The organism is Kitasatospora sp. MBT66, assembly GCF_000710405.2.
GTDB lineage: Bacteria > Actinomycetota > Actinomycetes > Streptomycetales > Streptomycetaceae > Kitasatospora > Kitasatospora purpeofusca.
Map to the genome: position 1 here is coordinate 171118 of NZ_JAIY01000017.1, position 57178 is coordinate 228295.

Genomic DNA, 57178 nt, shown 5'->3' on the forward strand with positions numbered 1-57178 from the left:
GGCCCCCGCGCCGGCTGCAGCGACGTGACGGTCGGCTCCGCGGCGGCCTCGGCAAGCGCCACGGCGGCCGGTTCCGCCCGCGCCGGCGCGGCCCCGCCGCTCACCGCCCGGCGTCGGCCGCCGCCGCCCGTCGTCGACCGTCAGGACGAGCCGTCGGGGGCGGACCCCCGCACGACGAGCCGGGTCGGCAGGATCAGCGGACTCGGGTCCCGCCCCTCCACGGCTCCGACCAGCATCCGGGCCATCTCCTGCCCCAGCGCTCGCACCGGCTGGTGGATCGTGGTCAGCGGCGGGCTGGAGTGCCGGGCGCTCTCCAGATCGTTGAACCCGATCACGGCGACGTCCTCCGGCACCCGCAGCCCGTGCTGCCGCAGGGTCCGCAGGGCACCGATGGCCATCGCGTCGGAGGCGGCGAACACCGCGTCCGGGTCGCGGTGCTCGCGGAGCAGCCGCTCCATCGCCTCCGCGCCGCCGTCCTCGGTGAAATGACCGGGCTCGACCCCTAGCAGCGGGACCCCGGACAGCGCCAGTCCCTCGGCGAAGCCCTGCTCGCGTGCGACGGCGGCCCGGGCGTCCGGCTGACCGGTGATCGCGACGGGCCGCCGGCGGCCGGTCCGCACGAAGTGCTCGGCGGCCAGCCGGCCGCCGCCGCGGTTGTCGGCGTCCACGTACCACCGCGGCGTGCCGACCAGCGGCAGGCCGCCGAACACCACCGGCAGGTCGGCCTGTGCGCCCAGCCGGGCCAGCGGGTCGTCGCCGCGCAGCGCCATCAGCATCACACCGTCGGCCCGCCGGGAGCGCAGCATCCGTTCGAACCGCTCCCGGCCGCGTGGGGTGTTGGCCAGCAGCAGGATCAGTTCGAGGTCCGTCGACTCCAGTGCGCCGCTGACGCCGACGACGACCTCGGCGAAGAACGGGTCGGCGAACAGGCCCGGCTCGTCGCTGGAGACCGCGAGCACCACCGCACCGACCCGCCGGGTCGCGAGCGCCTGGGCGGTCGGGTTCGGGACGAACCCCAGCTCCCGGACCGCCCGCTGGACCGCCTCGCGCTTGGCGCGGCTGACGTTCGGGGCGTTGTTGATCGCCCGGGACGCCGCCGAACGCGACACGCCCGCGCGTTCGGCAACCTCGTCGAGGGTCGGCATGCGCTTGGGGGACGACACCATGGAAGGGACTGCTCCTCGGGCTCGCGCGGGCGGCGGACAGCGCCATGATTCCACGCCCCCGGCCGCGCTCCCGGCCTGCCGGAGGCAGGCGATCCGGTAGCGCTTCCAAGCTCTGACGCCCGACGGCCGCCCAGGTCGATTTCTTGTTCAACCCATTGACATGTCCTCCGCCGGAGCCCAATCTTCCCCTCGGTGCGTTCCGTTTTCGCGGTCAGAACTGGAAGCGCTTCCACAGCTCCCCCGCTTCCACATCCACGCCCTTCCCCTTCTCCGCCCCCACCCCCGGAGGAAGAACCATGCGCAACCTCGTTCGCACGGCAGCCGCCCTGCTGGCCGGTGCCCTCAGCACCGGCCTCGCCCTCGTCAACGCCGGCCCGGCCCACGCCGCCGACCCGACCGGCATGACCAGCGGCTTCTACACCGACCCCGAGAACTCGGCACTCGGCTGGGCCAACGCCAACCCGGGCGACGGCCGGGCCGCCGCGATCCGGTCCTCCATCGGCAACACCCCGGCCGCCCGCTGGTTCGGCAACTGGAGCGGAGACATCGGCGCGGCCGCCGGCGCCTATGCCGGCCGTGCCGACTCCGTCGACAAGCTGCCGCTCCTGGTCGCCTACAACATTCCCGACCGGGACATCTGCGCCGGTCACTCCGGCGGCGGCGCGGGCAGCCGGGCCGCGTACGACAGCTGGATCGCGGCCTTCGCGAGCGGCATCGGCAGCCGACCGGCCCTCGTCGTCCTGGAACCCGACGCACTCGGCCACGAGAGCTGCATGACCTCCGCCCAGGTCGCCGAGCGCAACGCCATGCTGAGGAACGCCATCGCCCAGTTCAAGGCCAAGGCTCCCAACACCTGGGTCTACCTCGACGCCGGGAACCCCGGCTGGATCGGCGCCTCGGCCATGGCGCAGCAGCTGGCCGCCGCCGGTGTCAGTGGGGCCCACGGCTTCTCGCTGAACGTCTCCAACTACTTCACCACCGAGCAGAACACCTCCTACGGCAACGCCGTCAACTCCGCCCTGAGCTCCATCGGGTACACCAAGCCCTTCGTGGTCGACACCAGCCGCGACGGCAACGGCTCCAACGGCGAGTGGTGCAATCCGGCCGGCCGCCGGATCGGCACGCCCACCCGGCGCGGCGGCGGCGCCGAGATGCTGCTCTGGATCAAGATCCCCGGCGAGTCCGACGGCAACTGCGGCGTCGGCAAAGGCTCCTCGGCCGGGCAGTTCCTGCCGGAGGCCGGCTACAAGATGATCTACGGCTACTGAAGCTCCGGGGCGCTGCCGGGACCGCCCCGACGCGGTCCGGCAGCGCCTCCACGCGAGGCCCGCGACGAGGAGGCCCGTGCGCAGGTCCCCGCACCGGTCCGTCCCGCGGCCGGGGCGCGGCGACGTACGGGCACGGCCACGGGCATGCGGCCGCACGTCGGCGCGATCGACGCCGGCCGGCCTCGTCGGTGCCACCGTGCCACAGTGCCACGACCGGTAACGGCCCCTCCCGCCCCTCCGGCGGTCATTCGGGGCCGGCCCCGCTCCGGCCTCCGACCGGCCCGGCCGGCTACCGCGGCGGAGCGGTACTGCTGCGCTCGACCAGGGTGGTGGCCAGGTCCACCCGCAGGGCGGCGGGCCTGACGCCCCGCCCGAGGTCGATGACCAGGCGGGCCGCGACCTCGGCCATCTCGGTCAGCGGCTGGCGGACGGTGGTCAGCGGCGGACCGACCCAGCGGGCCAGCGGCAGGTCGTCGAAGCCGACCACGCTGAGGTCCTCGGGAACACGGAGCCCCAGCTCACGGGCGGCCTCGTAGACCCCGAGGGCCTGCAGGTCGTTCCCCGCGAACACCGCCGTCGGCCGGTCCGGTCCCCCCAGCAGTTCGAGCCCGATCCGGCGGCCCGACTCGTGGTGGAAGTCTCCCTCGCGGACCAGCTCAGGGTCGTAGGCGATCCCCGCCATGTCCAGTGCCGCCCGGTACCCGTCGGCCCGGGCCCGGCTGCACATCATCCGGGCCGGCCCGCCGATGAGGCCGATCCTGCGGTGTCCGAGGTCGAGCAGGTGCCGGGTGGCGGCCAGGCCGCCGTCCCAGTTGGTGGTACCGACGGCGGGCACCTGCTGCCCCGGGTCGCCCGCCGGGTCCAGCACCACGAACGGGATGCCGCGCCCTGCCAACTGCTCCTGCTGCGCGCGCTCCAGGCCGGACAGCACCAGCAGGACACCGGTCGGCCGCCGGGCGAGCACGCCGTCCACCCAGGACTGGCCCGGTGTCGGGCCCCCGGCGGACTCGGAGAGCACGATGCTCAGACCTTCGTCGCGCGCCACGTTCTCGACGCCGCGGATCACCTCCGTCGCCCAGGAGCTGTCCAACTCGTGGAAGACCAGGTCGAGCAGCGGGCTGATCCGGCTCTCACCGCCCCGCCGACGGTAGCCGTGCTGCCGGAGCAGCCTCTCCACCCGCTCACGGGTGGCCGGGGCGACGTCGGCCCGACCGTTCAGGACCTTCGAAACAGTCGGCGCCGAGACGCCCGCCTCCTGCGCGATCTCGGCGAGGGTCGCCACTCTTGTCACCAGGTCCTCCCGCACGCCCCGCCGGGCGAGCTCCGCTGCTGTGATCCGGCCGTACGGGACGGATGCTAACCGCTCGGCTGCGGGGGGCGAACCCCGCCGCAGCTGCCGGCGGGCGCGGACGGCCACCTGGATTTCCCGGACGGTGCGGACCGGCCGTCACGGTGACCGCCCGGCGGGTGGCGGACCGACCGTGCCACCGGCCGCTGCGGTGGCCGATGGCACGGTCGGTCCGGGGCCGGATGCGGGTCGGAAGGTGCTGTCGGTCCGGGTCAGGAAGCCTATCCGGTAAGGCAGTTCGATGCAGGGCGGCTGCCTGGGGGTGGCGGGGTCGACCCCCTGGCAGACGTACTGGAGCTTGCAGGGGTTCACGGTGAGGGCCTGGTCGATGGAGGCGCGGACCGGCTCTCCGTGGACACCGCCTCGGCACGGCGCTGCGTCGTGCCGAGGCGGATGTGAGGTCCGGTCCTGGGGGGGAAGCCTGGGTCGGGCGAACCGTTAGCGCTAACAATTCACGTGATCAACCGGCATGTCCAGGGAGGAGACGACGGGGGCCGATCGGCCGTCAAGTGGTCGTGCAGGATCAGGACCGCGCGACCGGTCGGCGCCGTACGGACCGTCAGGTCGGCCGTGCGACGGCGCGGCCCATCGGCGCCGCCGGGCCGAGGGCGGCGGAGGCCGTCGCAGGGGTCGGGTCAGGCGGTGGTGCAGGAGGCGGTGGGCCAGGTCCAGTTGCCGTTGGGCTGGATCGTCACCCCGAAGGTATTGCCGCTGCCGTTGGGCTCGGCCACCAGGACCTGCGAACTCGGGAAGGCGGCAGTGATGTTCCAGGTCGACAGGACCTTCGCCGGGGCCGGCACGTTCATCGTCACGGCCCAGTTGCTCGCGCCGCTTACCGCGACGTCGAGGTTGTAGCGGTCGCCCCACGACTGACCGGCCGACAGCGTCGCCGTACAGCTGCCGCCGCCGGTGCCGGTTCCGGCGGCATCGACGGTGATGTCGGAGCTGCCACTGCTCTGGTAACCCTCGGTCGCCAGGATCATGTAGTTCATGGTGCCGAGCCGCATGCCGGCCCGGGCCCAGGCGTCGAAGTGGTTCCCGGTGGTGATGGTGCCCCCGGTCCGCTTCGTCTGCCGCACGCTCCAGAACTGCTTGAAGGTCCTGATCCCCTCGATGGAGGGAGCGTTGTACCGGGTGGTCTCGTAGATGTCGTACGTGCCGCCGTCGCTGCTGACGGTGCCCTTGAACGCCCCGGTGGGCCGGTAGGTCCCCCAGTTGTCGACGATGTAGTACTCGACCAGGGGGTTGGTGGACCATCCGTAGAGCGTCAGGTAGGCGTTTCCCGAGGGATTGAAGCTGCCCGAGTAGTTCACCGCGCGCCGCCCCCCGGTGGCCCAGCCCTTGCCGGCCACGAAGTTGCCGGTGTTGCTCCACCGGGTGCTGTAGCGGCCCCCGGAGCTCAGGTTCATCGAGACCGATCCGGGGCTGTCGGTCCAGAACGAGTAGTAGTAGCCGTTGTCGGTGCCGGTCCGGTTGGACGTGACCACGGTGTCCGCCCTGGCGGTCGTCGGCAGCAGCAGGGCGGCCACGAGTGCCACCATGACGGTGCACGTGCTCCTGACGACGCGTCGGAAGCCGCCGGGCCGCGGGTCACTGGTCCGTGCGAGTGGGTTCATGCGCCAACTCCTCTTGGTGGCAGATCAGTTGGAACGAGCGAGCTGTCGTACAGTGTGCCCGCCGGTCATCCCCTGTCAATACATTCGACATGTTCACCGAAAGATTCGACACGCTGTTGACGGTCTCGTCCGCACCGATTCCCAGGTCAGCGGTGCTCCAGGCCAGGCGGCCGGCCGGGCCGGGCCTTCTCCGGCCGCAGTCGGTGAGATCTGCCGCAATGACGAAGAACCACGCCGGAAACTTTCGGCCCAACGGAACGGGCCCTACGGAACGGGCCCGGCGGCCCGGACCCCGCGGGGCGACGCCCCGAGCTCCCGTCGGCACGCCTTGTTGAACGCCTGGAGGTCGGGGATCCCGACCGAGGCCGCGACGGCGGGGATGGAGAGCGTGGTGGCCTGGAGGAAATGACGCGCCCGCTCCATCCGCCGGACCGGCACGGGAAGCCCGTCGGCCGAGGCGTACTCAGGCGCAGGCGGCTCCGTTCACGGTGAAGAGCGCAGGAGCCGGGTTGGTGCCGGAGTAGGTGGCCTGGAAGCCGAGGCTCGCACTGCCACCGGGGGCCAGGGTGCCGTTCCACCCGGCGTCCCGGGCCGTCACCGCGCCGCCGGACTGGCTCACGGTGGCGTTCCAGGCGCTGCCGACCCGCTGGTCACCCGGGAAGGTCCAACCGAGGTTCCAGCCCGAGATCGCCGTCGTGCCCGTGTTCTTGAGGGTCACCGTCGCCGTGAAGCCATTGCTCCAGGCGCTGTCGATCCGGTACACGACCGAGCAGGGCGCCCCGGACGGCACGTCGTCGTCCGCCTCCGTCGCCGTGAATGTCGCACCCTGCACCCCCGGGCCCCCGACCGTGAAGGTCGCGCTGCCCGCGAGCGCGTCGGCGTCCTGCGCGGCGGAGACCGGGACCTGCTGCGCCGTAGCCCAGTCGGCCGGGGTGAACACCAGCGTGGCCGCCGCCGAGAGGTCCTGGTCTCCGGCACTGCGGGCCACCGTGACGGTGACGTTCTGCGCCGGAGCGGCCGAGAGCCGCACGCCGACCGACGTCGAGCCGCCCTCGGGGACCGTCACCGCCGACGGGGCCACCTGGACCGCCGGCACCGCCGGGGTGCTGCGCCGCTCGGCCGCGAAGGCCGCCAGCCAGGCCAGTGACGCGTTCCAGTTGATCGCCACCTCGTTGGTGGAGTAGGAGCCGATGTCGTCCACATAGCAGGCCGCGGGGGCGCAGCCGGTGAGCTTCTCCTTGGCGACCGGGTCCTCGAGCCCCGCGTTCGGGCCGCCCGCGAAGGAGCCGGCCGGCGGGTGCGGGGCGGAGGCGTCGTTCTGGTGCGCCCAGAACCGGTGGTGCTGGTTCTCGGAGTGGCGCTCGCCGTAGCCGGTGACGTAGGAGAGATCGAGTGCGTTGCGACCGAGCAGGTAGTCGAGGGATTCCAACGCTCCGGCACGGTAGCGCTGTTGTCCGGTGAGCTCGTGGGCGACACCGAGCAGCATCGCGTTGTTGGCCACCGAGCTGTTGGAGCCCCAGACATAGGCGGTGGCGGCGAGCGGTACGGCGTAGCCCTGGGCGGCCATGGTGGCCAGGTGGCCGTCGGCGGCCGCGATCAGCCCGCCGCGCAGCCGGGAGACGTCCTCGGCGGGCAGGGCGACGCCGGGGACGGTGGCCAGGGTGATCCGGCCGAGGGTCGCGGTGCCGCCCCACCAGAATCCGTCCACCGGCCTGGTGTGGTGCGGCGACGACGTGACGGCCTCACGGTACTGGGACTCACCGGTGGTGGCGAGGAGTTCGGCCGCCGCCCAGTAGAACTCGTCGGAGACGTCGGCATCCTCGTACGCGCCGCCGCCGGTGTTGTCGGTGGCCGGGGCGAGCAGGCTCGGATTCGCCTTGGCGGCTGCCCAGGCGCGGCGGGCGACCTCCAGGCTCCGGGCGGCGAAGGCGGCGTCGTACGGCGCGTACACCCGGGCGGCCTGGGCGGCCACGGCCGCCAGGTTGAGCGTGGCGGCCGTGGAAGGCTTGTGCACCTCACGCTGTGCGTCGTCGAGTTCGGGCCTGGTCGGCAGGGCGGTCCACTTGTCGTCGTGCAGCTTGTGGAAGGCCGTGCCGGCCATCGGCCTGCCTGCGGGGACCTGCATCCGCAGCAGGAAGTCCAGCTCCCAGCGGGCCTCGTCCAGCACGTCCGGCACGCCGTTGCCGCGCTCGGGCACCTTCAAGGTGGAGTCGCCGAGGGCGGCGTCGCCGCCGGAACGGCGGGCCCGTTCGAAGGAGTTGACGAGTTCCCAGGTGGCGATGCCGCCGTTGACCACGTACTTGCCCTGGTCGCCCGCGTCGTACCAGCCGCCGCGTGCGTCCACCCGGTAGTCGCAGACCCCGGTCTGGCAGGGCACGCTGGTGTCGCCCTTGTTCGGCGCCACGCCCAGGTGTCCGGCGGGCCGGGCGTAGGCACTGCCGCCGGCCAGCGCCGCGTCGATCGCGATGCCGCTGCGCTGCTGGTAGAAGAAGGACATGCTGTCGGCGCGCAGCCCGTCGTACAGCGAGGCGGAGATGTCGAAGGGGTGGCTGGCCCGGCCGTCGACGACCAGGGTGTAGTCGGTGCCGCGTCCGGTGTAGGCGCTGAAGTCGACCAGGTGGGTGGACTGGCCCGAGGCCTGGTCGGCGCCGTGGACGGTGGTGCTGCCCGAGGCGGCCACGGCGCCCGAGGCGTCGCGCAGTTGCCAGGCGAGCGGCGCGGTGGCGGAGCTGACCACGGTGGCCCGCTTGGGGCCGTCGGGCAGGTAGCCGACCTGGTTGACCCGGACGGGCGTGTCGGCGACGGGGGTGGCGGCGGCCGCGACCGGGGTGGTGAGGGCGGTCGCGGTCGGACCGCCGGCGGCCAGGAGGACGACGGTGACGGCGGCGGCGACTCGGCGCGGCACGCCGCGGGCGGAAGGGGCAGAGGGCACGGGGAGCCTTCCTCGGCGGGTGGGGGGAAGAAGTGTGGGAGCGCTCCCACTCATGAAGCCAGCCTCCGGCCTTTCCCGTCAAGGCACGTGATGGAAGGTTGGTCCACGCCCCCTCGGGCACGTAGTACTCGACCGTGCCGTCCTCGGTGAAGACCGGGGCCACCAGCAGGTCGTCACCGAGGCCGAACTGGGCCCAGCGCTTGAACACCGCGGGGGTCGGAGTGCCCTCGAAACCGCCGATGTCGTGGCTCCGGAAGCCGAAGCCGGAGAGGCCGAGGGACAGGCCCCCGCGCAGCGACTCCGCCATGGCGTTGAAGTGCGGCCCGCAGTCGCCGCCCCAGTGCACCGGGTACTACTGGCCACCGGCGCCTCGGTGGCCGCCGGCGGGGCGGTCACTCTCGGCGCCCGGGACGCGCGGGTCTTCGTCGCGAACCGCGGGACGACGTGAGCCGGGGCGGCGGGCCCCGTCCGGCCCACCGCCCCCGCCCATCTCCCCCCACCCCCCACCCACCGCGCACCGCGCACCGCTCGACGGCACGTCCGCTACTCCGCCGAGAAGCGGTAGACCGTCGTCGAGCGGTACTCCTCCCCCGGGCGCAGGACGGTGGAGGGGTAGTCGGGGCGGTTCGGGGAGTCCGGGAAGTGCTGGGTCTCCAGCGCGATGCCCGCGTGCCGCCCGTAGCGGCGGCCGGAGCGGCCGGTCAGCGAGCCGTCGAAGTGGTTTCCCGTGTACACCTGGAGGCCCGGCTCCGTCGTCCGGCACTCGACCCGCCGGCCGCTGGCCGGGTGGCTCAGCTCGGCGACCCGCCGGAAGCCGACACCGTCCAGGACCCAGTTGTGGTCGAAGCCCCCGCCGGCCAGGCGTACCTGCGGGTCCTCGGCGGCGACGCGCTCACCGATCACCACCGCTTCGCGCAGGTCGAAGGGTGTGCCGGTGACGTCGGCGACCGGGCCGAGCGGGATCAGCCGCGCGTCGACCGGCAGATAGCCCTGCGCGTCGACCCGGAGCAGGTGGTCGAGCACCGTCCCGTGGCCCTCGCCGGCCAGGTTGAGGTACGCGTGGTTGGTGAGGTTGACGACCGTCGGGGCGTCCGTGGTCGCGAGGTAGTCGATCCGGAGTTCACCGTCCGGGTCGAGCAGGTACGTCGCCACCGCGGTGAGGGCCCCGGGAAAGCCCTGGTCGCCGTCGGCGCTGTCGAGGCGCAGGCACACTCCCGTCCGGCGGCCCTGCCGGACGGGCACGCCGGCCCAGAGCCGGGTGGCGAAGCCGTCCGCGCCGCCGTGCAGGGTGTGGCCGTTCGGCCGGGTCGTGAGCGGGTGCTCCGTGCCGTCGAGCGACAGCAGGCCGTCGGCGATCCGGTTGGCGTAACGGCCGACCGAGGCACCCAGGTAGGCGGCCTCGCCCAGCAGATCCTCGACGTCGTCGCAGCCGAGGACGACATTGGCCAGTCGCCCGTGCCGGTCGGGCACGTGCAGCGCCTGGAGGCGGGCGCCCAGGTCCAGCACCTCCGCCGTCGGGCCGTCGGGCGAGCCGATGGTCCAGCGGGTGACGGGCCGCCCGTCCGGCAGGGTGGCGACGACCTCCTGGGAGACGGTCGGTTCGCCTTGCGACACGAGTGCGTCTCTCGACACGGGATCACTCCGTTCCTTGCGGGTGGTGGGACCCGGCGACGCCCGCCGGGCGGGCGGGCGTCGCCGGGTCCGGGGCGGGGGTGCTACAGCCCCTGGGCCAGGCGGTGGTAGGCCTGGTTCCAGCGCAGTTCCTTGGTGAACCGGCGGATGTCGGTGCCGGCGTCGATCACCGCGAGTTCCACGGCCAGCATCTCGGCGAGGTCCTCCAGTTCCTCCGTGCCCAGCGCGCCGGTGAGCACGGTGTGGTGCGGCGCGCCGGCCGTCAGCCAGGCCTCGGTGGAGGTGGCCAGGTCCGGGCGCGGCTTCCAGACGGCGCGGGCGACGGGCAGGTTGGGCAGCGGCTCCGGCGGGGCGACCACGTCCACCGCGTTGGCGACCAGCCGGAACCGGTCGCCCATGTCCGCGAGGCCGACCACCACGGCCGCTCCCGGCTCGGCGTCGAAGACCAGGCGGACCGGGTCCTCCCGGCCGCCGATGGACAGCGGGTGGATCTCGCAGGACGGCGTGCCGGCGGCGATGCTCGGGCAGACCTCCAGCATGTGGGCGCCGAGGATCAACTCCTGTCCCGGCCGCAGGTGGTAGGTGTAGTCCTCCATGAAGGAGGTGCCGCCGGGCAGTCCGGTGGCGGCCGCCTTGAGCGTGCGCAGCAGCACGGAGGTCTTCCAGTCGCCCTCGCCGCCGAAGCCGTAGCCGTCGGCCATCAGCCGCTGCACGGCGAGGCCGGGGAGCTGGCGCAGCCCGCCGAGGTCCTCGAAGTTGGTGGTGAAGGCCCGGAACCCGCCCTGTTCCAGGAAGCCGCGCAGGCCCAGTTCGATCCGCGCCGCGTAGCGCAGCGACTCGTGCCGATCCCCGCCGGGACGCAGCTCGGGGGCGAGCCGGTAGAGCTCCCGGTACTCCTTGACCAGGGCGCCGACCTCGCCGTCGTCGGCCGCGTCGACGGCTGCGACCAGGTCGTTCACGCCGTAGGTGTTGACGGAGACGCCGAAGCGGAGCTGGGCCTCGACCTTGTCGCCCTCGGTGACGGCGACGTCGCGCATGTTGTCGCCGAAGCGGGCGAGCTTGAGCGTGCGGAGTTCGGCGCGCCCCGCGGCGGCGCGCGCCCAGGCACCGATCCGGTCGGCCACGCTCGGGTCGCCGACGTGTCCGGCGACGGTCTTGCGCGGGACGCCGAGGCGGGACTGGATGTAGCCGAACTCGCGGTCGCCGTGGGCGGCCTGGTTCAGGTTCATGAAGTCCATGTCGATGGTCCGCCACGGCAGTTCGATGTTGGCCTGGGTGTGCAGGTGGAGCAGCGGCTTGCGCAGCGCGTCCAGTCCGGCGATCCACATCTTGGCCGGGGAGAAGGTGTGCATCCAGGCGATCAGGCCGATGCACTCGTCGTCCGCGTTGGCGTCGAGGCAGATCCGGTGGATCGCGCCCGCGTCAGTGAGGACCGGCTTCCAGACGACCTCGACCGGCACGGCGGACGCGGCGCCGAGCCGCTCGGCGACGACGCGGGACTGCTCCGCGACCTGGCGCAGCGTGTCCTCGCCATAGAGTTCCTGACTGCCAGTCAGGAACCAGACCTCGCGGCCCTCCGCAGGCTTCTTCATGGGGTGGCTCCTCACCGGGCCTGGGGCTGGCCGTAGACGTTCTGGTAGCGGAAGTTGAGGCTGTCGATATCGGACTGCGGGATCGGCAGGGGCTCGCCGAGCTGGCGGGCGATGTGGACGGTGCGGGCCACGTCCTCGCACATCACGGCGGCCTTGACCGCCGCCCTGGCGTCCTTGCCGATGGTGAAGACGCCGTGGCTCTTCATCAGGACGGCGGGCGAGCGGTGGCCCTTGAGGGTGTCCACGATGCCCCGGCCGATGGAGTCGTCGCCGATCAGCGCGAACGGGCCGACGGGAATCTCGGCGCCGAACTCGTCGGCCATCGCGGTGAGCACGCAGGGGACGGCCTCACCGCGGGCGGCCCAGGCGCTGGCGTAGGTGGAGTGGGTGTGCACCACCCCGCCGACTTCCGGCATGTGCCGGTAGACGTGGGCGTGCGCGGCGGTGTCCGAGGAGGGCGAGTGGTCGCCCTCGACGACGTTGCCGTCCAGATCGCAGACGATCATGTTCCGCGGCGTCAGCTGCTCGTAGGAGACGCCGCTGGGCTTGATGACCATCAGGTCCTCGCCGGGGACTCGGGCGGAGACGTTGCCTGCGGTCCAGACCACGAGGTTGTAGCGGACCAGCTCCTGGTGGAGGTCGCTGACCTGGCGGCGGACGGCGTCGACGGTCGCGTTCATTTGGCCTCGCTCGGGGTGGTGAGGGCGGTGTTCCGGATGTCGCGCAGGCGGTGCAGGAGCTTGTCGGCGCCGAGGCCGAAGTGGTCGTGCAGGGCGCGGTACTCGGCGAAGAGCCGGTCGTACGCGTCGGCCGCGGCCGGGTCCGGCTGGTACGCGCCCCGGCGCACCCTGCCCATGGCGGCGGCCGCGGTCCGTACGTCCGGGTAGGACCCGGCGGCGACGGCGGCGTGGATCGCCGAGCCGAGCGCCGGGCCCTGCTCGGACTCGGCGAGCGAGACCGGGCGGCGCAGCACGTCGGCGTAGATCCGCATCAGCAGGCCGTTCTTCTTGAGGCCGCCGGTGACGACGAACTCGGTGACGGGGACACCGCCCTGTTCCAGGGCCTCGACGATGACGCGGGTCCCGAAGGCGGTGGCCTCCAGCAGGGCGCGGTAGATCTCCTCCGGACGGGTGGCCAGGGTGAGGCCGACGATCGCCCCCGAGAGGTGGTGGTCGACCAGGGTGGAGCGGTTGCCGTTCATCCAGTCGAGCGCCACCAGGCCGTGCGCGCCGACCGGCTGGTCGGCGATCTTCCGGGTGAGCACCTGGTGCAGGTCCTCTCCGTTCGCCTCGCCCTCGGCCAGGTAGTCGGCGGGGACGCCCTGACGCAGCCACCAGGCGAAGATGTCGCCGACGGCGCTCTGGCCGGCCTCGTAGCCGTAGGAGCCGGTGACGATGCCGTCCTCGACCACACCGCAGATGCCGGGGACGTCGGCGAGCGTGGCACCGTTGACGACGTGACAGGTGGAGGTGCCCATGATGGCGAGGAGTTGGCCGTTCTCCACCGCCTGCGCGGCGGGTGCGGCGACGTGTGCGTCGACGTTGCCTGCGGCGACCGCGATGCCCTCGGGCAGACCGGTCCACCGCGCCGCTCGCGCGGTGAGCGGGCCGACCCGGGAGCCGAGCGGGGCGAGCGGGTGCGCCAGGCGGGTGCGGGCGAAGTCGGCGAAGTCCGGGTGGAGCCCGGCCAGGTAGTCCTCGCTCGGGTAGCTGCCGTCCTGGTGGATGCCCTTGTAGCCGGCGGTGCAGGTGTTGCGGCTCTCGGCGCCGGTCAGCTGCCAGACGATCCAGTCGGCGGCCTCGATCCAGCGCTCGCACGCCGCGTACACGGCCGGGTCCTCCTCCAGGACCTGCAGGGCCTTGGCGTACTGCCACTCGGCGGAGATCCTCCCGCCGTATCGGGAGATCCACTTCTCGCCCCGGGCGTGGGCCAGGGCGTTGATCCGGTCGGCCTGGCCCTGCGCCGCGTGGTGCTTCCAGAGCTTGGGCCAGGCGTGCGGGCGGGCCGCCCAGGCGGCCGTCTCGGCCAGCGGGGTGCCGTCGGCGAGCGTCGGCAGGACGGTGCAGGCGGTGAAGTCGGTGGCGATCCCGACGACGTGAGCGGGGTCGACGCCGGATGCGGCGAGCGCGGCCGGGACGGCGGTGCGCAGGACTTCGCGCCAGTCCTCGGGGTGCTGCAGCGCCCAGTCGGGCGGCAGCGGCCGTCCGGTGCCGGGCAGTTCGCGCTCGATGACGGCGTGCGGGTAGGGGTGGACGGCGGTGCCGACCTCCTCGCCGTCCCGCACGCGGACCACCACGGCGCGGCCGGAGAGGGTGCCGAAGTCGATCCCGACGACGTATCTCTCCGGGTCGGGGGCAGCGGGAATCACGGTCACGTCGTCATCCTTCTCACGGGGGCGCGGCATTGGGGCGACAAACCTGTGGTGTCGCCTGTCGCCGGTGGTTCCGCGGCCGGGGCAGGGGGGCAGCACACCGGCGACAGGCTCCGTTCCGCGGTCTCCCCCTCAGGAGGGCGGAACGAGGGGCCACCGGCCGGGCGCCCCCGCGCGGGAACGGGCGGCGCCTGACCGGCGGAGTGAATGGGCGTTTCGTTCGTGTTAACGCTCACGGAAATTGTGAGCGTTAACATTCGAGGTGTCAAGGGACGTTGCCCGGTCGAGCGTCGGCCCGCCCCGAGCGGTCAGCGCACGGCGGGCCGTCGGCGGTTCACCGGCGGACGACCGGGGCCACGCTGCGGCGCAGCACCAGCTCGGGCTGGATCCGCACATGCCTCGGGGAAGGTCGCGCATCACCCTCCAGCTCCCCCAGCAGCAGCTCCAGCGCCCGCTTGCCGAGTTCGCCGAAGTCCTGCCGGACGGTGGTCAGCGGCGGGATGAAGTAGGCGGCCTCCGGGATGTCGTCGAACCCGACCACGCTGATCTCCTCCGGCACCGACCGTCCGCCCTCGTTCAGGGCGCGCAGCAGGCCGAGGGCCATGTGGTCGTTGGCGCAGAAGACGGCGGTGACGTCCGGCAGTTCGGCGATCCGCAGCCCGGCGTGGTAACCCGAGCGGGCGCTCCAGTCGCCCCGCTCCACCTCCGGCACCGGGGCTCCGGCGGCTTCCAGCGTGCGGCGCCAGCCCTCCTCGCGATCCTTGCTCTCCAGCCAGTTGGCCGGGCCGGCCACGTGGTGCACGGTGCGGTGGCCCAGGTCGAGCAGGTGCCGAGTGGCGTCTCCGGCCCCGAAGCGGTTGCCCACCGACACCATGGGCACCTGGGTCTGGTTGCCCGATCCGACCGCGACGACCGGCACCGAGCTGGAGAGCCGGGCCACGGCGCTGACGGCGGAGGTCTGCGGGGCGATCACCACGACGCCCTCCACGCCCTGGTCGCGCAGCCGGTCGACGGCCTCCTGGACCGAGCGGCCGTCCAGGGACCGCAGGCTGGTCACGCTCACGAAGTACCCGGCGCTGCGGGCGGCCTGCTCGATCCCGTCCAGCATCGAGGCGGGCCCGTACAGCGTCGAGTCGAAGCTGACCACGCCGAGGGTCTGCGAGCGTCGGGTGACCAGGGCCCGGGCGGCGGAGTTGGGCCGGTAGTCCAGTTCGCGGATGGCGGCCAGTACCCGGTCCCGGGTGTCCGGCCGCACGTGCGGGGCTCCGTTGAGCACCCGGGACACCGTCTGGTGGGACACGCCCGCCAGCTTCGCCACGTCCGCCATCACGGGCTGGCGCTGTTCCGTCCCGGCACTCTCGATCCCCACGGGCTGTCCCCTCCTCGGCTGCCGACCACAGTACGCGACCAGGTCCGGACCGCTCCCCCGCCCTCGGCCGAACGATGCGGCGCGCTTCAGGCGCGCCGTTCACGCCCCTCTCCGCGCCCGCCGTTCGGACCGCCGAAATCCGGCCGCCGCGGCACGTGAGCGCACCCGGGTCCGCCCCGACCGGCCCGGGAAAGAGGCCCGACCGAGCACCCCGCACGGGGCCGGCGTCCGGCCCCCGACCCAGGGATGTCGAAGACGAAATGACTTTCGGAGACGGAAACGCGCGCCGCCCGGCCGCCTCCGCCCGGGGACGACCACCGGATCCCGGGGATCCAACAATGCCCCGAACCCCTTGACTCCGCACATGTGAGCGTTAACACTCATGTATCGCCAGGCCGGGGCGGCTGTCACCCCCACGCCCCACAGCCCGAGGGAACGCTCCCGGCCGGCCTCGCCCGACCGCTCCCAGTCGCCCAGTCAGGGGATGCGCTGTGCCGGTCGCGGAACATCACTGGAGGAACTGTGCGGAAGATCTCGGCGGGGCTCGTCGCCGCGGGACTGGTGCTCTCGCTGGCGGCCTGCGGCCAGAGTGCCAACGGCGTCGGCGACGGCGGCGGCGCGGCCAAGGGGGACGCCAAGGGCGGTCTGGTCGGCATCGCCATGCCGACCAAGTCGTCGGAGCGCTGGATCAACGACGGCGCCAACATGGTCAAGGAGTTCCAGGCCAAGGGGTACCGGACCGACCTGCAGTACGGCGACAACGTGGTGGAGAACCAGGTCTCCCAGGTCGAGAACATGATCACCAAGGGTGCCAGGCTGCTGGTGGTCGCCGCCATCGACGGCTCCTCCCTCACCAATGTGCTGCAGAAGGCCAATGACGCCCACATCCCGGTGATCTCCTACGACCGGCTGATCCGGGGCACGGCGAACGTCGACTACTACGCGACCTTCGACAACTACAAGGTCGGGGTCCTCCAGGGCGGCTACATCGCCGACAAGCTCGGCCTCAAGGACGGCAAGGGCCCGTTCAACATCGAGCTCTTCGCCGGCTCGCCGGACGACAACAACGCCAACTTCTTCTTCAACGGCGCGATGAGTGTCCTCAAGCCCTACATCGATCAGAAGAAGCTCGTCGTACAGAGCGGCCAGACCGACTTCAACCAGGTCGCCACGCTGCGCTGGGACGGCGGGCTCGCCCAGTCCCGAATGGACAACCTGCTCAGCAAGTCGTACACCAACGCCCGCGTCGACGCGGTGCTCTCGCCGTACGACGGCATCTCGATCGGCATCCTCTCCTCCCTGAAGGGCCTCGGCTACGGCACCGTCAAGTCGCTGCCGATCGTCACCGGCCAGGACGGCGAGCTGGCCTCGGTCAAGTCGATCATCGCCGGCGAGCAGACCCAGACGGTCTACAAGGACACCCGTCAGCTGGCCAAGGCCGCAGTCCGGATGGGCGACGCCCTGCTGACCGGCGGCAAGCCCGAGGTCAACGACACCGGCCAGTACGACAACGGCGTCAAGACCGTCCCGGCACAGCTGCTGCAGCCGGTCAGCGTCGACAAGGACAACTACCGGCAGGTCCTGGTCGACAGCGGCCAGTACACCGCGGACCAGCTCAAGTAGCCCGTGGGGCCCGGTCCGCCGGACCCCTCCCGAACCGGCGGTGGGGCGCCCCCGAGACCGGCCCCGCACCGCCCCTGACGATACGGACGCACAACCATGGCTGGACCCGTTCTCGAAATGCGGTCGATCAGCAAGTCGTTCCCCGGCGTCAAGGCGCTCTCCGAGGTCAACCTGAGCGTCTCCGCCGGCGAGGTCCACGCCCTCTGCGGCGAGAACGGCGCCGGCAAGTCCACCCTGATGAAGGTGCTCAGCGGCGTGTACCCGCACGGCAGCTACGAGGGCGAGATCCTCTTCGAGGGCGAGCCCTGCCGGTTCAAGGACATCCGGGCCAGCGAGCAGCGCGGCATCGTCATCATCCACCAGGAACTGGCGCTGGTGCCGTACCTGTCCATCGCCGAGAACGTCTTCCTCGGCAACGAGCACGCCTCCCGGGGCATCATCAGCTGGCACCGGACGCTCACCCACGCCGCGGAGCTGCTCCGCCGCATCGGCCTCGACGAGAGCCCGCAGACCAGGGTCGCCGACCTCGGCGTGGGCAAGCAGCAGTTGGTCGAGATCGCCAAGGCGCTGGCCAAGAAGGTGAAGCTGCTCATCCTGGACGAGCCGACGGCCGCGCTGAACGACGAGGACAGCCGCAAGCTGCTCGACCTGATCCTGGAACTCAAGGCGCAGGGCATCGCCTGCGTCGTCATCTCGCACAAGCTGAACGAGATCGCCCGGGTCGCGGACACCGTGACCGTCCTGCGCGACGGCCGGGCCGTCGAGACCATCGCGATCGGCCCCGAGGGCATCTCCGAGGAGCGGATCATCCGCGGCATGGTCGGCCGCGACCTGGAGCACCGCTACCCCGAGCGCACCCGGAACATCGGCGAGGTCGCCTTCGAGGTCGAGGACTGGAGCGTCCGGCACCCCATCGACCAGCAGCGGATGGTGGTCGACGGCGCCTCGCTGAACGTGCGGCGCGGCGAGATCGTCGGCATCGCCGGTCTGATGGGCGCCGGGCGCACCGAGCTGGCGATGAGCGTCTTCGGCCGCTCGTACGGCCGGTGGGCGGCCGGCACGGTGCGGCTGCACGGCCGGGAGATCCGCACCCGCACCGTGCCGGAGGCGATCGGGCACGGCATCGCGTACGTCACCGAGGACCGCAAGCAGCTCGGCCTCAACCTGATCGACGACATCAGCCGGAACATCTCTTTGAGCGCGCTCGGCAAGGTCGCCCGGTTCGGCCGGGTGGACCGGCACGAGGAGGCCAGGGTCGCCGAGTCCTTCCGGCGCACCATGAACATCAAGGCGCCCACGGTCTTCACCCGGACCGGCACGCTCAGCGGCGGCAACCAGCAGAAGGTCGTCCTCAGCAAATGGATCTTCGCCGGGCCGGAGGTGCTGATCCTCGACGAGCCGACCCGCGGCATCGACATCGGCGCGAAGGCGGAGATCTACACCGTCATCGCCGAACTGGCCGCCCAGGGCAAGGCCGTGCTCGTCATCTCGTCCGAACTCCCCGAACTCCTGGGCCTGTGCGACCGGATCTATCTACACCATGGCCGAGGGCCGGATCACCGGTGAGGTGGACCGGGCCGACGCCACCCAGGAATCCCTTATGCGGCTCATGACCATGAGCGCCGCATCCAGCAACGAGCAGGTGTGAGGCATGGCCCAGACCGAGATCATCCCGGATTCGTCCCCGAAGGCACCGCAGGCCGGACCGAGCCCCTCACTCGGCGGCGCACTGGCCCGGGCGCTGCGCGGCAACGTACGCCAGTACGGCATGCTGGTCGCCCTCGCGCTGATCGTGCTGCTGTTCCAGATCTGGACCGACGGCATCCTGCTCCAGCCGCTCAACATCACCAACCTGATCCAGCAGAACGGCTACATCCTCATCCTGGCGATCGGCATGATGATCGTCATCGTCGCCGGGCACATCGACCTCTCGGTCGGCTCGCTGGCCGCCTTCGTCGGAGCGGCCGCCGCGGTGATGATGGTCAAGCACCACGTCCCGTGGCCCGCGGCGATGCTGGGCGCGCTGGCCATCGGGGCACTCGCGGGCGCCTGGCAGGGCTTCTGGATCGCCTACCTGGGGATCCCGTCGTTCATCGTCACCCTGGCGGGGATGCTGCTGTTCCGCGGCGGCACCCAGATCCTGTTGCAGGGGCAGTCCGTGGCGCCGTTCCCCAAGGGCTTCCAGAACATCAGCAGCGGCTTCCTGCCCGAGGTGGGCCCGCACACCGACTACCACAACCTCACTCTGCTGCTGGGCCTCGCCGTCCTGGGCGTCGCGATCCTCCAGGAGGTGCGCGGCCGGCGCCGGACCGCCTCGTACGGTCTGGAGTTGCTCCCGCTCGGGCTGTTCCTGGCGAAGCTCGCCGTGGTGACCGCCGCGGTGCTGGTCTTCACCCTGCTGCTGGCCAGCTACCACGGCGTGCCGATCGTGCTGCTGATCCTCGGCGCGCTGCTGGTCGGCTTCGGCTACCTGATGCGCAACTCGATCATCGGGCGGCACACCTACGCGATCGGCGGCAACGAGGCGGCGGCCAAGCTGTCCGGAGTGAAGAGCAAGCGGGTCGTCTTCCTCGCCTTCACCACCATGGGCGTCCTCGCCGCGCTCGCCGGCCTGGTCTTCGCGGCGCGCCTCAACGCCGGCACCCCGCAGGCGGGCATCAACTTCGAGCTGGAGGCCATCGCCGCCGCGTTCATCGGCGGCGCCTCCGCCAGCGGCGGCGTGGGCACCGTGCTCGGTGCGATCATCGGCGGCCTGGTGCTGGGCGTGCTCAACAACGGCATGTCACTGGTCGGGATCGGCACCGACTACCAGCAGGTGATCAAGGGCCTGGTACTGCTCGCGGCCGTCGGCTTCGACGTCTACAACAAGCGCCGGGCAGGCTCCTGACCACCCGCTCGACAGGACGGGCCGCCGTGCTTCGCACCGCGGCCCGTCCTGTCGGTCCACCGGCGGCCCGGCGCCCCGCTCCGGACCCGCGAGGGGCGGAGGGCAGGGCCGCACGGGGCCGGAGGCCGGTCCTACGCTTCCCGGGGCGGGTGGAGCTCGCCGGTGCGGGCGACGCGGCCGTACCAGCGGGCGCTGGACTTGGGGGTACGGGCCAGCGTCCGCCCGTCGACGTGGACCACGCCGAAGCGCTTCTCGTAGCCGTACGCCCACTCGAAGTTGTCCAGCAGCGACCACAGGAAGTAGCCGCGGACGTCCGCGCCGTCGGCCATGGCCCGGTGCACCGCCGCGAGATGGCCGTGGACGTAGGCGGCGCGCTCGGGGTCGTCGACCGTGCCGTCCGGGCCGGTCGTGTCCTCGTACGCCGCACCGTTCTCGGTGACGACCAGCGGGATCTCCGGATGCCGCCGGGCCAGCCCGGTGAGCAGTTCGTGCAGGCCGGACGGGTCGACCGCCCAGCCCATCGCGGTCGCCCGGCCCGGGGCCCGGTGGAAGCCCACCGTGTCCGCCGCCGGCCAGGGTGAGGCGGCGCCGCCGCCGTGGCCGTCCTGCCGGGCGGGTTCGGCACCCTCGGCGGTCGCGGACACCACGGTCGGTGTGTAGTAGTTGACGCCGAGCCAGTCGAGTCGCTGGTTGGCCGTCCGCTCGTCACCCGGCCGGACGAAGGACCAGTCGGTCAGGCCGGCGGTGTCGTCGAACAGGTCCTGGGGGTAGGCGCCGTCCAGCATCGGGCCCAGGAAGATCCGGTTGCCGACGGCGTCGATCCGGCGGACCGCCTCCCGGTCCGCCCCGGACGGGGTGAGCGGGCGCAGCGCGTGCAGGTTGAGCGAGACGGACAGCCGGGCGCTGCCGGGGAGCGCGGCCCGCAGGGCCTGGGCGGCCAGCCCGTGGCCGAGGTTCAGGTGGTGGGCGGCCCGCAGCGCGGCCACGGGGTCGGTGCGGCCGGGGGCGTGGACGCCCGAGCCGTAGCCGAGGAAGGCGCTGCACCAGGGTTCGTTGAGGGTGGTCCACTGCTCGACCCGGCCGGCGAGTGCCTCGCCCACCAGGGCCGCGTACTCGGCGAACCGCTCCGCGGTGGTGCGCTCCGGCCATCCGCCGGCCGCCTCCAGCTCCTGCGGCAGGTCCCAGTGGTAGAGCGTCGCGACGGGGGTGATGCCGGCGGCGAGCAGTTCGTCGGTGAGCCGGCGGTAGAAGTCCAGGCCCCGCTGGACCGCGGGGCCCCGGCCGGTGGGCCGGACCCGGGGCCAGGAGACCGAGAAGCGGTAGGCGGTCAGTCCGAGGTCGGCCATCAGCCGGACGTCCTCGCGGAAGCGGTGGTAGTGGTCGACCGCCACATCGCCGGTATGGCCCTCGAAGACCTTGCCCGGCGTGCGGCAGAAGCTGTCCCAGATCGACGGCGTGCGGCCGTCCTCGGCGGCGGCGCCCTCGATCTGGTAGGCGGAGGTGGCCGCACCCCAGAGGAATCCGGTCGGGAAGCGGGGGTTCCCGGTGGGGGCCGGTACGGCGGGCACCGGTGAGGCGGAGGAGTCGGCGGCGGAGTCGGCGGAGTCGGCGGAGTCGGCGGAGGTGGTGAGTGGCATGGCGGTGCTCCCAGGGGTGTGCGGGGCAGCGGACGCGGGGACAGGGTCTCAGTTCTTGACGGCGCCGGCGGTGATCCCGCCCACGATGTGCTTGCCCAGGAGGGCGAAGACCAGCAGCAGCGGGACGGTCGAGATGAGCGCACCGGTCAGGACGACCGCCTGGTCGACGCTGTGGTTCCCGGAGCCGAGTCCGGCCAGGGCCACCTGGAGCGTCGGGCTGCCGTCGGGGGTCAGGGCGATGAAAGGCCAGAAGAAGTCGTTCCACGCCTGGACGAAGACCAGCATGCCGAGCACGGCCATGGCCGGCCGCGCGACCGGGAACACCACGTGCCAGACCACGCGCAGGCTGTGCGCGCCGTCGACCCGGGCGGCCTCGACCAGTTCCACGGGCAGGGCGTCCAGCAGGTACTGCCGCATGAAGAACACGCCGAAGGCGGCGACCAGGGAGGGCAGCACCACGGACTGGAGCTGGTCCACCCACCCCAGGTCGGTGATGATCCGGTACAGCGGGATCACGCTGAGCTGCGGGGGGACGGTCATCGTCGCCACCACGGTCGCCAGCAGGACGTTGCGGCCCCGGAACGGCAGCTTGGCGAAGGCGAAGCCCGCGAGGGTGGAGAAGAGCACGGTGGACACGGCCACCAGGGAGGCCACCACCGTGGTGTTGACCAGTGCCTCGCCCATGTCGACCTGGTTCCACGCGAAGGCGAGGTTGTCGAACAGGTGCCGGCCCGGCAGCAGGGGCGCCGGTGCCTCGACGACCCGCTCGCCGGTGTGCGAGGCGGCGACGAGGTTCCAGTAGAGCGGGAAGAGCGAGACCAGCGCGGCCAGGCCGAGCAGGACGTAGGTGAGCGGCCCCGCGTGGTTCCGGCGCCCGGCGGACGGCCGCGGTCGGACTCGCCTGCGGCTGCGCGCGTCGTCGTCGGCTCCGCCGGGGAACGCGGTGGTCGTCGGTGCGGGAGCTGCGGTGCGCACGGATCAGCCCTTCCTTCGACGCGTACGGACGGCCACGGCCCGGAGGGCCCCGGCCAGTAGGAGGAGGAGCAGCATCACCCAGGCGATCGCGGAGGCCTGGCCGAGCGCTCCGGTGACCCAGCCCTTTTCGTACATCAGCAGGCTGAGCGTCTGGAACTGGTTTCCGCTGCCTCCGCTCACCCCCAGGCTGCCGCCGAAGAGCATCGGCTCACCGAACAGTTGGGTCGCTCCGATGGTCGACACCACAATGGTGAACAGGATGGTCGGCCGGATGGAGGGGACGGTCACACTGACGAACTGTCGCCACCGCGAGGCCCCGTCGAGTTCCGCGGCCTCGTACAGGTCGCTGGGCACGGCCTGCATCGCGGCCAGGTAGATCAGCGCGTTGTAACCCGTCCACCGCCAGGTGACGATGACCGAGATGGCGATCTGCGCCGGCCACTTGGAGGACTCCCAGTCGACGGGGTCGAAACCGACCAGGCCCAGTGCGGTGTTGATCAGCCCGTAGTCGCTGTTGAAGAGCTGGGCGAAGACCAGGGTGGCGGCCGCGATCGAGGTGGCGTAGGGCGCCAGGACGGCGACCCGCAGGAAGCCGCGCCCGCGCACCTCCCGGTTGATCAACTGGGCCAGGCCGAGGGCGAGCAGCAGCTGCGGGACGGTGGAGAGGACACCGATGGTGAAGGTGTTCGCGAGCGCGTTCCAGAAGAACTCGCTGTCCCACAGGCCGGTGTAGTTGTCGAGGCCCCGCCACTCGGCGGCACCGCCGAGTTCGACGCGGTGCAGCGAGAGCCAAGCCGTGTAGACCAGCGGGAAGAGGCCGAAGGCGGCGAAGCAGAGGAAGAAGGGGGCGACGAACACGTAGGGCGCCGCCCGTTGGTCCCAGCGGTGGCGGATGCTGCGCCGACCCGGTGGTTCCCGGCGGGTGTTCTTCGGTCCGCCGGCGGCGGGGGGCGGGTCCGGCGGCGGGTCGGACGGCGGGCGGCCGTCGGCCGTCGCCCGGGAGGGAGGGGGCACGGGGGCGTCCTTCCAGGTCGAGAGGTACGGGGAGAGCGGGTGGGGCGGGAGGGCCCGGCCGCGCGGCGGTGCGCCCGGGACCGCCCGCCACGCGGACCGCACCGGGCGGCACCGCGGACGGCACCGGGACGCGCCGGCTACTTCGCGATCTTGTCGTCGATCAGCTTGCGGACGTTGTCCCAGGCCTGGGCGGGGTCGGTGCCGCGCTGCTCGATGTCGAGGATCCCGTTGTCGGTGAGGAAGGTCTTCACCTGGCCGTCCCAGCGGCTGATCGGCACGGGGCGGATACCGGCGGCGGCCTCGGAGTAGATCCGGCCGACCGGCGCGTCCCCGAAGAAGGGCAGCTTCGCGTCCTGGACGGCGGCCGAGGTCAGGGTCGACCTGGAGGAGGGGATGTTGCCGTTGACCGCGAAGACCTTGGCGTGCTGGGCCGGCGCGGTGAGCCAGGCAGCCAGCTTCGCGGCCTCCTCCGCGTGGGCGCCCGACTTGGGCACGGCGAGGAAGGAACCGCCCCAGTTGCCCGCCACGGGGGCCGGAGCGATGTCCCACTTGCCCTGGTTCTCCGGCCCGGCCTGGTCCTTGATGATGCCGGTCATCCAGCTGGGGCAGGCGACGGTGGCGAACTTGGTGTTCTTGAAGCCCGCGTTCCAGGTGCCCTTCTCGTCGAACTGGCGCAGCTTCGCGGTGATCCCCCCGGTGGCTGCCGCGGTCGCGATCGACCAGGCCTTCTGGACACCGGGGCTGTTCCGGTAGTCCAACTCGCCCTTGGCGTCGGCGTACTGGACCGGCTCGCTGGCGACCACGGCATTGAACAGGCCGCTGGCGGAGTCGTGGAAGGCGGTGCCCTCGGGGGCCTTCGACCGGTAGGCGCGGCCGGTGTCCAGGAACTTGTCCCAACTGCCCGCCCAGAGCGCGCCGACCTGGGCGCGGTCGGTGGGCAGCCCGGCCGCGGCGAAGAGGTCCTTGTTGTAGCAGATGGCCATCGGGCCGATGTCGGTGCCGAGGCCGACGACCTTGCCGTCGGCGGTGGTGGCCTGCTTCGTCTTCCAGTCGAGGAAGCCGGCGAGGTCCGCGCCGCCGGTCTTCCCGAGGTCGACCCACTTGCCGGCCAGCGCGGGCCCGGTGGCCTCGGCGATGTATCCCACCTCCACGGCCTGGATGTCGGCGAGGCCGCTGTCCCGCGAGAGCCGGAGCTTGAGGGTGTCCCAGTACTTCTGGCCGTCGGCCACGTTGGACTCGACGATCTTGATGTTGGGGTGGAGGCTCTCGTACTCGGCGTACAGCTTGGCTCCGGTCTCGTTGTCGTAGCCGAAGGAGCCGAAGGTGCCGATCCTCAGGATGACGGTGCCTCCGTCGGCGGCGCCGCCGCTACCACTGCCACCGCTACCGCTACCGCTGCTGCTGCAGGCGGCGAGCACGGCGGTGGCCGCGACCAGGGCCGCGACGGCGGTGGACCGGCGGCGGCCGGGGGTGAATCCTCTGTCGGTGCTGTGCATGCCACTCTCCTCGTCCGGGTGGTGTCGGGAATCGCGCCGATGGGGCGCCGGCAGGGCTCTGCCTGGGCACGGGTGGAAGCACGGCGGGCCTCGCTCGGCCCGACCGGAGCGTGGGAGCGCTCCCATGCCACAGCCGGAAGGTTGCTGCGCGGGTGGGGCGATGTCAAGAGATGAACCCGAACTCGTCCAGCGGGACCCCGATTCACGCTCAGCCCGCCACTTCTCGAACTCACCCCGGCACGCTCCGACGACCCGCCGCGCTAGAGTGGGAGCGCTCCCAATCCTCCGGGGGCGTCAGCCGGCTTGACCGGGCCGCCACCCGGCGCGGTTTCATACGGGGATGGAGACAGCGCCGACGAAAGGCACCAGGCTGTGAGCGGACGACAGACCGGCAGGCCCACCCTGGAGGAGGTCGCGACCCGGGCCGGCGTGGGCCGCGGCACCGTCTCCCGGGTGATCAACGGCTCACCCCGGGTCAGCGAACAGGCGAAGGAGGCGGTGGAGCGGGCTGTCGCCGAGCTGGGATACGTCCCCAACCGGGCCGCCCGGGCCCTCGCGGGCAATCGCACGGACGCCGTCGCCCTGGTCGTCCCCGAGACCGAGAACCGGCTCTTCGCCGAGCCCTACTTCCTGGACATCATCCGCGGTGTGAGCGCCGAACTGGCGGATGCCGACATGCAGTTGCTGCTCACACTGATCCGCACCGACCAGGAGCGGCAGCGCTTCGAGCAGTACCTCGCGGCCCAGCGGGTGGACGGCGTCCTGCTGGTCTCCGTGCACCGCGACGACCCGCTGCCGGACCTGGTCCGCGCGCTCGGCCTGCCCGCCGTCCTGAACGGGCGCCGTTCGGAGAACGAGCCGGTGGCCTACGTCGACTCCGACAACGTCGGTGCCGGCCGGTCGGCGGTCGAGCACCTGGCCGGACGCGGCCGGCACCGGATCGCCACCATCACGGGCCCGCTCGACATGTTCGCCGCCCAGGGCCGCCTCGACGGCTACCGTCAGGGACTCGCCGCCGTCGGCCTGCCGACGGACGACCGGCTGGTCTCCACCGGCGACTTCACCGAGGAGGGCGGCCGCCGCGCCATGGCGGAGCTCCTGGAGCACTGCCCGGACCTCGACGCGGTCTTCGCGGCCTCCGACCTCATGGCGGTGGGAGCCAGGGCCGTCCTGCGCGCCCGCGGCCGCGAAGTGCCCGGCGACGTCGCGCTGGTGGGCGTCGACGACTCCCCCGTCGCCCGCCACTCGGACCCCCCACTGACCAGCGTCCGCCAGCCGATCGAGGAGATGGGCCGCCGGATGGCCCGCGCACTGCTCCGGCAGATCGCCGCGAACGGCGCGGGCGGCTCCGACGTCGAGGAGGACGGCGGTGAGGAGCGGCCCCGCCTGGTGCTGCCGACCGAGCTGATCGTCCGCGCGTCCTCCTGACCGGCGGGCGACCCGGTCCTCGCCCCCTCGCGAATGTGCACCACTCAACGCGAGTGTAGGATCCGGTTCGGCGACAAGCGGATCCAACAGGGGGAATCGCGTGATTGAACTGTCCGACATGGTCCGCGAGTTGAGGCAGCAATTGACGACGGCGCTGGCCGACGGCACGGACGAGGCGGTCCGGTTCGAACTCGGCCCCGTCCAGCTGGAGGCCACGGTCGCCGTCAGTCGTGAGGGAGGTGCGGACGCCAAGGTCCGCCTCTGGGTCGTCGACGCCTCGGCGAACGGAAAGTACGCCCAGGCCCAGACGCAGCGGATCACGGTCACGCTTGTGCCCAGGACCAAGGCCCCCGGCCAGTCGGAGTTCCGCTCCGTCCTCATCGGTGGCGAGGACGTCGAAGGAGAGCGGTGAGCGCCCCCGGATGCCGATCCTGAGCAGCTCGCCTCCGGGCGCCACCCGTCCCGCCGCTCCGCTCAGGGGGTGAGCGGGTGCTGAGGGTGGATCGGGTGGCCGAGATCCTGGTAGCGCCGACCGGTAGCAGCGGCGGCAGACGAGGCTCGGGCTACCTGGTCGCGCCGCACCGCGTGCTGACGGCAGCGCATGTCGTCGAGGGGGCAGCCGGGATACGCGTGCGGTTCGAGGCCGACCGGCCGGGTGAGCGGGTCGTCCCGGCGGACGTGGTCTGGAAGCACCACGGGATCGACATCGCCGTGCTCGCTGTCGGGGATGCCGGGACGGACGTCACCGCCTGCGCGTACGGCCGTCTCGGCGAGCACGACGCCGTCGTACTCTGCACAGCTGTGGGGTTCCCCCGTTTCAAACTGCGCCGGCACAGCGACGGTTCGAGCTTCAGGGACGCGGAGCACATCCACGCACGCTGCGCCGCGCTGTCGAACCGGCGTGAGGGAACCCTCGACCTCGCCGTCGACTCGCCGCCGGGGAAGGATCCGGACGCCGAACGGGACAGCTGGGAGGGGATGTCGGGTGCCGCCGTCTTCAGCGGCGGCCACCTGATCGGGGTAGTCACCCGCCACCACCTGTCCGACGGTCCCGGCCGCATCGCCGCCGGCCGTGCGGATCGATGGGCCGAGGCCCTCCCACCGGACGAACTCGCCTCGCTGGCAGAAGCGGTGAAGGGCGAGTTGCGTCCGCACCTGCTACCGGACGTGCTGCCCGCGCCACCTCGCGGCATCCTCCACGAGTCCTACCGGGCGCAGCTGGGCGACTTCGCACCGGAGGAGTTGCGGGACCGCCGGTGCGAGATCGGTTCCCTGGTCGAGTTCTGCGGCGGACGCGAGCCCTACCTCTGGGTCCAGGGTGCCCCGTGGGCGGGAAAGACCGCGCTCGCTGCCTGGTTCGCCCTGCATCCACCGCGAGGGGTGATACCGGTCTGGTTCTTCGTCACCGCGCGCTATGCCGGTCAGGCCGACAGCGCCGCCTACACCGAGGCGGTCGTCGACCAGCTCGCCGCGATCGCCGGGCGGGAGCCGGTGAGCCGGGACTCGTCCCCGGCACGCAACGGCGAGCTCACCCTGCTGCTGCGTCTCGCCGCGGAGCGGGTCCACGAGGACGGCGGCACCCTCGTCCTGATCGTGGACGGTCTCGACGAGGACCGGTCGCTCCGGCCCGGAGGCACCGGACGGAGCATCGCTTCGCTGCTTCCGGAGCGCCTTCCGCCCGGCGTCCGCGTCCTGGTGACCAGCCGGCCCGGCCCCGGCGTACCGGCGGACGTCAGGGGCGGCCATCCGCTGCGCGGTTGCCCGGTCCTGCGGTTGGCGGCCAACGCGGCAGCGCTCCACACCGAGCACGAAGCCAGGTTCGAACTGCGCCAGGCCCTGTCCGGCACCAGCGCCCAACGTGATCTGGTGGGGCTGTTCACCGCCGCGCGCGGCCCGCTGAAGCCCGAGGACCTGCGGGAGCTCACCCACGAGCCCGCGTTCGAACTGCGCCGACTGCTCGACAGCGGCTTCGGCCGTATCCTGCGGCCGACCGGCAGCGGGTCACCGGAGCCGCTCGGCGAGGGGAGCCTCTCCCCCGAACGGGAGTACGGACACGTGTTCTCCCACGAAACCATCCTCGCGATCGCCCAGCAGGAGTTCGGCCCGGACCTTGCCCCCTACGTGGAGCGGCTGCGGGCCTGGGCCGCTGGCTACGCCCGGAAGGGGTGGCCCGCGAACACCCCTGCCTACCTCCTGCGCCCTTACGGTCGCCTGGCCGCCGACCTGCGCGGTCCCCGGGACACTGCCCTTGCCGTCTCGCTCGTCACGGATCCGCGGCGCCACGCACGGCTGCGCACGGACACCGACAACGACGCCGTGTGCCTGGCGGAGATCGCGGCGGTGCACGAGGCGGTGCGCAGCCTCGGGACGGACGACCTGGTCGCGTTGACGGCACTGGCGGTGGCAGGCGACCTGGTGGCCCGCCGCAACGAGGATCTGCACCTGGCGGTGCCTGCCGTCTACGGCCGCCTGGGCAGGGTCGGGCTCGCCGTCGGGCTGGCCCGCAGTGTCTTCCATCCGCTGAACCGGGGCCTCGCCCTGGCGAAGCTCGCCCACGTCCTCGGCGAGGCGGGTGACCGGCGGGCGGTGGGTCTGGCGGAGGAGGCCGTGCGGCTTGCCGAGGGAGAACGGACCGGGCGCGACGCGGACGCGGCCGCAGGGTCCTGGTGGCACGCGAAAGGGGTCCACGCCGCCGCGCTGGCGCGTACGGGCCGACGGGCCGAGGCGGTCTCCCTCCTCACGGAGCTGTTCCGGGCGGAAGGCGAGGAGGCCGTCGGATTCGTTCAGGCGGTGTCGTTGGCGGCCGTCGCCGTAGGGGATGCGGGATCGATGTCCGGTTTGCTGCGGGCGGCGGAGGACGCCGTCGACGGCACCGCTCTCGCGCCGCACCATCGTGCGCAACTGCTCAGCATGCTCGCGCAGGTATGGGCGGACTGCGGCTGCCCGGACGAACGGGACCGGCTGCACGACACGTTGCTGGCCCTGGTCCGGCAGAGCCCTCACGACCTGCGCCTTCCGCCGATCGCCGCCGAGGCTGTGCGCGCCACGCGTCCCGGGCTCGCGGACGAGCTGGCCGCAGCCGTCCTGGCGGCGTGGGCCGACCCCGGCTCGCCCGCCGGGATCGGCGGCGGGCCCGGCGCGGTGTACGCGCTCGTCGCCGGACACCGCATGGAGGAGGCCCGCCGGCTCGCCTCGACCATGGAGCCCGACGTCACCGCGAGGGACTGGCTCGAACGGAGCTACGCGTGGGGTGCGATCTCACGGACCCTCGCCGAGGGATGGGCGCGCGACGGCCGGGCCGCGGCGGCCTGGGCCGCGCTCGCACCTTCGTGGAGCAGCACCACGGTGGACCTCTACCGGCCCGGTAGCGCCGCGACCGTCGCGGAGTTGCTCGCCGCGTCCGGGCGGAGCGAGGAGGCGGAGGAGGGGCTCGCCACCGCGGCGGGCGTGCCCCGAGGGGTCTTTGCCGAAGCAGTGACCGCACTGGCCCACCATCACGCGGCGGACGATCCGGACCGGGCGCTGCGCCTGCTCCACCGGGCTGTGCGCGGGCCCGCCGGCGGCGGGCGGACGCTCTCCGTGTACCAGCAGGACCAGTTCGCCGACCTGGCAGGGGGGATGGCTGCGGCGGGTCGGCCCGACGACGCCGAGCGGCTGGTCGCGGCGCTCGCCGATGCCGGTGTACGGACCCGGGGTTGGGCCGCGGTGTCGCTGGCTGTTCCGCTGTCGGACCATGACCTCGCCCTGCGGCTGGCCGAGCGGGCCGCGTCCATGCTGCCCGAGGTCGAGGATCTCGGGCGGACCCCGGGAGTTGTGACCTCCGTCGTTCAGGCGCTGGCCCGGATCGGTGCGACCCGAAGACTGTCCGAGGTGCTGGACGCCCACCAGGAGACGTGCTCGCCGTTCTCGGACGATTTCCGGCAGGCTCGGATCCAGGCGGTCGCGCTGCTGTGGCCGCACGCCCCGGACATGGCAGGCCGCCTCGCGGACATGGCTCTTCGCGAGCTGGCCGAGGCCACGGCGAGCAACACGCGCGTCGCCGAACTGCTGATCGCCGTAGGCCGTCACGACCAGCGGCGGGCCTCGGCCGCCAGGGATCTCCTCGACTCCCGCAACCCCGGTTCGTACCTTTTCCAGCTGGCTCAGCAGAAGCGGCGCGGATGGCCCGGGGGTCCCCCGAACTGGGTCGACCCCGTGCTGGCAGGCCTGCTCGAGGCCACGGTCGACCGTGACCGGGCCCTTCGCGGATACATCGATCCCGTCGTGGCCCAGGAGGGGGAGTTGCCGCTGCCCGGTTCGCGAGCCGGGGCGGTGGCGCTGGTGTACGCGGCGCTCGGAGATCACGACGCGGCACTGGCCCGGGCTCGGCGAGCCCGTAGCGAGGCCGAGCGCTCGGAGGTTCTCGCGCATCTCGCCGCCCACGCCGCCTGCCTGTCGACCGACTCCGTGGCGGTGCCGTTGTACGAGGACCGGGACGACATCCTCCCGGTGGTCCGCCGACTGGCCGCCCAGCTCCTGCCTTCGTCCTCCGGCCCCGACCTCCCCCGCGCCAGGGCCTTGGTCGCGGAGGCGCTGACTCCCCGCGGCTGGCACCACGCCGTACCGGTGCTGTCGAGCCTGGCACCAGCGGCGCTCCTCCGGGCAGGGGCGAGCGTGTTCGAGGACCTCGAGATCGTCCTCTGACCGGGCGTTTCGTTCCCGAGTTCGGAGATCCACGGATCCGGGGGTTCCTCCGGACGGCGCCGGCGACCCGCGAGCCGGCGCCGTCCGGTAGGCGCTCGGTATCGACCAGCGCCTCTGGCGCGCGGACGGGTCGGCTGCCGGATGGCGCCGTCCCACCGCCGGTCACCGGTCACGGGTCAACGGGGCAATGACGTTGTCATGAGCCCGTCCCGAGGACTGCTCCCGGCCCGCCCCCATAGGCTCGGCCTCGGTCCGAAGGGATCGACCGGTACCGGGAATCACGCCGCGACGAGCTCGCGGCCCGGCGTCGTGACCTCGCGCTTCCTGTTCGGCAGCGAGAGCCGGAAGACCTTGCGCCACGCGGAGAACACCTGCTTGGGCAGCGGCCCGGTGACGTACTCCAGCTCGTACTTCTCGAACAGCGCGCGCACCTTCACCGCGACCTCGGCGTACCGGTTGCTCGGCAGGTCCGGGAACAGGTGGTGCTCGATCTGGTGCGACAGGTTGCCGGTCATGAAGTGCATGGCCCTGCTGCCGCTGATGTTCGCCGAGCCCATCATCTGGCGCAGGTACCACTGGCCGCGCGTCTCGCCCTCGATCGACCGGCGCTCGAAGACCTGAACGCCCTCGGGGAAGTGCCCGCACATGATCACCGAGTGCGACCAGATGTTGCGGACCAGGTTCGCGGTGAACGTGGCGGCGAGCGTGGTGGGGAACGACGGGCCCGACAGCAGCGGGTGGACCACGTAGTCCTTGAGCGCCTGCTTGCGGATCTTGCGGCCCACGGCCCTGGCCCGCGCGCGGAACTCCGGGTCCTTTCGGCGGCTCCTGTGCAGGTTCTTGCCGAGCTCCAGGTCGTACGCCGCGATGCCGTACTCGAAGAAGCAGGCGTTGACGAGGTTCCACAGCGGCTGGCCGAGGTGGAACGGGTGCCACTTCTGGTCCTCGTCGACGCGCATGATGCCGTAGCCGAGGTCGTTGTCCTTGCCGATCACGTTGGTGTACGTGTGGTGCAGCTCGTTGTGCGAGTGCTTCCACTGCTCGGACGGCGAGACGTGGTCCCACTCCCAGGTGGTGGAGTGGATCTTCGGGTCCCGCATCCAGTCCCACTGGCCGTGCAGGACGTTGTGGCCGATCTCCATGTTCTCGATGATCTTCGCAACGGACAGACCGGCGGTGCCGAGCAGCCACGCGGGCGGGAAGATCGAGAACAGCAGCACACCCCGGCTGGCCAACTCGAGCTTCCGCTGCGCCGAGATGACCCTGCGGATGTAGGCGGCGTCCTTCTCCCCGCGGCCGGCGATCACCTCGTCGCGGATCGCGTCCAGCTCGCGGCCGAGCTCCTCGATCTGCTCCGCGGTCAGATGGGCGGTGGGGTCGATGGCGGTCAAGATGCTCCTACCGTTCGATGTCGCAGGGGCCCGCCGCGGCGGACACACAGGTCTGGATGAGGACGCCCGGCTCGGCCTCGGTGATCTCGCCGGTGCGCAGGTCGCGGACGGCGCCCGCTCTGAGCGGCGTGACGCAGCCGAAGCAGATCCCCATGCGGCACCCGGACGGCATGAGCACTCCGGCTTCCTCACCGACGGCCAGCAACGGAGTGGCGCCGTCGGCGGCGACGGTCCTGCCGGTGGTGCTGAAGGTGACCTCGCCGCCGTCGACGCCGGCACAGCCCTCGCCGGCCACGGCGGTGACGGGGCGGAAGCGCTCGGTGCGCAGGCGCTCCCGCACGCCGTGCCCGGCCCAGTGATCCTCTGCGGCGTCGAGCAGGCCCGCCGGGCCGCAGGCCCAGGTCTCGCGCTCGGCCCAATCGGGCACGAGTTCGCCGAGACGGGCGATGTCGAGCCTGCCGTCCGCGGCGGTGTGCACCTCGGTGAGACGCAGCTTCCCGACCGCGACCAGGTCGCGCAGTTCACCGCGGAAGATCACGTCCTGCGGCTTCGGCGCGCAGTGGACCATGACGACGTCGTCGAAGTCGATGTCGCGCAGCATGCCCATCACGGGTGTGATGCCGCTGCCGGCCGTCAGGAAGAGCACCTTGGCGGGCGCGGACAGCGGCAGCACGAAGTCACCGGTCGGCTGTTCGAGCCGGACCAGCGTGCCCGGTGCCGCCCTGCGGATCAGGTGGTTGCTGACCTTGCCGTCCCGGACCGCCTTCACGGTGATCGTGATGCGGCCGTCCCGGCGGTCCGTCGGCGAGGTGATGGAGTAGGCGCGCCACAGCCGCGTCCCGTCGACGTCGACCCCGATCCGCACGTACTGGCCGGCCGTGTGACCGCGCCAGTCCCGTCCCGGTCTGATCACGACGGTCGCGGCGTCACCCGTCTCGGGGTGCACGGCCTCGATGCGCCCACGCAGGTCTGCGCCCGCACGGAGCGGGCCGACCAGGTCGAGGTAGTCCGACGGCAGCAGCGGCGTCGTGACCATCTCCAGCAGTTTCCAGGCCCTGCTGCGGAGGGCTGTACTCGTCATGACTCCAGCTTGCTGCGCCTCAGGGCGTAAAGTCCTGACCACAGGATGTAAATCTGTCCGGTCCAATTGTTCGCAGGGAACAAACAAGGAACAAGAACGTGAGCCATGCAATCGTGAGCCATGCCATGTGGAGGGTCGGCGAACCGGCCCTGGACGGGCCGACGGTCGCCGCACTCCGGGCCACGCTGAAGGCCACCGCCGACGAGGTCGTCCAGGCGATCATCGACGAGGTCCCCTCCTACGCCAACGCCCTCTCGGGCCGCATGGGAAGCACCATCCGTCGGGCCGTCCGCACCGCGCTGGGGCACTACCTGGACCTCGCGAGCGGGAACGCCACCGGCGGCGACGCCGGTGACGCGGCCTACGAGCTCGGCCGCGACGAGGTGCGCGACGGCCGTTCGATGGACGCCCTGCTCAGCGCCTACCGCGTAGGGGCCCGGGTGGCCTGGCGGTGCCTGGCGGCGGGCGCCGTGCCCGCGGGTCTGCCCGCCGCCGAGGTCGCCAGGTTCGCCGAGCTGACCTTCGCCTACATCGACGAACTCTCCGCCGCGAGCGCCGCGGGCCACGCCGACGAACTGGCCGCCCGGGGCCGGGCCCACGAGCGCCACCTGGAACACCTGGCCCGCGAGCTCCTCGCGGACGCGAGCCCGGACGTGCTGCTGGCCTCCGCCCAACGGGCCGGGTGGCAGCCCCCGGTGTCGCTGACCGCGGTCCTGCTGCCCGCCGACCAGGCCCGGCCCGCCTACCGCACGCTCGACCCGGGCACGCTCGTCCTCGACGACCTGCCGGACGCCACCGGTGTGCTGCTGGTCCCCGACGCGGACCGATCACACCTCCTGCGGCGGCTCACCGACCGCACCGCCGTCGTGGGTCCCGCCCGGCCGTGGACCCGCGCGTCCGCCTCGTACGCACGCGCCGTCCGCGCGCGCTCCCTCTCCCCCGACATCCGTGACACCGAGGAGCACCTGCCCGAGCTGGTGCTGAGCGCCGACCCGGACGCGTTCGCGGACCTGCGCGCCCGAGCCCTCGCACCGTTGCGGCCCCTGCCCGTCGCGACCGCGCGGCGGCTGGAGGAGACGCTGCGGGCGTGGCTGCTGCACCAGGGCAGGCGGGACGAGGTGGCGGCGGCGTTGTTCGTCCATCCCCAGACGGTCCGGTACCGGATGACGCAGCTGCGGGAGCTGTTTCCGGACCTCGCATCGCCGCACCGGGTCCTCGAACTGACGCTGGCCGTGGGACCCGGGGCCGCCGGGGTGTCCGGGGCGGGGGTGGTCGGGTGAGCGTCAGGGTTCGGTCCGGCCGTACGCCGGGGCCGGGTCACCGGACGACGGCGGGGGTGCGGTCGTCGAGCCACGCGGTGCCCCAGTACCGAGGAGCGGGTCCGCTCCGGTGATCGCGAGCGACACGGGTTCCAGGCCCAGTTTGCTCCGGGACGAGCCGACCGCCCGGGTGACCCATGCGGCCACCGCGCCGCGGTCTTCCGCCATCGCGTGCAGCTCACGTGTTTTCTCCTGGGCATCGACCTCCCAGGGCGCCAGCGGCTCCTCTCGCAGGACCCGCTCGAAGTGACGGCGGGCCGTGCCCGGGGCCCCGACCAGGGCGGACGCGATCCCGGCGTCGAAGCCGTCCCAGAGGAATCCGCGACGCACCGGCCTTGAGGTGATGTCCCGGGCTGCGTCCGGCAGTGACGGGAACCTCTCCCTCAACGCGGTCACGTTCGCGGCGGCCTGTCGGCCGAGGTCGAGGGCCAGCCGCGTGAACTGGTTCTCGGCGCGGAACGGTTCGGGGCCGACCCGGGCGGCGTCGATGTGGAAGGCAAGGTGGCCCACGTCGTGCCAGAGCCACATCGCGCCGACGTGCAGACCGCTGCCGGCGGTCCGCGACGGGGTGAACTCCACAACCCCGAGCCGCCACCCCTGATCGTCGACCCACAGCCGCGATCGCCCCCTTCGGGTCAGGCCGAGGGGCTCCAGGCACTCCCGCGCCGCCAGGGTGATGATCCGGGGAGCCGGACTGCGATCTGCCATGACCGGCATTGTCGACCATCCCACCGACACCACCGTCGGCGCGGACGGTACCGACCCACCAGAAGATGACCAGACCGCTCCCGTGGCCCGCACCGGTCCGGATCGGCCGCGAAGGTCGAAGGTCCTCCCCGCGCAGACGGGGGTCAGCCGAACGTCCTGAGAGTGTGCCGTCCATCTTCGCGTCTCCTCTGCGTGGGCAGGACCGGAGAACCAGCGCGCCCGGCCCGGCAACCGGCAGGTGTGCCGACGGCCATGTGCCTTCGGGCACGAGACCTGCCGGTCGGTCATGACCGACCGGCAGGTCTGGAGAAGCACCTCCGGGCGCGCCGACGCGGTCATGACCGGCCCCTCGGCCACCGGCCACCGGCCACCGCGACCGAGGAACCACCCTTCGACGGCGGGGCTCCGATCGGCACCGTGCCGCCGTACCGGGGCGGTGTCAGTGTCCCGTGCCATGGTGCGGCTCATGATCAACGAACACCTTGAGGACGTCGACTGGTCGTCGATGGGGCACGCCTACGGCTCGGCCGAGGAGGTCCCGCTGCTGCTGGAGCGGATGGCCTCCCCCGACCCCGAGGTCCGGGAGGAGGCCTTCCGCCGCTTCTACAGCGCCGCGCACCACCAGGGCGACGTCTACCGTTGCACGACGGCGAGCATTCCGTTCCTGTTCGCGCTGGCCGACGACGACCGCACTCCGGACCGGGCGGCCGTTCTCGGGCTGCTGCTGAGCATCGGACGCGCGGCGCTGGACTGCGACCCCGAAGGCATCTACTGCAGCCCGGCCGGCGACATGTCGACGCCCTACGCGGAAACCGTGCCCCGGATGCGCGAGCACGCCGCCGACTTCGAGCGCTACGCCGCCGACCCGGACCCGGGCGTGCGCCGGGCCGCCGTGCCGGCGCTGGGCCTGTTCCTCGACGACACCGACCGGGCGTTCGCGCTGCTGCGCGAGCGGCTGGCCGCCGAGAGCGGCACGCTGGAGCGGCTGCTGGCCGTCGAGACCGCCGCCGTCCTGGCCCAACGACTGCCGGCTGCGCTCGGCCCGGTCACGACCTGGCTCACCACCCTGGCCACGGACCAGGCCCTGGACGCCGACATCCGCCTCGCCGCCCTCGTCCACCAGGCCGCCTGCACACCGGAGACGATCGGCACCGACCTCGTCCCGACCGCCACCCGCCTGCTCCGGCAGCTCGCACCCGAACCCGAACCCGAGGACGAGCCGGACGCGGAGCCGACCGCCTGCGGACAGTGCGCCGCCTGCACCGCGGCCGCCGCCGAAGCGGCACCGAACCCGACGGTTCCGCCGCAGCTCGCCGCCGTCTTCGCCGACCTCGACCGCCACGGCCGCACCCACGCCCCCACCACCGAACTCCTCACCACCCTCCACCAAGTCCTGGACGACCGCATCGCGGAGCGCACCGCCCTGCTCACCGCCCAACTCACCCACCCGGACCGGGCCACCCGCCACGACGCCATCCCCATGACCAAGACCCTGATCCGCTCCTGGCGCGGCGACCACACCCACCTCGTCCAACTCCTCGCCGACCAACTGCGCCCCCACGACCCCTACACCACCGCTGAAGCCGCCGAGGCCCTCGGCCAACTCCCGCCCACTCTCGCCGAACCCGCCCGCCAAGCCCTCGCCACCCTCGTTGAAGCCCACCACTCCGCCCACGGACCCACCGTGTGGGCCTCACCCCACCCACTGCTGCGCCGCGCCCACCAGCACGCCGTGACAGCACTGGCCCACCTCGGAGACGCGCGGGCCCTGCCCGACCTCCTGACCGCACTGGACACCGGAGTCGACGCCTGGCGCGCGACAGCGGCAGCCGGCCACCTCCCCCGGGCAGCGGACGAACTCCTGCCCCGCCTGACCCGGCGCCTGGCCGATGCGGACCTCTCCCAGGACTGGTCCTGGTCCGAGGCCAGTGTGCTGGTCGCCGCCCTCGGCCGGCTCGGCGACCCGACGGCCGTGCCAGCACTCACCACGGCCCTCGCCACCTGCATTCGCCACGAGAACCGGCCCGGCACAACCGCGGCCCTCCACGCGCTGACCCGCTTCGGCACCGACGCCAGCCGCGCCCTGGACAGCATCCGGCCCCTCGCCGACGCCGAGGACCCGGACCTGCGCCTCGCCGCGACACAACTCCTGTGGGCCGTCGAACACGATCCCGCCGATGCCGTACCGCGCCTGACCGAGCTTCTCGACACCCACAAGCAGAGCGGTGCGGTCGATGCCCTGGGTCGGATCGGGGCGCCGGCCGCCGCGGCACTGCCCGTCCTGCGGGCGCTGCTCCAGGACGGGTACGAGTGGACCCGGCTCCACGCCGCCGCCGCGATCCACGACATCGCCGGCCCCGCCGAGACGGAGGCGCTTCTGCCGGTGCTGCTGGAGGCCTGGGACAAGAACGAGGCGACGACCGGCTACGTCCTGGAATGCCTGCAGCGGATGGGCCCCGCCGCCGCGCCCGCCCTGCCCCGGATCCGTGCGGAGCTCGCCCGACCGCGCCGCACCGGCGGATTCTTCGGCGGCATCGACGAGGACGAGGCTCTGCAGCACACCGCCCGGGTCCTCATCGACCAGGTGTCGTGAGCAGTCCGGGCCGGGTCGGGGACCATTGCGGTTGGCAGGTGGTGCGCAGCAGGGGCACCCCGGTCTACGACGCGCGGGACCAGGCGCGGGGGGCAGCCGCACGGTCTGCCCCTGCGGCTGCGGGGAGGACCAGGTGGTGGACGGACACCAGGGGCAGCCGTGAGCGGGGTCGGAAAGTTCTGACCCCCACTTCGTCCCGCACCTGCGGGGATGATCCGTGGCCGACACCCGTCCGTGAAGACAGCAGACTCGTGCCACGCCTTGTCCGACCGAGGTCCCGCTGCGATGGGGCCGTCCCGCGCAGTGCGAGGGACGGCCCCGGTGTTTTCTGTTGCGACCATGCAGTGGGTCAGTACCCGCTGGTGGTCACAGTGTTGTTAGCGGCGTTCCAGTAGGCGTATCCGTGCTGGAAGTCGGTCCGGCGGCCACCCGGGACTGCGTGCTCGCCGCGTGTGGGGTAGCCTAGCCAGCTTCGCTCCCAGCCGAGCGATGCCCACCGTTTGCGGATCTCATCTCACCGAGTACTGGTTGGGCGCCAGTGCCGGGTGTCCAGTAGACGGAGTTCTCCCAGCCGTCGGTGCGGCGGAAGCGCCCGCTACGGCCGCGTCGACCTGCTCTGCATCGACGAACTGGGCTACGTCGAACTGGACCACCGCGGTGCGGAGATGCTGTTCCAGGTTCTGACGGAGCGGGAGGAAAAGAACAGCGTGGCCATCGCCTCGAACGAATCGTTCGGAAAAGTGCACATGTTCCGGCGAACCTGTGCCAGGCGGCGCCGAACCGTCACGGGTTCCGGCAGGAACTCGGATGCTGCATGATCGAACGATGCTGGTCGAACTGGTGAAGGTCTCAAAGTTTCCCTCGAGCCCCTGGCTGGCCCAGATCCAGACCCCGTTCGGAGGAACAGCGGTCCGCTGGTGCGGTGACCCGGCTGCGAAGCCTGGCAAGTACCACGTTGAGTGGACAGTCGATGAGGACATCACCTGGGGGCGGAACGCGAAACCGGCTGTCGGCGTCGGACCGGGAGTCCGACCTGGCGGGCACTGCGTTGTCCTGCGTGGCCGGCTGGACCTCACCGTGGACGGCGCCGCCGTGCTGGACTTCGATGGCTCGCAGATTCTGCTGGACCTTGCCGATCCGCTGCCCGAGGGTGTTGCCGGCACGTGGGTCGAGCTCGTCATAGAGCGCGAGAAGATCGCTCTCTACCCGTACGAACTCTGACCAGAGGTCACTCCTTGGCCGCCGCCCACTCCACCAAGCGGGTCTCGTCAATGCGGTCGGACAGATAGATCATGGTGGCCTCGGGGTCCATGCCGAACGCGGCGGCGACGAGCTTGGGGTCCATGGTGTTGACCAGGTCGAGCAGTCGAGTGCAGCGGATCATGCGCGGTGGGACGCCGCAGGCGTCGAGGACGTGACTGACATAGGCGGTGGACGCCGGCCCCCGGCCGGACTTCGTCTGGCGGGTGACCATCACATGCGGGTTCTCAGTCTTCTGCCCTTCGCGGTGGGCCAGGCAGCGTTCCACTGCCGCCCAAGACGGCGGATCCAAAGGAACTGGATGCGGACGGTCGCCGAGCCGAGCGGTCCGGGCGCGAAAGTCGAGGTCAACGGCCTGGAGCATTTTGACCTCGCGGCTTGAGGCGCCGTGCAACAGGGCGAGCATGCCCAGCAGGGCCTCGTGCGGGTGGACGGCTGGATCCGTTGTCCAGCAGCGGAACAGCAGACGTTGCCGGTCAAGCGTCAGCGTCGTGCCGGTGAAGCCACTCGGTCCTCGGGCGGTCAGACCACGGGCGGGATCGACGAGGACGATCTTCCGGGATCGCGCGAAGCGGAAGAACTGTCCGAGCACGACCAGCCGACGCTTTCGGGCCTTGGGCGAGCCGGCTAGGAAGCGCTCTACCGGCTCCGCGCGGCCCAGGGGAGCCTCGGGCTGCGGAAGAAGTACGGGGACCAGCGGTTGGAAGCGGCCTGCCGCAAGGCGATCGCGGTCGGTGACCCCTCCTACCGCACCATCAAGGGCATCCTGATCGCAGGAACCGAGACCGACCCCGAGCCGGAGACCGGCGACGCCGGGGCGGCTGCCTTCCGCCACGACCCCGAGGGCCTGTTCGCCGCGAGCATCCCCTCCCAGATCTCCGGCGAGCCCGAGGGCACCCCGGGCCGCGCTGACGCCGACGACGCCGAGGAGGCTGTTCGATGAGCGTGATGGACACCGCCCTGCGCGAGTCGCTGAAGGCGCTTCGGCCGTCGGGGATGCTGGAGACCCTGGATGCGCGGCTGATGCAGGCCCACGGCGGTGAACTCGGCCACCTGGACTTCCTGCAGGTCCTCTGCCAGAACGAGATCACCCGCCGCGAGACCGTTGCTTTCCAACGGCGCTTGCAGAAGGCGAAGTTCGAGCAGCCGGTCACGCTGGAGGAGTTCGACTTCGCCGCTTCCCCGAAGCTGCCCGCGGCCCAGATACGCGACCTGGCCGCCCTGCGCTGGCTCCATGCCGGCGAGTCGGTGATCTTGTTCGGGCCGGTGGGCGTCGGCAAGACACACGTCGCCCAGGCCCTGGGCCACCTCGCGGTTCGCCAGGGCGCGAATGTCCGCTTCACGAAGACCAGCCGGGTCCTGGCCGAGCTCGCCGGCGGCCACGCGGACCGCACCTGGGACAAGCGCATGCGAGAGCTGGTCCGACCCGACGTCCTCATCCTGAACGACTTCGCCATGCGGCAGCTGAGCGCGGCCCAGGCAGACGACCTCTACGAACTGGTCTCCGGGCGGCAGGGACGCTCGCTGATCATCACCAGCAACCGGGCTCCCAGCGACTGGTATCCCCTCTTCCCCAATCCCGTCGTCGCCGAGTCGCTGCTGGACCGGCTGATCAACACCAGTCACCAGGTCATCATGAACGGGCCCAGCTACCGCCCGAACAAGCGCCCCAGGAATCCCACCGAGAAACCTCCGGCTCTCTGACCAGCGCCACGGACTGCTGAGCTGACCGCTGCCCGCAGCCCCGCGGTTCCGGCCCCGTCGGCCCACGTGGATGATGGCGCGGTGACGAACATCAGCGACGCCCATGTGAAGGTCTACTTCCGGATGGAGGTCGACGAGGACGGCTGGCCGCCGGCAAGCGTCGAGAGCCTGTGGGCAGTGGACCTGGGCGATGGAACGGTACGTCTCGACAACACGCCCTGGTTTGTCCGTGGCGTCGCGAGCGGCGATGTCATCCGAGTGAGCGTCGATGATGAAGGCCTGCGCTGGGCCGGGGAGACCGTACAGGCCTCGGAGAACTGCACTATCCGGTTGATCGTGCTGAAGGACGGCGGCTCGGCAGACCGTGTTGGGGACCTTCCACCGGCTTGACACGACCGGCGAGGGCATCGAGCAGTTCGGGATGGTCGCGCTGGACGTCCCATCGGACGCGGACATCCAGCGGATCCGAACGCTGTTGGAGCACGGCGACGCGAAAGGTTGGTGGCACTGGGAAGAAGGATGTGTCACTGCCGCATGGGGAACCAGTGAAGGCGCGGAGGACGACTGAGCGCCTGCGGGACGCCTTCAGGTCACCGGCCAGACGCAAGAGGGTGGGGAATGGTCTGGCGTTTGACCTGGGGAACTGGCTGACCGTCGACAGGTTGGCGACAGCCTCGGTGACGACCCACGGATCGGCCCGGATCTCGCCCTCGGGCATCTTGTCGCCGGCAGCGTCGCGGACACCTTTCCAGTGTCCGCCGCGCAGGAGGACCAGGCTGTGGGCGTGGTCTCGTTCGACGCAGCCGCGTTCAAGGCTGAGGACTACTGGCGGGAGGGGTTATTCCGATCGTGAACTATTCCCTCGATTGATCTCGGGTTTGGTGCGGCAGGGGGCTCGGTTCTCTCCGGTCGCTACGACCCATGCCGCCCACGTCCTCCTCCCCGTTGCTGACCGCACCGCCTTCGTCGGCCGCCGATGCGGACGGTCGCAAGGCTCTGGCCGCAGTTCCGTGAAAACCAGGATGACCTCACCCATCGTGATGCCGAATACTCACACCATGCAGGCCTTCCACATGAACCCGGATCAGCTCGAAGCACCCGTGCAGCTCTTGCACGATGCTGGCACCGCGTGGCTGCTCCGGAAGAACGAGTCGATCTTCGCGCTGTGCGTCGGCTGCTGAAGGACCATGCCGCGACCGTCGTACTCGGAGAGAGCGGCGGGACCCGCCCCCGCCTTGTCGCCGATGGCGAGCGCCCGATGCTCTGGGACAAGGTCAAGGACGACTACAAGGAGCCCGGCGGAAGCCGGACGGCCGGACGCTACTGCGCACACGAGTTCCGTACGGATGCCGACCGCCACATGCTCTACCTGGAAGAGCACTGCTAACAGCGGGACGCGTCATGCCCGTACGAGGATCCGAATCCCCACCCGGCTTTGAGTCGGCTCGCCCTTCGACCAGCCGTCAGAGCTGACCGCTGATCTGCTGAGAGAGCCCCTCAAAGAACTCCTGAAGACCGGCCGCAGCAAGGTCGAACTGATCGAACCACGAAGCGGTGGTCGACCTCCAGACCCGCCCAGAGCCTGCCAGTGCGAACAGATGGCCTCCCCCGTCGCTGGCGAATACTAGGGCAGGCTCTCCCCCATCGATCTGGACGGCCCCGTAATCGCGGAAGTGCTCCGCGACCAGCGAGGCCGGATGGACGAAGTAGCCGTTCTCCACATCGGGCAAGGAGACCTCAGCGATCACCAAGTACATCGTGGTCAGGTCCGAGGGAATCGGCGTCAGCTCCACAAGCGCGTCGGTGGCCTGATGGCTCGCCGCCGAAGCGTGCACCACCACGTTGCTGCCCGGCTCGAAGCCATGCCGTGCCTGGAACGACTCCATCAGCTTCGCGAGCGCCGCGTCCGCCCGCCCACACCAGCCGCGAAGCCACTCGGCATCAAGCCGTTCGTCAGCCACGGGCACTCCCCCTTGCTTCCGCCGGGGACCCGCCCACGCGCGTGTCCGGAAGAACCTACAGGAACGTTCACACAGATCCGGTCAGAGCCAGATTCAGGCAGCGTCATCACCCTGAACGCTCCGACGGGTCTCAGGCCCGCGGGGGTGCCAACCACCGTTCTGCGCGGCCCTGCTTGTCGGAGTCTCCAGAGCGGCGAGCATGTGCCAGCAGCCGGGCACGCAGCGGTTCGGGCAGGCCGGCGACATCCCGCTTCTGGTGCGGGCGGGTCTTCCAGCCCACCAGATGCCGCACGGCCCCGGCTTCGTGTCGCTCCTCGGCTCGCGGGTCGGCCAGCCCGGCGAGCAGTTCGGCGATCGGCACCCTGCCGAGCAGTTCGCCAGGCACACCCTCGTGGACGGGGTAACCGGAGCAGCGCCCGCTGCCGGAGCCGTGCCATTCGAGCAGGGCCAGCGCCCGCTCCACTGGGTCGGGGAACGTCGCCTGCAGTCGGCCCGTGAGTTCTGCAAGCAGTTCGGGGGAGGGCCTGCCGCCGGTGCGGGAGAGGTCGAGGATCCGGTCGGCGGTCCCCTCCAATCCGTCGGGCATCGCGGCCAGCCAGCTGCGTTCGTCTTCGGATCTTTCCTCCGCTCGCTGTCGGTCGGCTTCGAACTGCTGCATGGGGCCGGGCATGCCGTGGCCGTCCAGCCACGCCAGGAGCAGGCGGCCGTCGGCGAGGACGGCGTCGCTCTCCCACAGCCCCCACCTCAGCGTCGCCCCGTGGTGCAGGACGACGACTGCGAGCCGCTCACCGGCCCAGTCGAACAACTCGAAGCGGACGTCCCCGCCGCACATGCAGTGGAACCCGGGCAGCGATTCCACCGCCATAGCTCTCCTCAGCTGGTCCGACTCCGCCGGATCGGAGAGATCCACCCGGAACTTTCCGTCCGCCTCGAATCCGCTCACCGAGCTCACCTGGGCCATGTGCGCCTGCTGCAGCACGCTGTCCAGCGCCGTCGTCTCGTCCATCAACCGCTTCCTCCTCGCCCGGGCCGCAGGTGCGCAGCCCGCCAGATTCCGCCGCAGTTCAGGATGCCTCGCAACCCGGTTCTCCTGGGCTCGCACTTCAGTTCGCACGCCGACGGGCGGATCCTTGCGGGGTGAAGATGAAGCCGTCCGTGAACAGGGTGCCGCCGTCCCGGAAGGCCCAGAGGACGGGTTCGGCGTGGACGGAGGCCGACGATGAACTTGGCTCAGGGGCGAAGCTGTTCCAGAGGTGGAAGCAGAGCAGGGTGTCGTCGCGTTGATCGGTCGCGTAGGCCAGCGTCTTGGGGTAGTTGGGGTTGTTTCCCCCGAAGAGTACCGAGGGCGGCCCGAACGCCGTGACGATGTCGCTGAGAAGGCGGTCCTTGCGGCACCAGGTCTCGCTGACGCGACGGATCTCTTGGTGCTCAGCCGAGGTGAGGGTCCGGTCGAGTTGCAGCCATCCCTGGCGGTGTGCGATCTCGGCGTAGACCGAGGCCACTGCGCCCTCGTGTGCATCACCCCAGAGATCTTGAAAGGCTCCGCGCACGCCAGTGGAGGAGGATCCTCGGCGGGTTTGCAGGTCCTTCAGTTCTTGCTGCCACTCCTGCTCGGAGGCCTCCGCGAACGCCACCGCGTCGAGGTAGAGCCTGATCGCGGTCTCACCGCCGTACATTCCCGGGCGGCGCAGGGCGCCGTTCAGGTGCGTGACCAGGTAGTCGAGCATTTCTTGGGCTGTGCGCCTGTCGTTGCGTCCGGTCGGGTCGGTCATCGTTTGCCTTCCTGTTGGTCCTCGGCGCGTGCTGCGAGGTACTCGGCCCAGTCGCGTCGGGCGTAGGTGACCCAGCGGATCGCGGTGTGGCGGTGCATGCCGGTCAGGTCGGCGAGGATGGGGCTGGGGAGGTCGGCGGCGAGCGCGGCGAGGGCGGAGTTGCGGGCCGCGCGGACCGAGATTCCGTGGCGGTTGAGCTTCTGCGTCATGGCGTGGGTCGAGATGGGCTTCCCTGGGACCAGGCCCGGGAACAGCAGCCGGGGGCCCGGGGTGGCCTGGGAACAGGGATCGTGAGCCGGGCAGGGGCTCTTCCGCCAGCTGGTGCAGCGGACCGGCCAGTCGCGGGGGCAGCAGCACGGGGTGACGGCCGAGCATCGGGTGGGTGTGCTTGCCGCCGCGCTGTCGATGGTTGGGCGTCAGATGGCAGAGCCGCTCAGTGGACGGTCCGAAGAGCAGGGTGATCGCGCCGGCTGCTCGGACGTCCAGGGGCACGGTGTCGCGCTCCGGCGGGTTGGAGACCTCCGTGGCTGCGTCGCGCAGCCCAGCGGGTGCGGCATGGAGCCAACGCAGCCGGCGCCGGGCCCCCTCGGCCTCTTGCACGGCCAGCCCCACCTGAACCTCTCGCGATCCGGTCAGGCCTCGCTCCGCCAGCCACTCGGTGAGTGCCGGACCGTCCTGAAGGTCGGCATCGCAGTCACCGATTCCACGAAGACCGGATTGGTGGTGCAGTGTCCAGCAGGCGATCAGCTCGCCCTTGACGTCGTGAACCATGATCGTCGGCCAGCCGTCGCACAGGCACCGGTCGCCGGTACCGCCGTCCACAATGGCCAGCACTTGGGCCAGGTCTGTGATCTCAGCACCGGTCACGACGATCCGCGCCACGTCGGCGGAGTCCGCCTCGTCAGGAGATCCCTCGGCGATCACGACGTGCCCGGCACGGTTCAGTAACTGCGGAGGCGCGCTGTCGTCGGAGCGCCCTCATCCATGCCTATCGTTGCTTCGTAGATCACGTCCGCGAGGATATCGGCGCTGATCCGGGGCCGCCGACCGTTTTCGACGGACCCGAACAAGTCGGTCTCCCGCCGTGCAGGTTCTCAACTCCGATGTCATGCGAGTGACCGCGTGACCAGCCGCTCAGAGCCGTTCTCAAGCGGATGACATGGCTCCGGATTCTCGGTGCTGTGACAGATCCTCGCGATGGCGGTGCTGTCTCTCGATGCGGTCATCCGATGCTCGCAGGGCGGGTGAGGTCAGGTGCAGGCTGCGGTTGTCGCGCCCGGCGAGCATGTGGTCGAGCCAGCGCTCGTACCAGGCCAGGAAGTCCATGGCTGATGAGACGTTGGGGCCCCAGAAGCCGTCGGCGTTTCCGGTGACGACGCGGCCTGCCAGGGGACCTGTGATACCAAGAAGCACCAGGTCGGAGCACCCCGCCTCGATGATGTGCAGGAAGAGGTCGCTCCGGTGCGGCGGGCCGGCGGAGAACCTGAAACCCCGAGGGCGACCGGGCTCGCCGCGGGGGTCCATCGTGAACAGCCGGCATGACTGCAACGGCAGCAGACCGTACCAGGGCGATGCTCCACCCCCGCCCAGCCTGGTCAGGAAGCTGCGGTAGGGGTCGGGCAGTTCGATGTGATGGTCGGCCTCGAGCTCGGCGACCTTCGCGGCCGGCAACGGGGGTTCGAGGTGGAACCCGTGCTTCTCTTCACCGAAGGAGTAGCTTCGCAGCTCGGCATAGGGCACCTTGGCGAGCTTGCGTCGGATGCGGGCGATCCGGGAGTCCATGTGAACTCTTCTCTAGTCCTCCTCAAACTACCCGCCGTGGACGGCTGTCCCGTCCAATCCGAGTTGGCAACGAATGAGGCTCTGACCAGTAGGGCTGCCAGGTGGCGTGGGAACGGGCTCCGACGCTTTCCTCGGCCGAGTTGGTTCTTGCGGAACCGGATCTCACACAGTGGGAACTGTACAGGGATCCGGAACTGTCCCGCCCCATCGACGTCTGCGCCGATCACCGGCGATCCGAGTGCGGGCGATCGCCTCGCCATGGAAGAGGAGCTCAGGTCCCCGGGGCGAGGAACTGGCGGGCGCCGCGGAGCCTGGTCCCGAGCCGCTGCTGGGTAGCCCGGCTGTCAAGGCGGACGTCGAGTGCTCCAGGGAGCGCAGTGTCGGCCCGCAGGCCGGTGGGGAGTCGGGCGGCGTCGAGCCCGTCGCGCCGGGCGATGAGGGTGCCGAGTTCGTGGCGGCTCACGGCATCGGATCCTGCCAGGTGGTGCACGCCGGACAGGTCGCTCGACGCGAGTTCCAGCAGGGCGGCGGCCAGGTCGGCGACGTGTACGGGGCAGCGGATGTCGTCGGTGAACAGAGCACCGGTACGGATGCCTGCCACGAGGTCGTGCACCGCGCGTACGTGTTCCGATCGCCAGTCGCCGACGATCAGGGAGGTTCTGGCGACGGCGGCGCCCGGGTGCACGAGGCGGACGCCGGTCTCCGCCGCGGCCTTCGCAGCGCCGTAGGGGGTGAGCGGGTCGGGGAGGCAGGATTCGTCGTAGTGGACGTGGGCACCGGAGAACACGGCGTCGCTCGATACGTGGACCAGGCGGCTGCCGTGCTTCGCCGCAGTCATCGCCAGGCGGACCGGGCCCTCGGCCGTGACCTTCCAATCGGGTCCGCCGCTCGTCGCGTTGACGACCACACGAGGTTTCACCTTGGCCATGACAGCCTCGATGCGGTCAGAGTCTCGCAGGTCGAGGGCGTGCCACGAGACCTTCGGAGTGCTACCGGGCCGGCTGGCGAAGGTCGCAGCCGTCGTACGGCCCGCCGCTGCCGCTTGGAGGACCAGCTCGGCACCCAGGAATCCACTGCCTCCGACGATCAGGATAGTCATGGTGCGACACAGTAGAGGAGGTGCCGCTCACGCGTTGATCAGACTCCACTGAGACGGGTCAGGGGCATCAGCGCGGCGGGTGGATCAGTGGGAATCCGACAGCTCCGATGAGATTGAGTGAGAGCTGGCCAACTGCAGTGTGACAGGACAACAGCGACTCTCGATCCCGCGTCAGATCGGCCAGCCGGATGACATCGCGACTGAGAAACGGACACGGGATTTTGAGGACCTGCACGCCGTGAGACCCCCGTGCGTCGGCAGCCGGGGCAGGCGTAGCAGCCGAGGAAGAACATCGCCTGCGGCGCGGCGACGCCGTCCCGGGACTTGGCAGGTTCCCGCATTTCCTTTATCGTCACCCTGACATTAATCAAGGAGGGGGCATGTTGCTCGACTGGACCGAACTGCTGGGCTTCGCCACCGGTGCGGCGTGTGTCGCCCTGACCGTCCGGGCCAGCGTCTGGAACTTCCCGGTGGGCATCGCCAACAACGTGTTCTTCCTGGTGCTCTTCGCCGGCGCCCGGCTGTACGCCGACGCCGCGCTGCAGATCGTCTTCCTGGCGCTCGGCGTACACGGCTGGTGGCAGTGGCTGCGCGGCGGCGAGCGCCGCGGCCGGCGGGAGATCCGCTCCGCCGGGCCGCGCACCGTCGCGCTGACGGTGGCCCTGCTGGTCCCGGTGACCGCGGCTCTGACCCTGGTCCTGGCCCGCGCCGGTGACAGCGCGCCGTTCTGGGACGCGCTCACCACCGCGCTCTCGCTGGCCGCGCAGTGGCTGCTGAACACCAAGCGGATCGAGACCTGGTGGTTCTGGATCGCCGCCGACCTGGTCTACGTGCCGTTGTACCTCGCCAAGGACCTGTATCTGACCGGCGCGGTGTACGTGCTGTTCCTCGTGATGTGCCTGGCCGGCCTGCGGGCCTGGCAGCGGGAGCGGGCCCACCTCGGCCGAGCGGCGGTGGCGGTGTGACCGGCTTCCGGCACGGTCTGGTGATCGGCAAGTTCTACCCGCCGCACGCCGGCCACCACTTCCTGATCCGCAGTGCCGCGGACGCCTGTGAGCGGGTCACCGTGGTCGTGATGGCCGCCGACGTGGAGTCGATACCGCTGGCCGCTCGGGTGGCGTGGATCCGCGAGGCGTGGGCCGCCGAGCCGCGGGTGCGGGTGGTCGGCACGGTGGACAACCTGGAAGTCGACTACAACAGCGAGGAGATCTGGGCCGGGCACGTCGCCCTGATGCGGGACGCGGTCGGCGAGCGTCCGGTCGACGCGGTGTTCAGCTCCGAGCCGTACGGGGTCGAACTGGCCCGCCGGTTCGGCGCTGCGCCGGTGGTGCTCGACCGGGCCCGGGACACCTTCCCGGTGTCCGGGACGAAGGTGCGGGCCGACCCGGTCGCGCACTGGGCCGACCTGGAACCGCCGGTCCGGGCCTGGCTCACCCGCCGGGTCGTGGTGCTGGGCGCCGAGTCCACCGGAACGACCACGCTCTCCCGCGACCTCGCCGAGGCGCTGTGGGTCCGTGGCGGGCCGCACGGCCGGACCGGCTGGGTGCCCGAGTACGGGCGGGAACTGACGGTGGCCAAGCTCGCCGTGGCCCGCGCGCTCGCCCCGGCCGGCAAAGCCGGGCCGACCGTCTTCGACCTGGAGTGGGGAGACCCGGACTTCGCCCTGGTGGCCCGGCGCCAGACCGAGTCGGAGGACCGGGCGGCCCGCTCCGGCGGGCCAGTGCTGGTCTGCGACACCGACGCGCTCGCCACGACCGTCTGGCAGGAGCGGTACGTCGGCACGGTCACCCCCGAGGTGCGGGAGCTGGCCGCGGCGATGCCCGCGCGGGCCCTCTACCTGCTCACCTCGGAGGTCGGGGTGGCGTTCGAGGACGACGGCCTGCGCGACGGCGAGCACCTGCGGGCCTGGATGAACGGGCGCTTCCGCGAAGTGCTGGCCGCCCAGCCGGTGCCCTGGATCGAGCTGACCGGCAGCCGGGAGCAGCGCCTCGACACCGCCCTGGCCGCGGTCGACGCCCTGCTTGCCGAGGGCCAGGGCCTCGCGGATCCCCTCGGCTGAGAGGCGCGCCCCTGTTGTGGCTTGCCTCTGCCGCACGAGGGGGGCGCGCCAGGTCCGGTGGAAGGCGGCGAAGCGGCCCTCGCCAGCGGGCAGAGAGGTGGGGGTGCGTCCTCGACCACCCGGCCCTGGTCCGTCACCAGGACCCGATCGGCGATCTCCATGGCGGAGAGCCGGTGGGCGATGATCACCGAGGTGCGGCCGGCCGGCACGGTGCGCTGCACCGCCTCCTCGCCGGGTACGTCCAGTGAGGAGGCGGCCTGGACCCCGGGCCGGTCGGCCATGTAGGTGCAGGGGTAGCCGACTGCGGGCGGCAGCCACCGCGCGACGTCCTCGTCTGCCTTCGACCGGTCGGACGTGGCGGACACTGCGATCAGTGCCGGACGCTCGTCCAGGTCTTCGGTGCAGGCCTGGCGCTCGGAGACCGTCCGTTCCGCCGCTCCGACCGGCAGCGAGCGTCGCTCCGAACGGGCGCTGTTCTTCCGGCGGGTTGGCCCTCGCCGAGGCTGATCGGGTGGGGCACAGACGGCGTGAGCGCTGGACCGAAAGGGCTTGGCACGGGGGCCACACATCGACGATGATCACCTCATGACCACCAGAAAGGGCCATGCCTTCTAGCCGTCCCGCCTCGCTCTCCACCGCTCGCGCACCGCCGCCGCTCACCGCAGCGCCCGAACGCCGTGACCGCCCACCCAGGAGAGCCCGCCCGTGCAGAAGACTGCCCTCGTTCCCTACGCCCACCTCCCCCGAGCGCACCACGCCCACCACGTCCTGACCAGCACCGTCGACGTCTTCGGCACCGCCCACTGGCTGCTTGCCGACCGCGCTCCGCAGCCCGGCGGCGATGCCCTGCCCTTCGATGCGCTGGTCGTCTCCGTCCATCCGGGCAGCAACGTCGAACTCACCGAGCTGAGCGCCGTGCGTGCCCGCTGGCCGCACCTGGACCGCCTGCCCGACGGCGGGTTCGTCGTCGCAGCATCCCGCGCCCACCGGTACGAGGACGCGGACCAGGTCCAGGTCTTCGACGCGCTCGGCCGCGAGGCCTCCTCCTTCTCCGTCGGGGACGCCATCGAGCACCTGCTCGTGGACGAGGCCGGCCACATCTGGGTCGGGCACTTCGACGAGAACCCGGCCGGAATCCGCCGCTGGAGCCCCACGGGCCACATCTACTGGACGTCCGACGGCGCAAGCATCCCTGGCCTCTTCGACTGCTACGCCCTGAACGTGTCGGGCACCACCGCCTGGGCGTGCACGTACACCGACTTCCCGCTCGTCGAGATACGCCCCGACCGGCCCGTGAGGGTGTGGGCGAACCAGGTACGAGGCGCCAAGGCAGTGGCCATTCACGGCGAGCGGGTCGCCTTCTACGGCGGCTACGGCGAAGAGGTGGACCGGCTCATCCACGGAGAGCTCACCGAAGCATCCGTCGAGCCAACGGACGTCGGCCTGCTCACCCTGCCCGACGGCCACCTGCCCGGCCGCCGACGAGCCGTCAGTCGGGGAAGCAGGATCTACGTCCAGGCCGAGCCGTTCACCGCGTGGGACGTGGTTGACCTCAGCAGCTGAGCCCCCGAGAGGAGTTGCCGCAGCGCGTGCCAGCAAGGATCCGGACAGTCTTCGACGCGCAAGCGCCCGACGCTGCCCACCGCTGTCGAACCGCCCGTCGTTGCGGATCCGGTGCAACTCCCGGTTCGCCACTTGCCGGTGATCCCGTCACCGACCGGACCGCCCACTGCTCTTCGGCATCAGCGGCTCGATCCGCTCCCACTGGGCACTGGTCGGATCACCCCGGTCCTGCGAGTCCCGGTTCTTCTCCGAGCGCCAGGCCCCGCCCGAAGTGGTACGCGAACGAGGCGTGTTCGCCGTCGTCGACGCACACCGCGAGATTGGGCCGCTCACCTGAACCCGCTACGTTTTTGGGGGCAGGGCGAGCGTCGGCAGGTGTTCGGCGGTCAGAACAGCGACGAGTTCGCGGCGGTTGCGCACGCCCGTTTTGTGGAGGATCGCGGTGACGTGCTGCTGGATGGTGGGCACCGTCAGGTGGAGCAGTGCGGCGATGTCCTTGGTGCTGCTGCCGCGCACCGCGTGCAGGGCGACCTGGCGTTCGCGCGGGGACAGGCCGTGCGCGAGGATCGCCACCGGCAGGCGGTGCAGGGGCGAGGCCGGCGAGATGACGACGGCGACTTCGTCGCCCCCACCGTCCAGCGGGGACGCGTGCAGCGCGAACCACTGGCCGTCCGGAGTGCACATCCTCACCTCCGAGGTGCCGGTTTCCCGCGCGGCCCGGCAGGCGACCGTGAGGAAGCAGGTCGGCACGGCGCAGACGCGGGAGATGGGTTCGGCCAGTCGCCGGATCAGCTCGCGGGCCCCCGCGTCGGCCGAGCGCAGCCGCCCCCGCGCGTCCAGGATCGCGACGGTCGGCGGGCGGCCGGCCGGCCCGGACGGGTCGGCGCTCTGCAGGCAGGGGTCGGTACGTGCCCTGCGCAGCGTCCTCAGATGGGCGCCGCGCAGGGCGGCACCGATCGGGGCGGTGATGCGTTCGGCCGGCCGCAGTGCCGGCCCCTGGACGGGGCCGCACCGGCGGCGGTGTTCGAGGCGGTGGAGGCCGGGGCTCTGCTGCCGCTGCCCGACAAGCCGTTCGTGCTGGCCCGCTGGTCCACGGCCACCGTCGGGCCGGACATCCACATCAAGGTCGGCCGCACCCTCTACTCGGTGCTCTGGAAGCTGATCGGCCGCAAGGTCGATGTCCGTTCGACCGCGACCATGGTCCAGGTCTTCCACGAGGGCGATCTGGTCAAGACCCACGCCGCCCTGGAGCAGGGCAAGCGCACGGACAAGAACGACTATCCGCCGGAGAAGATCGCGTTCCAGATGAAGACGCCGATCTGGTGCCGAACCCAGGCGTCCGAGGTCGGCGACGCCTGCCGCGAGGTGATCGACCAGCTTCTGGAGGTCGGCGCGCTCTACCGGCTCCGCGCTGCCCAGGGGGTCCTCGGGCTGCGGAAGAAGTACGGCGATCAGCGGCTTGAGGCCGCCTGCACCAAGGCGATCACGGTTGGGGATCCGTCCTACCGCACGATCAAGGGCATCCTGATCGCCGGCACCGAGACCGACCCCGAGCCGGAGACCGAGCCGGAGACCGGGGCCGCCGGGGCGGCGGCCTTCCTGTACGGGCCCCAGGGCCTGTTCCCCGCCACGATCCCCATGCAGACGGCAGACGAACTCCGCGACGACCAGGGCCGCGGCGACGCCGAGGAGACCGTGCGATGAGCGTGATGGACACCGCCCTGCGAGAGTCGTTGAAGGCGCTTCGCCTGTCCGGCATGCTGAAAACCCTCGACGCCCGGCTGGCTCAGGTCCACGGCGGCGAACTCGGGCACCTGGACTTCCTCCAGGTCCTCTGCCAGGACGAGATCACCCGCCGCGAGACGGTCGCCTTCCAACGGCGCCTGCAGAAGGCGAAGTTCGAGCAGCAGGTCACCCTGGAGGAGTTCGACTTCGGCGCTTCCCCGAAGCTGCCCGCGGCCCAGATCCGCGACCTGGCCACCCTGCGCTGGCTCCATGCCGGTGAGTCGGTCATCCTGTTCGGTCCGGTCGGGGTCGGGAAGACACACGTCGCCCAGGCCCTGGGTCACCTCGCGATCCGCCTGGGCGCGAACGTCCGTTTCACCAAGACCAGCCGTGTCCTGGCCGAGCTGGCCGGCGGCCACGCGGACCGCACCTGGGACAGGCGGATGCGCGAGCTGGTTCGCCCCGAAGTCCTCATCCTCGACGACTTCGCAATGCGCCAGCTCACCGCGGCCCAGGCCGACGACCTCTATGAGCTGGTCAGCGAACGCCAGGGCCGTTCCCTGATCATCACCAGCAACTGGGCGCCCAGCGACTGGTATCCGCTGTTCCCGAACCCCGTCGTCGCCGAGTCGCTCCTGGACCGACTGATCAATACCAGCCATCAGGTCATCATGAACGGCCCCAGATACCGGCCGAACAAGCGTCCCCGGAACCCCACCGAGAAGCCTCCGACCACCTGACCGCCGCCACGGGGTGCTGGAGTATTCGCTTCCCGCAGCCCCGTGGTTCCGGCCCTGCTTGTCCACGTGGATGATGGCGCGGTGACGAACATCAGCGACGCCCACGTCAAGGTCCACTTCCGGATGGAGGTGGACGAGGACGGCTGGCCGCCCGCGAGCGTCGAGAGCCTGTGGGCAGTGGACCTCGGCGACGGAACGGTGCGTCTCGACAACACCCCATGGTTCGTCCGTGGGGTCGCGAGCGGCGATGTCATCCGCGTGGACGTCGATGACGACGGCCTGCGCTGGGCCGGGGAGACAGTTCACGCCTCGGAGAACTGCACCATCCGGTTGATCGTGCTGAAGGACGGAGGCTCAGCCGCGGCCCGACAGACCGTGCTGGAGACCTTTCACCGGCTCGGCACCACCGGCGAGGGCATCGAACAGTTCCGGATGGTCGCGCTGGACATACCGCCGGAAGCGGACATCGAGCGGATCCGCAAGCTGTTGGAACACGGCGACGCGAAGGGTTGGTGGCACTGGGAAGAAGGATGTGTCACTGCCGCCTGGAGGGCCAGCGCAGGCAGCAAGGACGATTGACCCCGCCAGGACGGTTCGGGTCAACGACCGGACACGAGAGGGTGGGGAATTGTCTGGCGTTTGGCATGGGGAATTGGCTGACCGTCGACAGTAGGTATGCATGTTGTTGACGGTGAGGTCGTGGCCCGCCTGGACCGCGTCGCGCCGACGGTGGTGTTCTCGACCGGTTGTCCACCTCGGCGTGCTCGACGCGGCTGCCCACGCCGACCGCCGAGTGGGAGACGTCGTGGCCCGCACCGACGGACCCCTCGCCCGGCACCTCGACCCGGACCGAGGACGACGTCCCCGTACCGGCCGTGCTCACCGAAGGCGGGTACGGGGACGCCTCGCAGGTGCTGCCCGGCGCGGGGACTACGGGACCGCCCTGCGCCCGTGGCTCCGGTTCGAGCTCGTTCCCGTCCGTACGGGCGTGGTCGGTCGCGCCGGCCGGGTCGCCGGTGCCGGGGGCTCCGGCGTCCTCGCCGGACTTCTTGCGCCAGGGCCAGGGTGCTGGGGTCATGACCGGCTCCCGTCCGCCGCATCGTCGCCGGGCAAGGGTGCCGGTGCAGTGCCTGTGGCCTGGAGGGCGCGGGACCGGAAGTCGGCGGCGGCCTCGGGTTGCCCGTCGGCGTCCAGCACCGCCGCGGCGAGCCCGTACGCCTCGGCCAGGACCGGCCCGTACGTCGCCGGATCGTCGGACAGGTACGGACCGACCGTCCCGACCGCCTCCGCAGCGTCCCGCCACGCCCCGGCCGTGTCGCCGGGGAGCAGAGCACGCCCCCGCAGAGTCAACACGGTGGCCAGGCCGCGCGCGGGACATCACGGTGTCCGGGTGCCGAGGGCCGAGGACACGGGCCCGATCCTCCGCAACGGAACGCGACAGGGCGAAGGCGTCGTCGGTGCGTCCCGCCTGCTGGTAGGAGGCGGCGAGGTTGCCACGAGGAGCGAGGGACCTGCCCGAGCTCTACCGCACCTTCCTGACCGCCCTGGGCGGGGCCGGAGCCTCGCCCTTCTACGGCCTGCTGCCGTTGCAGTCGTGCCGGCTGTTCACGATGGATCCCCAGGGCGAGCCCGGCCGCCCCCGAGGGTTCACGTTCGCCGCCGGACCGCCCCACCGAGGCGACCTGTTCCTGCACATCATCGAGGCGGGGTGCAGCGACCTGGTGCTCATCGGTATCACCGGCCCCTTGGCCGGCCGGGTCGTCACCGGGAACGCCGACGGGTTCTGGGGCCCCAACGTCTCGTCGGCCGCCGACTTCCTGGCCTGGTACGAACGCTGGCTCGACCACATGCTCGACGGCCGCGACAACCGCGACCTGGACCTGACCTCACCCGCCCTGCGAGCGCCGACCGACCGCATCCTGCGGCAGCACCGCGATCGCAAGGACCTGTCACGGCCCTGAGGAGCGGACTCGGCAGTGCCAGGTCACAGCGGGCTGATCCTGGTCAGGTGTACGAGGTGGACTTCGGTGTCGATGAGGCTCGACCAGGCCGCGTCCGTGGGGGGACCGGGAGCCGGCGCGAGTCGCCGACGCTGCTCTCGGGCAGCCAGGGGTTCTCGGCGACCGCGGCCGCGGGCCGACCGTCCAGCAACGACGACCTGGCCAGATGGATTGTCAGCCGCCCGAAAACGCTCACGTAGACCGATCAGCTCGGACTCAAGGCCCTACTGGCCAACTGCCCTGACCATGACACCCTCACCGGCCACGTCCGGTCCTTCGCCCAGATGCTCACCGAACGCCAGGGCGAACGACTCCCTGAATGGCTCGACGCCGTCCGCCAGGACGACCTGCCCAGTCTCCACACCCTCGCTGCGGGCATCGACCGCCACCGCGACGCCGTGATCCCCAGCCTCACCCTGCCCTGGACCTCAGGTGTGGTCGACGGACACGCCAACCGGATCATTCTGTGGAATCAGCCCTGTCGAGCAGCGGTCGTCAGCCAGTGGCTGTCATGGTCTGCTGAGTGGCCGCCACTCGGGCAGCGGCCTCTTCGACCTGACGTCGGCCGGATTCGCCTCGGCTCCATATGAACGCGCGCCAACGACGTGGCGCGTCGCTGCTCCAGTTCCGGAACTCCTCGACCGCGACGTTGTCGGACAGCCGCCATCGGACGGTGCTGCCCGATGCTTCGGGGATGTCGGTGAGGCCGTCGAGTTGCTCGGCGAGTGCGAAGCTGTCGACGTCGGCGGCGGTGCGGTCCCAGGTCGAGACCGTGTCGGTGAGAGCGTGGGATTCGATGAGAGCCGGGACGGACGGGGCGATTTCGAGGAACGCGCCACCTCCATCGCCCGCTCCGACTCGTCCGTCCGTGTGCACCAGGTAGCGCATTGGGGAGGACACACGTTCCCCGAACCAATCGAAGTGCCAGCCGTCGGCGGCGCTGGTCCACATGCTCTGGCCCAGGTCGTAGTGCCAGTCGCGAAGCACCTCGCGGCGTTCGCCCTCGACGGTGCAGCTGCTTCGCACTTGGTAACGGAGTCCGCCGTACTTCTGCTCGATTCCCTCCCGGCGGATCACGAGCATCATGGGCGTTGGAATCAACCGGCCGTAGCGGTCCCGGATCCGCAGGAACTCGGTGGAGAGCCGAGATTCCTGCCGATCGTCGCGCCGACCGGTTCGTTCAAGCAGACTCTTCGCACGCGAGGAAAGACCGGTGAGGTCGTCCAGGATGTGCATCCTGCATCTCTTTTTCCAAGACAGGGGCATGGATTCGCAGGACCGCACGATACCCGGTCGAGGCGGTTCGGTGCAGTGCGAACCCCAGTGGCCGTGACCGTCGTGGGTTCAGTATCGACCTCCCGGACCGCACTCTCGGGGACGGGCG

At 71.3% G+C, this 57178-nt stretch carries 49 protein-coding genes and 7 pseudogenes; 25 read left to right on the forward strand and 31 right to left on the reverse strand.

Going from position 1 to position 57178, the window contains the following annotated elements; translation table 11 throughout:
• Positions 1-140: 140 nt before the first annotated feature.
• Positions 141-1166, reverse strand: a complete 1026-nt coding sequence (locus BI06_RS39660; protein WP_030394429.1) for a LacI family DNA-binding transcriptional regulator — start codon at positions 1164-1166, stop codon at positions 141-143.
• A gap of 296 nt (positions 1167-1462) precedes the next feature.
• Here BI06_RS39660 and BI06_RS39665 point away from each other — a divergent pair, with 296 nt between their 5' ends.
• Entirely contained in the window at positions 1463-2434 is a 972-nt protein-coding gene (locus BI06_RS39665) for a glycoside hydrolase family 6 protein (protein WP_043476667.1), read from the forward strand.
• Positions 2435-2723: 289 nt separating this feature from the next.
• Here the strand turns inward: BI06_RS39665 and BI06_RS39670 are convergent, their stop codons facing one another.
• From BI06_RS39670 to BI06_RS39705, 10 genes and pseudogenes are all read right to left on the reverse strand, one after another.
• A complete protein-coding gene (locus BI06_RS39670) occupies positions 2724-3725 on the reverse strand; it encodes a LacI family DNA-binding transcriptional regulator (protein ID WP_233290486.1) in 1002 nt (333 codons plus the stop codon).
• 692 nt (positions 3726-4417) lie between these two features.
• Entirely contained in the window at positions 4418-5398 is a 981-nt protein-coding gene (locus BI06_RS39675; RefSeq protein ID WP_043476670.1) for a glycoside hydrolase family 11 protein, read from the reverse strand.
• A gap of 264 nt (positions 5399-5662) precedes the next feature.
• Positions 5663-5827: pseudogene (locus tag BI06_RS47360) on the reverse strand (helix-turn-helix domain-containing protein); the annotation flags it as partial.
• Positions 5828-5861: 34 nt separating this feature from the next.
• Positions 5862-8330 carry a glycoside hydrolase family 9 protein gene (locus BI06_RS39680; protein ID WP_043476672.1) on the reverse strand — a complete coding sequence of 823 codons (2469 nt, stop codon included), beginning with the start codon at positions 8328-8330 and terminating at the stop codon, positions 5862-5864.
• Between the two features lie 67 nt (positions 8331-8397).
• A pseudogene (locus tag BI06_RS47365) lies at positions 8398-8682 on the reverse strand (TIM-barrel domain-containing protein); the annotation flags it as partial.
• 191 nt (positions 8683-8873) lie between these two features.
• Positions 8874-9962 (reverse strand): aldose epimerase family protein, encoded by a 1089-nt coding sequence (locus BI06_RS39685; RefSeq protein WP_233290487.1) that lies wholly within the window; start codon positions 9960-9962, stop codon positions 8874-8876.
• Between the two features lie 83 nt (positions 9963-10045).
• Positions 10046-11554 (reverse strand): L-arabinose isomerase, encoded by a 1509-nt coding sequence (araA, locus tag BI06_RS39690; protein WP_043476677.1) that lies wholly within the window; start codon positions 11552-11554, stop codon positions 10046-10048.
• Between the two features lie 11 nt (positions 11555-11565).
• Positions 11566-12234 (reverse strand): L-ribulose-5-phosphate 4-epimerase, encoded by a 669-nt coding sequence (locus BI06_RS39695; protein WP_043476679.1) that lies wholly within the window; start codon positions 12232-12234, stop codon positions 11566-11568.
• Positions 12231-13928 carry a ribulokinase gene (locus BI06_RS39700; RefSeq protein ID WP_051742837.1) on the reverse strand — a complete coding sequence of 566 codons (1698 nt, stop codon included), beginning with the start codon at positions 13926-13928 and terminating at the stop codon, positions 12231-12233. Before BI06_RS39700 ends, BI06_RS39695 begins: the two co-directional genes overlap by 4 nt.
• A gap of 331 nt (positions 13929-14259) precedes the next feature.
• A complete protein-coding gene (locus BI06_RS39705) occupies positions 14260-15252 on the reverse strand; it encodes a LacI family DNA-binding transcriptional regulator (RefSeq protein WP_051742852.1) in 993 nt (330 codons plus the stop codon).
• 564 nt (positions 15253-15816) lie between these two features.
• On the opposite strand from BI06_RS39705, the gene chvE reads away from it, so the two are divergent.
• The 3 genes and pseudogenes from chvE (at position 15817) to mmsB (ending at position 19804) form a co-directional block, all read left to right on the forward strand.
• Entirely contained in the window at positions 15817-16917 is a 1101-nt protein-coding gene (gene chvE / locus BI06_RS39710; RefSeq protein WP_043476684.1) for a multiple monosaccharide ABC transporter substrate-binding protein, read from the forward strand.
• A gap of 96 nt (positions 16918-17013) precedes the next feature.
• Positions 17014-18565, forward strand: a pseudogene (mmsA, locus tag BI06_RS39715) (multiple monosaccharide ABC transporter ATP-binding protein).
• Between the two features lie 3 nt (positions 18566-18568).
• Positions 18569-19804, forward strand: coding sequence for a multiple monosaccharide ABC transporter permease (gene mmsB, locus BI06_RS39720; protein ID WP_043476686.1), 1236 nt, complete (start codon positions 18569-18571; stop codon positions 19802-19804).
• A 131-nt stretch (positions 19805-19935) separates the two neighbouring features.
• On the opposite strand, the gene BI06_RS39725 is transcribed toward mmsB, so the two are convergent.
• The 4 genes from BI06_RS39725 to BI06_RS39740 all read right to left on the reverse strand — a co-directional run bounded on the left by BI06_RS39725 (position 19936) and on the right by BI06_RS39740 (position 24926).
• Positions 19936-21441, reverse strand: a complete 1506-nt coding sequence (locus tag BI06_RS39725; RefSeq protein ID WP_078880058.1) for a GH1 family beta-glucosidase — start codon at positions 21439-21441, stop codon at positions 19936-19938.
• A 48-nt stretch (positions 21442-21489) separates the two neighbouring features.
• The gene (locus tag BI06_RS39730; protein ID WP_030394443.1) at positions 21490-22416 is read right to left on the reverse strand and encodes a carbohydrate ABC transporter permease; all 927 of its coding nucleotides are present in this window, start codon (positions 22414-22416) and stop codon (positions 21490-21492) included.
• 3 nt (positions 22417-22419) lie between these two features.
• Positions 22420-23430 (reverse strand): carbohydrate ABC transporter permease, encoded by a 1011-nt coding sequence (locus BI06_RS39735; protein WP_051742854.1) that lies wholly within the window; start codon positions 23428-23430, stop codon positions 22420-22422.
• A gap of 137 nt (positions 23431-23567) precedes the next feature.
• Complete coding sequence (locus BI06_RS39740) at positions 23568-24926, reverse strand: ABC transporter substrate-binding protein (RefSeq protein WP_043476689.1); 1359 nt, start codon at positions 24924-24926, stop codon at positions 23568-23570.
• A 372-nt stretch (positions 24927-25298) separates the two neighbouring features.
• Between BI06_RS39740 and BI06_RS39745 the strand changes: the two genes are divergently transcribed.
• From BI06_RS39745 to BI06_RS39755, 3 genes are all read left to right on the forward strand, one after another.
• A complete protein-coding gene (locus BI06_RS39745) occupies positions 25299-26354 on the forward strand; it encodes a LacI family DNA-binding transcriptional regulator (RefSeq protein ID WP_043476693.1) in 1056 nt (351 codons plus the stop codon).
• A 100-nt stretch (positions 26355-26454) separates the two neighbouring features.
• Positions 26455-26766, forward strand: coding sequence for a trypco2 family protein (locus BI06_RS39750; RefSeq protein ID WP_043476696.1), 312 nt, complete (start codon positions 26455-26457; stop codon positions 26764-26766).
• Positions 26767-26861: 95 nt separating this feature from the next.
• Positions 26862-31037, forward strand: a complete 4176-nt coding sequence (locus BI06_RS39755) for a trypsin-like peptidase domain-containing protein (protein WP_158516522.1) — start codon at positions 26862-26864, stop codon at positions 31035-31037.
• Between the two features lie 278 nt (positions 31038-31315).
• On the opposite strand, the gene BI06_RS39760 is transcribed toward BI06_RS39755, so the two are convergent.
• Together BI06_RS39760 and BI06_RS39765 are read right to left on the reverse strand one after the other, a co-directional pair.
• Positions 31316-32428: an acyl-CoA desaturase gene (locus BI06_RS39760; RefSeq protein WP_043476702.1), complete on the reverse strand. Its 1113-nt coding sequence runs from the start codon at positions 32426-32428 to the stop codon at positions 31316-31318.
• A 7-nt stretch (positions 32429-32435) separates the two neighbouring features.
• Positions 32436-33509 carry a ferredoxin reductase gene (locus BI06_RS39765; RefSeq protein WP_369826370.1) on the reverse strand — a complete coding sequence of 358 codons (1074 nt, stop codon included), beginning with the start codon at positions 33507-33509 and terminating at the stop codon, positions 32436-32438.
• Positions 33510-33622: 113 nt separating this feature from the next.
• Here BI06_RS39765 and BI06_RS39770 point away from each other — a divergent pair, with 113 nt between their 5' ends.
• On the forward strand, positions 33623-34789 hold the full coding sequence (locus BI06_RS39770; RefSeq protein ID WP_043476707.1) for a CdaR family transcriptional regulator: 1167 nt from the start codon (positions 33623-33625) through the stop codon (positions 34787-34789).
• Between the two features lie 3 nt (positions 34790-34792).
• On the opposite strand, the gene BI06_RS39775 is transcribed toward BI06_RS39770, so the two are convergent.
• Positions 34793-35536 carry a hypothetical protein gene (locus BI06_RS39775; protein ID WP_149030632.1) on the reverse strand — a complete coding sequence of 248 codons (744 nt, stop codon included), beginning with the start codon at positions 35534-35536 and terminating at the stop codon, positions 34793-34795.
• Positions 35537-36002: 466 nt separating this feature from the next.
• On the opposite strand from BI06_RS39775, the gene BI06_RS39780 reads away from it, so the two are divergent.
• Entirely contained in the window at positions 36003-38129 is a 2127-nt protein-coding gene (locus BI06_RS39780) for a HEAT repeat domain-containing protein (protein WP_043476849.1), read from the forward strand.
• A 349-nt stretch (positions 38130-38478) separates the two neighbouring features.
• Here the strand turns inward: BI06_RS39780 and BI06_RS55715 are convergent, their stop codons facing one another.
• Positions 38479-38637 carry a hypothetical protein gene (locus BI06_RS55715; RefSeq protein WP_107113510.1) on the reverse strand — a complete coding sequence of 53 codons (159 nt, stop codon included), beginning with the start codon at positions 38635-38637 and terminating at the stop codon, positions 38479-38481.
• A pseudogene (locus BI06_RS55285) lies at positions 38592-38699 on the reverse strand (hypothetical protein); the annotation flags it as partial. The pseudogene BI06_RS55285 and the gene BI06_RS55715, both read right to left, overlap by 46 nt.
• A gap of 20 nt (positions 38700-38719) precedes the next feature.
• Here BI06_RS55285 and BI06_RS52675 point away from each other — a divergent pair.
• Positions 38720-38896: pseudogene (locus BI06_RS52675) on the forward strand (ATP-binding protein); the annotation flags it as partial.
• Positions 38897-38954: 58 nt separating this feature from the next.
• Positions 38955-39350 carry a hypothetical protein gene (locus BI06_RS39785; RefSeq protein ID WP_233290489.1) on the forward strand — a complete coding sequence of 132 codons (396 nt, stop codon included), beginning with the start codon at positions 38955-38957 and terminating at the stop codon, positions 39348-39350.
• A gap of 7 nt (positions 39351-39357) precedes the next feature.
• On the opposite strand, the gene BI06_RS54345 is transcribed toward BI06_RS39785, so the two are convergent.
• Positions 39358-39981 (reverse strand): hypothetical protein, encoded by a 624-nt coding sequence (locus BI06_RS54345; protein WP_233290490.1) that lies wholly within the window; start codon positions 39979-39981, stop codon positions 39358-39360.
• A gap of 42 nt (positions 39982-40023) precedes the next feature.
• On the opposite strand from BI06_RS54345, the pseudogene BI06_RS52685 reads away from it, so the two are divergent.
• The 6 genes and pseudogenes from BI06_RS52685 to BI06_RS54925 form a co-directional block, all read left to right on the forward strand.
• Positions 40024-40332, forward strand: a pseudogene (locus BI06_RS52685) (hypothetical protein); the annotation flags it as partial.
• Positions 40329-41093 (forward strand): IS21-like element helper ATPase IstB, encoded by a 765-nt coding sequence (gene istB, locus BI06_RS39795; RefSeq protein ID WP_043476710.1) that lies wholly within the window; start codon positions 40329-40331, stop codon positions 41091-41093. The pseudogene BI06_RS52685 and the gene istB (BI06_RS39795), both read left to right, overlap by 4 nt.
• An 81-nt stretch (positions 41094-41174) precedes the next feature.
• Positions 41175-41483, forward strand: a complete 309-nt coding sequence (locus BI06_RS54910) for a DUF4265 domain-containing protein (protein WP_043476713.1) — start codon at positions 41175-41177, stop codon at positions 41481-41483.
• A complete protein-coding gene (locus tag BI06_RS54915; RefSeq protein WP_043476716.1) occupies positions 41458-41661 on the forward strand; it encodes a DUF4265 domain-containing protein in 204 nt (67 codons plus the stop codon). Before BI06_RS54910 ends, BI06_RS54915 begins: the two co-directional genes overlap by 26 nt.
• A 490-nt stretch (positions 41662-42151) precedes the next feature.
• A complete protein-coding gene (locus BI06_RS54920; RefSeq protein WP_255360318.1) occupies positions 42152-42274 on the forward strand; it encodes a hypothetical protein in 123 nt (40 codons plus the stop codon).
• Positions 42275-42351: 77 nt separating this feature from the next.
• Complete coding sequence (locus tag BI06_RS54925; RefSeq protein ID WP_255360319.1) at positions 42352-42480, forward strand: hypothetical protein; 129 nt, start codon at positions 42352-42354, stop codon at positions 42478-42480.
• Positions 42481-42556: 76 nt separating this feature from the next.
• Here BI06_RS54925 and BI06_RS39815 read toward each other — a convergent pair whose 3' ends face one another.
• From BI06_RS39815 to BI06_RS39830, 4 genes are all read right to left on the reverse strand, one after another.
• Entirely contained in the window at positions 42557-43054 is a 498-nt protein-coding gene (locus BI06_RS39815) for a hypothetical protein (protein ID WP_233290491.1), read from the reverse strand.
• A 130-nt stretch (positions 43055-43184) separates the two neighbouring features.
• Positions 43185-44060 (reverse strand): hypothetical protein, encoded by an 876-nt coding sequence (locus BI06_RS39820; protein ID WP_043476721.1) that lies wholly within the window; start codon positions 44058-44060, stop codon positions 43185-43187.
• A gap of 97 nt (positions 44061-44157) precedes the next feature.
• The gene (locus tag BI06_RS39825; protein WP_043476724.1) at positions 44158-44826 is read right to left on the reverse strand and encodes a hypothetical protein; all 669 of its coding nucleotides are present in this window, start codon (positions 44824-44826) and stop codon (positions 44158-44160) included.
• The gene (locus tag BI06_RS39830) at positions 44823-45035 is read right to left on the reverse strand and encodes a hypothetical protein (protein ID WP_051742841.1); all 213 of its coding nucleotides are present in this window, start codon (positions 45033-45035) and stop codon (positions 44823-44825) included. Before BI06_RS39830 ends, BI06_RS39825 begins: the two co-directional genes overlap by 4 nt.
• 151 nt (positions 45036-45186) lie before the next feature.
• Here BI06_RS39830 and BI06_RS39835 point away from each other — a divergent pair, with 151 nt between their 5' ends.
• Entirely contained in the window at positions 45187-45774 is a 588-nt protein-coding gene (locus BI06_RS39835; RefSeq protein ID WP_149030633.1) for a hypothetical protein, read from the forward strand.
• Positions 45775-45972: 198 nt separating this feature from the next.
• On the opposite strand, the gene BI06_RS39840 is transcribed toward BI06_RS39835, so the two are convergent.
• Together BI06_RS39840 and BI06_RS39845 are read right to left on the reverse strand one after the other, a co-directional pair.
• Positions 45973-46608 (reverse strand): SMI1/KNR4 family protein, encoded by a 636-nt coding sequence (locus BI06_RS39840; RefSeq protein WP_063795129.1) that lies wholly within the window; start codon positions 46606-46608, stop codon positions 45973-45975.
• 271 nt (positions 46609-46879) lie between these two features.
• Positions 46880-47707, reverse strand: coding sequence for a sugar nucleotide-binding protein (locus BI06_RS39845; RefSeq protein ID WP_043476727.1), 828 nt, complete (start codon positions 47705-47707; stop codon positions 46880-46882).
• Positions 47708-48087: 380 nt separating this feature from the next.
• Here BI06_RS39845 and pnuC point away from each other — a divergent pair, with 380 nt between their 5' ends.
• Positions 48088-48672, forward strand: a complete 585-nt coding sequence (gene pnuC, locus BI06_RS39850) for a nicotinamide riboside transporter PnuC (protein ID WP_051742843.1) — start codon at positions 48088-48090, stop codon at positions 48670-48672.
• Positions 48669-49766 (forward strand): AAA family ATPase, encoded by a 1098-nt coding sequence (locus BI06_RS39855; RefSeq protein ID WP_043476732.1) that lies wholly within the window; start codon positions 48669-48671, stop codon positions 49764-49766. The genes pnuC and BI06_RS39855 overlap by 4 nt, the downstream gene beginning before the upstream one ends.
• A gap of 36 nt (positions 49767-49802) precedes the next feature.
• Here the strand turns inward: BI06_RS39855 and BI06_RS55290 are convergent.
• Positions 49803-50026 (reverse strand): annotated as a pseudogene (locus tag BI06_RS55290) (ABC transporter ATP-binding protein); the annotation flags it as partial.
• A gap of 445 nt (positions 50027-50471) precedes the next feature.
• On the opposite strand from BI06_RS55290, the gene BI06_RS39860 reads away from it, so the two are divergent.
• On the forward strand, positions 50472-51329 hold the full coding sequence (locus BI06_RS39860) for a hypothetical protein (protein ID WP_043476735.1): 858 nt from the start codon (positions 50472-50474) through the stop codon (positions 51327-51329).
• Between the two features lie 342 nt (positions 51330-51671).
• On the opposite strand, the gene BI06_RS39865 is transcribed toward BI06_RS39860, so the two are convergent.
• The gene (locus BI06_RS39865) at positions 51672-52013 is read right to left on the reverse strand and encodes a response regulator transcription factor (RefSeq protein ID WP_149030634.1); all 342 of its coding nucleotides are present in this window, start codon (positions 52011-52013) and stop codon (positions 51672-51674) included.
• Positions 52014-52259: 246 nt separating this feature from the next.
• On the opposite strand from BI06_RS39865, the gene BI06_RS39870 reads away from it, so the two are divergent.
• From BI06_RS39870 to BI06_RS39880, 3 genes are all read left to right on the forward strand, one after another.
• Positions 52260-53033 (forward strand): hypothetical protein, encoded by a 774-nt coding sequence (locus tag BI06_RS39870; RefSeq protein WP_233290492.1) that lies wholly within the window; start codon positions 52260-52262, stop codon positions 53031-53033.
• The gene (gene istB / locus BI06_RS39875; RefSeq protein WP_043476738.1) at positions 53030-53794 is read left to right on the forward strand and encodes an IS21-like element helper ATPase IstB; all 765 of its coding nucleotides are present in this window, start codon (positions 53030-53032) and stop codon (positions 53792-53794) included. The genes BI06_RS39870 and istB (BI06_RS39875) overlap by 4 nt, the downstream gene beginning before the upstream one ends.
• 81 nt (positions 53795-53875) lie before the next feature.
• Positions 53876-54373, forward strand: coding sequence for a DUF4265 domain-containing protein (locus tag BI06_RS39880; RefSeq protein ID WP_043476860.1), 498 nt, complete (start codon positions 53876-53878; stop codon positions 54371-54373).
• Positions 54374-54868: 495 nt separating this feature from the next.
• Here BI06_RS39880 and BI06_RS54350 read toward each other — a convergent pair whose 3' ends face one another.
• Positions 54869-55147, reverse strand: a complete 279-nt coding sequence (locus BI06_RS54350; protein ID WP_043476741.1) for a hypothetical protein — start codon at positions 55145-55147, stop codon at positions 54869-54871.
• A 137-nt stretch (positions 55148-55284) separates the two neighbouring features.
• Between BI06_RS54350 and BI06_RS39890 the strand changes: the two genes are divergently transcribed.
• Positions 55285-55755, forward strand: a complete 471-nt coding sequence (locus BI06_RS39890) for an SMI1/KNR4 family protein (protein ID WP_199523434.1) — start codon at positions 55285-55287, stop codon at positions 55753-55755.
• A gap of 534 nt (positions 55756-56289) precedes the next feature.
• On the opposite strand, the gene BI06_RS39895 is transcribed toward BI06_RS39890, so the two are convergent.
• On the reverse strand, positions 56290-57030 hold the full coding sequence (locus BI06_RS39895) for a hypothetical protein (RefSeq protein ID WP_043476743.1): 741 nt from the start codon (positions 57028-57030) through the stop codon (positions 56290-56292).
• Positions 57031-57178: the final 148 nt, after the last annotated feature.

What these genes read in the sequence shown, in the direction of transcription:
- BI06_RS39660 (WP_030394429.1), bottom strand. Translation starts at nt 1,166, where the DNA reads ATGGTGTCGTCCCCCAAGCGCATGCCGACCCTCGACGAGGTTGCCGAA.
- BI06_RS39665 (WP_043476667.1), top strand. Translation starts at nt 1,463, where the DNA reads ATGCGCAACCTCGTTCGCACGGCAGCCGCCCTGCTGGCCGGTGCCCTC.
- BI06_RS39675 (WP_043476670.1), bottom strand. Translation starts at nt 5,398, where the DNA reads ATGAACCCACTCGCACGGACCAGTGACCCGCGGCCCGGCGGCTTCCGA.
- araA (WP_043476677.1), bottom strand. Translation starts at nt 11,554, where the DNA reads ATGAAGAAGCCTGCGGAGGGCCGCGAGGTCTGGTTCCTGACTGGCAGT.
- BI06_RS39695 (WP_043476679.1), bottom strand. Translation starts at nt 12,234, where the DNA reads ATGAACGCGACCGTCGACGCCGTCCGCCGCCAGGTCAGCGACCTCCAC.
- BI06_RS39705 (WP_051742852.1), bottom strand. Translation starts at nt 15,252, where the DNA reads ATGGCGGACGTGGCGAAGCTGGCGGGCGTGTCCCACCAGACGGTGTCC.
- mmsB (WP_043476686.1), top strand. Translation starts at nt 18,569, where the DNA reads ATGGCCCAGACCGAGATCATCCCGGATTCGTCCCCGAAGGCACCGCAG.
- BI06_RS39725 (WP_078880058.1), bottom strand. Translation starts at nt 21,441, where the DNA reads ATGCCACTCACCACCTCCGCCGACTCCGCCGACTCCGCCGACTCCGCC.
- BI06_RS39740 (WP_043476689.1), bottom strand. Translation starts at nt 24,926, where the DNA reads ATGCACAGCACCGACAGAGGATTCACCCCCGGCCGCCGCCGGTCCACC.
- BI06_RS39765 (WP_369826370.1), bottom strand. Translation starts at nt 33,509, where the DNA reads ATGACGAGTACAGCCCTCCGCAGCAGGGCCTGGAAACTGCTGGAGATG.
- BI06_RS39775 (WP_149030632.1), bottom strand. Translation starts at nt 35,536, where the DNA reads ATGGCAGATCGCAGTCCGGCTCCCCGGATCATCACCCTGGCGGCGCGG.
- BI06_RS39780 (WP_043476849.1), top strand. Translation starts at nt 36,003, where the DNA reads ATGATCAACGAACACCTTGAGGACGTCGACTGGTCGTCGATGGGGCAC.
- BI06_RS39785 (WP_233290489.1), top strand. Translation starts at nt 38,955, where the DNA reads ATGCTGGTCGAACTGGTGAAGGTCTCAAAGTTTCCCTCGAGCCCCTGG.
- istB (WP_043476710.1), top strand. Translation starts at nt 40,329, where the DNA reads ATGAGCGTGATGGACACCGCCCTGCGCGAGTCGCTGAAGGCGCTTCGG.
- BI06_RS54920 (WP_255360318.1), top strand. Translation starts at nt 42,152, where the DNA reads ATGCAGGCCTTCCACATGAACCCGGATCAGCTCGAAGCACCCGTGCAG.
- BI06_RS54925 (WP_255360319.1), top strand. Translation starts at nt 42,352, where the DNA reads ATGCTCTGGGACAAGGTCAAGGACGACTACAAGGAGCCCGGCGGAAGC.
- BI06_RS39820 (WP_043476721.1), bottom strand. Translation starts at nt 44,060, where the DNA reads ATGGACGAGACGACGGCGCTGGACAGCGTGCTGCAGCAGGCGCACATG.
- BI06_RS39825 (WP_043476724.1), bottom strand. Translation starts at nt 44,826, where the DNA reads ATGACCGACCCGACCGGACGCAACGACAGGCGCACAGCCCAAGAAATG.
- BI06_RS39830 (WP_051742841.1), bottom strand. Translation starts at nt 45,035, where the DNA reads ATGACGCAGAAGCTCAACCGCCACGGAATCTCGGTCCGCGCGGCCCGC.
- BI06_RS39840 (WP_063795129.1), bottom strand. Translation starts at nt 46,608, where the DNA reads ATGGACTCCCGGATCGCCCGCATCCGACGCAAGCTCGCCAAGGTGCCC.
- BI06_RS39845 (WP_043476727.1), bottom strand. Translation starts at nt 47,707, where the DNA reads ATGACTATCCTGATCGTCGGAGGCAGTGGATTCCTGGGTGCCGAGCTG.
- pnuC (WP_051742843.1), top strand. Translation starts at nt 48,088, where the DNA reads ATGTTGCTCGACTGGACCGAACTGCTGGGCTTCGCCACCGGTGCGGCG.
- BI06_RS39865 (WP_149030634.1), bottom strand. Translation starts at nt 52,013, where the DNA reads ATGTGCACTCCGGACGGCCAGTGGTTCGCGCTGCACGCGTCCCCGCTG.
- BI06_RS39870 (WP_233290492.1), top strand. Translation starts at nt 52,260, where the DNA reads ATGGGCGCCGCGCAGGGCGGCACCGATCGGGGCGGTGATGCGTTCGGC.
- istB (WP_043476738.1), top strand. Translation starts at nt 53,030, where the DNA reads ATGAGCGTGATGGACACCGCCCTGCGAGAGTCGTTGAAGGCGCTTCGC.
- BI06_RS39895 (WP_043476743.1), bottom strand. Translation starts at nt 57,030, where the DNA reads ATGCACATCCTGGACGACCTCACCGGTCTTTCCTCGCGTGCGAAGAGT.